This window comes from Cupriavidus sp. 291-E7 (genome assembly GCF_057798835.1).
In genome coordinates this window covers 1-55812 of the sequence record NZ_JBYOJV010000012.1, presented here as the reverse complement: position 1 = coordinate 55812, position 55812 = coordinate 1, and the positions used below count along the sequence as shown (strand labels likewise).

At 63.8% G+C, this 55812-nt stretch carries 55 protein-coding genes and 1 pseudogene (1 of these 56 only partly in view); 33 read left to right on the top strand and 23 right to left on the bottom strand.

Annotated elements, in window-relative coordinates; translation table 11 throughout:
• The 6 genes in view from AC3FLX_RS21030 to catA are tightly spaced (at most 38 nt apart) and all read left to right on the top strand, a layout consistent with a single transcriptional unit that may run on beyond the window.
• Positions 1-371 carry the 3' portion of an aromatic/alkene monooxygenase hydroxylase subunit beta gene (locus tag AC3FLX_RS21030; protein WP_488699247.1) on the top strand. It extends 643 nt beyond the left edge of the window, so only the last 371 of its 1014 coding nucleotides appear in the window; its start codon lies off the left edge, out of view; it ends in the stop codon at positions 369-371.
• Positions 364-636 carry an MmoB/DmpM family protein gene (locus tag AC3FLX_RS21025; RefSeq protein ID WP_488699246.1) on the top strand — a complete coding sequence of 91 codons (273 nt, stop codon included), beginning with the start codon at positions 364-366 and terminating at the stop codon, positions 634-636. The genes AC3FLX_RS21030 and AC3FLX_RS21025 overlap by 8 nt, the downstream gene beginning before the upstream one ends.
• A 31-nt stretch (positions 637-667) precedes the next feature.
• Positions 668-2203 carry an aromatic/alkene/methane monooxygenase hydroxylase/oxygenase subunit alpha gene (locus AC3FLX_RS21020; RefSeq protein WP_488699244.1) on the top strand — a complete coding sequence of 512 codons (1536 nt, stop codon included), beginning with the start codon at positions 668-670 and terminating at the stop codon, positions 2201-2203.
• Between the two features lie 27 nt (positions 2204-2230).
• Positions 2231-2593 (top strand): phenol hydroxylase subunit P4, encoded by a 363-nt coding sequence (locus AC3FLX_RS21015; protein WP_488699243.1) that lies wholly within the window; start codon positions 2231-2233, stop codon positions 2591-2593.
• A gap of 17 nt (positions 2594-2610) precedes the next feature.
• On the top strand, positions 2611-3672 hold the full coding sequence (locus tag AC3FLX_RS21010) for an NADH:ubiquinone reductase (Na(+)-transporting) subunit F (protein WP_488699242.1): 1062 nt from the start codon (positions 2611-2613) through the stop codon (positions 3670-3672).
• Positions 3673-3710: 38 nt separating this feature from the next.
• Positions 3711-4628, top strand: a complete 918-nt coding sequence (gene catA, locus AC3FLX_RS21005; protein WP_488699241.1) for a catechol 1,2-dioxygenase — start codon at positions 3711-3713, stop codon at positions 4626-4628.
• Between the two features lie 172 nt (positions 4629-4800).
• Here catA and AC3FLX_RS21000 read toward each other — a convergent pair whose 3' ends face one another.
• Both AC3FLX_RS21000 and AC3FLX_RS20995 read right to left on the bottom strand, forming a co-directional pair.
• On the bottom strand, positions 4801-5262 hold the full coding sequence (locus AC3FLX_RS21000; RefSeq protein WP_488699240.1) for a carboxymuconolactone decarboxylase family protein: 462 nt from the start codon (positions 5260-5262) through the stop codon (positions 4801-4803).
• A gap of 127 nt (positions 5263-5389) precedes the next feature.
• Positions 5390-6553: an ATP-binding protein gene (locus tag AC3FLX_RS20995; protein ID WP_488699239.1), complete on the bottom strand. Its 1164-nt coding sequence runs from the start codon at positions 6551-6553 to the stop codon at positions 5390-5392.
• Between the two features lie 175 nt (positions 6554-6728).
• Between AC3FLX_RS20995 and AC3FLX_RS20990 the strand changes: the two genes are divergently transcribed.
• Positions 6729-7109 (top strand): glyoxalase superfamily protein, encoded by a 381-nt coding sequence (locus tag AC3FLX_RS20990; RefSeq protein WP_488699238.1) that lies wholly within the window; start codon positions 6729-6731, stop codon positions 7107-7109.
• A gap of 6 nt (positions 7110-7115) precedes the next feature.
• On the opposite strand, the gene AC3FLX_RS20985 is transcribed toward AC3FLX_RS20990, so the two are convergent.
• Positions 7116-7538 carry a VOC family protein gene (locus AC3FLX_RS20985; RefSeq protein WP_488699237.1) on the bottom strand — a complete coding sequence of 141 codons (423 nt, stop codon included), beginning with the start codon at positions 7536-7538 and terminating at the stop codon, positions 7116-7118.
• Positions 7535-9265: a Na/Pi cotransporter family protein gene (locus AC3FLX_RS20980; RefSeq protein WP_488699236.1), complete on the bottom strand. Its 1731-nt coding sequence runs from the start codon at positions 9263-9265 to the stop codon at positions 7535-7537. The genes AC3FLX_RS20985 and AC3FLX_RS20980 overlap by 4 nt, the downstream gene beginning before the upstream one ends.
• A gap of 95 nt (positions 9266-9360) precedes the next feature.
• Here AC3FLX_RS20980 and ampC point away from each other — a divergent pair, with 95 nt between their 5' ends.
• Together ampC and AC3FLX_RS20970 are read left to right on the top strand one after the other, a co-directional pair.
• The gene (gene ampC / locus AC3FLX_RS20975) at positions 9361-10560 is read left to right on the top strand and encodes a class C beta-lactamase (protein ID WP_488699235.1); all 1200 of its coding nucleotides are present in this window, start codon (positions 9361-9363) and stop codon (positions 10558-10560) included.
• A 383-nt stretch (positions 10561-10943) separates the two neighbouring features.
• Positions 10944-11378 (top strand): nuclear transport factor 2 family protein, encoded by a 435-nt coding sequence (locus tag AC3FLX_RS20970; RefSeq protein ID WP_488699234.1) that lies wholly within the window; start codon positions 10944-10946, stop codon positions 11376-11378.
• Positions 11379-11417: 39 nt separating this feature from the next.
• Here AC3FLX_RS20970 and AC3FLX_RS20965 read toward each other — a convergent pair whose 3' ends face one another.
• Positions 11418-11996, bottom strand: coding sequence for a GNAT family N-acetyltransferase (locus AC3FLX_RS20965; RefSeq protein WP_488699233.1), 579 nt, complete (start codon positions 11994-11996; stop codon positions 11418-11420).
• 112 nt (positions 11997-12108) lie between these two features.
• On the opposite strand from AC3FLX_RS20965, the gene AC3FLX_RS20960 reads away from it, so the two are divergent.
• Complete coding sequence (locus AC3FLX_RS20960) at positions 12109-12555, top strand: universal stress protein (RefSeq protein WP_488699232.1); 447 nt, start codon at positions 12109-12111, stop codon at positions 12553-12555.
• 34 nt (positions 12556-12589) lie between these two features.
• Here the strand turns inward: AC3FLX_RS20960 and AC3FLX_RS20955 are convergent, their stop codons facing one another.
• Positions 12590-14329 (bottom strand): FAD-dependent oxidoreductase, encoded by a 1740-nt coding sequence (locus tag AC3FLX_RS20955; protein ID WP_488699231.1) that lies wholly within the window; start codon positions 14327-14329, stop codon positions 12590-12592.
• A 232-nt stretch (positions 14330-14561) separates the two neighbouring features.
• Between AC3FLX_RS20955 and AC3FLX_RS20950 the strand changes: the two genes are divergently transcribed.
• From AC3FLX_RS20950 to AC3FLX_RS20940, 3 genes are read left to right on the top strand one after another with little or no spacing between them, the layout of a single operon-like run.
• Positions 14562-16004: a carotenoid oxygenase family protein gene (locus AC3FLX_RS20950; protein WP_488699230.1), complete on the top strand. Its 1443-nt coding sequence runs from the start codon at positions 14562-14564 to the stop codon at positions 16002-16004.
• Positions 16001-16588 carry a septation protein IspZ gene (locus tag AC3FLX_RS20945; RefSeq protein ID WP_488699229.1) on the top strand — a complete coding sequence of 196 codons (588 nt, stop codon included), beginning with the start codon at positions 16001-16003 and terminating at the stop codon, positions 16586-16588. The genes AC3FLX_RS20950 and AC3FLX_RS20945 overlap by 4 nt, the downstream gene beginning before the upstream one ends.
• A 30-nt stretch (positions 16589-16618) precedes the next feature.
• Positions 16619-17317 (top strand): TetR/AcrR family transcriptional regulator, encoded by a 699-nt coding sequence (locus AC3FLX_RS20940; protein WP_488699228.1) that lies wholly within the window; start codon positions 16619-16621, stop codon positions 17315-17317.
• A 60-nt stretch (positions 17318-17377) separates the two neighbouring features.
• Here AC3FLX_RS20940 and katG read toward each other — a convergent pair whose 3' ends face one another.
• Positions 17378-19633 (bottom strand): catalase/peroxidase HPI, encoded by a 2256-nt coding sequence (katG, locus tag AC3FLX_RS20935; RefSeq protein ID WP_488699227.1) that lies wholly within the window; start codon positions 19631-19633, stop codon positions 17378-17380.
• Positions 19634-19905: 272 nt separating this feature from the next.
• On the opposite strand from katG, the gene AC3FLX_RS20930 reads away from it, so the two are divergent.
• Complete coding sequence (locus tag AC3FLX_RS20930) at positions 19906-20379, top strand: aminoacyl-tRNA deacylase (protein ID WP_488699226.1); 474 nt, start codon at positions 19906-19908, stop codon at positions 20377-20379.
• Positions 20380-20471: 92 nt separating this feature from the next.
• Here the strand turns inward: AC3FLX_RS20930 and AC3FLX_RS20925 are convergent, their stop codons facing one another.
• The 5 genes from AC3FLX_RS20925 to AC3FLX_RS20905 all read right to left on the bottom strand — a co-directional run bounded on the left by AC3FLX_RS20925 (position 20472) and on the right by AC3FLX_RS20905 (position 26584).
• Entirely contained in the window at positions 20472-21134 is a 663-nt protein-coding gene (locus tag AC3FLX_RS20925) for a DUF2894 domain-containing protein (RefSeq protein WP_488699225.1), read from the bottom strand.
• The gene (locus AC3FLX_RS20920) at positions 21127-21774 is read right to left on the bottom strand and encodes an OmpA family protein (protein ID WP_488699224.1); all 648 of its coding nucleotides are present in this window, start codon (positions 21772-21774) and stop codon (positions 21127-21129) included. The genes AC3FLX_RS20925 and AC3FLX_RS20920 overlap by 8 nt, the downstream gene beginning before the upstream one ends.
• Complete coding sequence (locus AC3FLX_RS20915; RefSeq protein WP_488699223.1) at positions 21771-24647, bottom strand: DUF802 domain-containing protein; 2877 nt, start codon at positions 24645-24647, stop codon at positions 21771-21773. Before AC3FLX_RS20915 ends, AC3FLX_RS20920 begins: the two co-directional genes overlap by 4 nt.
• A gap of 9 nt (positions 24648-24656) precedes the next feature.
• Positions 24657-25349: a DUF3348 domain-containing protein gene (locus AC3FLX_RS20910; protein WP_488699222.1), complete on the bottom strand. Its 693-nt coding sequence runs from the start codon at positions 25347-25349 to the stop codon at positions 24657-24659.
• A gap of 302 nt (positions 25350-25651) precedes the next feature.
• The gene (locus AC3FLX_RS20905; protein WP_488699221.1) at positions 25652-26584 is read right to left on the bottom strand and encodes an MBL fold metallo-hydrolase; all 933 of its coding nucleotides are present in this window, start codon (positions 26582-26584) and stop codon (positions 25652-25654) included.
• Positions 26585-26885: 301 nt separating this feature from the next.
• On the opposite strand from AC3FLX_RS20905, the gene AC3FLX_RS20900 reads away from it, so the two are divergent.
• From AC3FLX_RS20900 to AC3FLX_RS20885, 4 genes are all read left to right on the top strand, one after another.
• Positions 26886-27242 carry a hypothetical protein gene (locus AC3FLX_RS20900; RefSeq protein ID WP_488699220.1) on the top strand — a complete coding sequence of 119 codons (357 nt, stop codon included), beginning with the start codon at positions 26886-26888 and terminating at the stop codon, positions 27240-27242.
• A gap of 257 nt (positions 27243-27499) precedes the next feature.
• On the top strand, positions 27500-28090 hold the full coding sequence (locus AC3FLX_RS20895) for a TetR/AcrR family transcriptional regulator (RefSeq protein ID WP_488699219.1): 591 nt from the start codon (positions 27500-27502) through the stop codon (positions 28088-28090).
• A 207-nt stretch (positions 28091-28297) separates the two neighbouring features.
• Positions 28298-29023, top strand: coding sequence for a cysteine hydrolase family protein (locus tag AC3FLX_RS20890; protein WP_488699385.1), 726 nt, complete (start codon positions 28298-28300; stop codon positions 29021-29023).
• A gap of 91 nt (positions 29024-29114) precedes the next feature.
• Complete coding sequence (locus tag AC3FLX_RS20885; protein ID WP_488699218.1) at positions 29115-29345, top strand: DUF2798 domain-containing protein; 231 nt, start codon at positions 29115-29117, stop codon at positions 29343-29345.
• Positions 29346-29468: 123 nt separating this feature from the next.
• Here the strand turns inward: AC3FLX_RS20885 and AC3FLX_RS20880 are convergent, their stop codons facing one another.
• The 7 genes from AC3FLX_RS20880 to AC3FLX_RS20850 all read right to left on the bottom strand — a co-directional run bounded on the left by AC3FLX_RS20880 (position 29469) and on the right by AC3FLX_RS20850 (position 35674).
• Positions 29469-29813 carry a hypothetical protein gene (locus AC3FLX_RS20880; RefSeq protein ID WP_488699217.1) on the bottom strand — a complete coding sequence of 115 codons (345 nt, stop codon included), beginning with the start codon at positions 29811-29813 and terminating at the stop codon, positions 29469-29471.
• Positions 29810-30169 carry a DUF4339 domain-containing protein gene (locus tag AC3FLX_RS20875; protein ID WP_488699216.1) on the bottom strand — a complete coding sequence of 120 codons (360 nt, stop codon included), beginning with the start codon at positions 30167-30169 and terminating at the stop codon, positions 29810-29812. The genes AC3FLX_RS20880 and AC3FLX_RS20875 overlap by 4 nt, the downstream gene beginning before the upstream one ends.
• A 25-nt stretch (positions 30170-30194) precedes the next feature.
• Positions 30195-31562, bottom strand: coding sequence for an SPFH domain-containing protein (locus AC3FLX_RS20870; RefSeq protein WP_488699215.1), 1368 nt, complete (start codon positions 31560-31562; stop codon positions 30195-30197).
• Positions 31563-31582: 20 nt separating this feature from the next.
• On the bottom strand, positions 31583-32581 hold the full coding sequence (locus AC3FLX_RS20865; RefSeq protein ID WP_488699213.1) for a hypothetical protein: 999 nt from the start codon (positions 32579-32581) through the stop codon (positions 31583-31585).
• Between the two features lie 112 nt (positions 32582-32693).
• On the bottom strand, positions 32694-33326 hold the full coding sequence (locus tag AC3FLX_RS20860) for a hypothetical protein (RefSeq protein WP_488699212.1): 633 nt from the start codon (positions 33324-33326) through the stop codon (positions 32694-32696).
• 21 nt (positions 33327-33347) lie between these two features.
• Entirely contained in the window at positions 33348-34391 is a 1044-nt protein-coding gene (locus AC3FLX_RS20855; protein ID WP_488699211.1) for a hypothetical protein, read from the bottom strand.
• 35 nt (positions 34392-34426) lie between these two features.
• A complete protein-coding gene (locus AC3FLX_RS20850; RefSeq protein WP_488699210.1) occupies positions 34427-35674 on the bottom strand; it encodes a hypothetical protein in 1248 nt (415 codons plus the stop codon).
• A 439-nt stretch (positions 35675-36113) separates the two neighbouring features.
• Here AC3FLX_RS20850 and AC3FLX_RS20845 point away from each other — a divergent pair, with 439 nt between their 5' ends.
• On the top strand, positions 36114-36536 hold the full coding sequence (locus tag AC3FLX_RS20845; RefSeq protein WP_488699208.1) for a hypothetical protein: 423 nt from the start codon (positions 36114-36116) through the stop codon (positions 36534-36536).
• Between the two features lie 103 nt (positions 36537-36639).
• Here AC3FLX_RS20845 and AC3FLX_RS20840 read toward each other — a convergent pair whose 3' ends face one another.
• A complete protein-coding gene (locus tag AC3FLX_RS20840) occupies positions 36640-37290 on the bottom strand; it encodes a nuclease-related domain-containing protein (protein WP_488699207.1) in 651 nt (216 codons plus the stop codon).
• Between the two features lie 623 nt (positions 37291-37913).
• Between AC3FLX_RS20840 and AC3FLX_RS20835 the strand changes: the two genes are divergently transcribed.
• From AC3FLX_RS20835 to AC3FLX_RS20820, 4 genes are all read left to right on the top strand, one after another.
• Entirely contained in the window at positions 37914-40640 is a 2727-nt protein-coding gene (locus AC3FLX_RS20835; protein WP_488699206.1) for a winged helix-turn-helix domain-containing protein, read from the top strand.
• Between the two features lie 196 nt (positions 40641-40836).
• Positions 40837-40971 carry a hypothetical protein gene (locus tag AC3FLX_RS20830; RefSeq protein WP_488699205.1) on the top strand — a complete coding sequence of 45 codons (135 nt, stop codon included), beginning with the start codon at positions 40837-40839 and terminating at the stop codon, positions 40969-40971.
• A gap of 21 nt (positions 40972-40992) precedes the next feature.
• Positions 40993-41463 (top strand): MaoC family dehydratase, encoded by a 471-nt coding sequence (locus AC3FLX_RS20825; protein ID WP_488699204.1) that lies wholly within the window; start codon positions 40993-40995, stop codon positions 41461-41463.
• A gap of 101 nt (positions 41464-41564) precedes the next feature.
• Positions 41565-43232, top strand: a complete 1668-nt coding sequence (locus AC3FLX_RS20820; RefSeq protein WP_488699384.1) for an alpha/beta fold hydrolase — start codon at positions 41565-41567, stop codon at positions 43230-43232.
• A 79-nt stretch (positions 43233-43311) separates the two neighbouring features.
• Here AC3FLX_RS20820 and AC3FLX_RS20815 read toward each other — a convergent pair whose 3' ends face one another.
• Positions 43312-43527: a hypothetical protein gene (locus tag AC3FLX_RS20815; RefSeq protein ID WP_488699203.1), complete on the bottom strand. Its 216-nt coding sequence runs from the start codon at positions 43525-43527 to the stop codon at positions 43312-43314.
• Between AC3FLX_RS20815 and AC3FLX_RS20810 the strand changes: the two genes are divergently transcribed.
• From AC3FLX_RS20810 to AC3FLX_RS20765, 10 genes and pseudogenes are all read left to right on the top strand, one after another.
• The gene (locus AC3FLX_RS20810) at positions 43517-43756 is read left to right on the top strand and encodes a hypothetical protein (protein ID WP_488699202.1); all 240 of its coding nucleotides are present in this window, start codon (positions 43517-43519) and stop codon (positions 43754-43756) included. The two genes, AC3FLX_RS20815 and AC3FLX_RS20810, sit on opposite strands and share 11 nt — an antisense overlap.
• A 61-nt stretch (positions 43757-43817) precedes the next feature.
• Positions 43818-44660 carry a poly(3-hydroxyalkanoate) depolymerase gene (gene phaZ, locus AC3FLX_RS20805; RefSeq protein WP_488699201.1) on the top strand — a complete coding sequence of 281 codons (843 nt, stop codon included), beginning with the start codon at positions 43818-43820 and terminating at the stop codon, positions 44658-44660.
• A 7-nt stretch (positions 44661-44667) separates the two neighbouring features.
• Positions 44668-45948, top strand: a complete 1281-nt coding sequence (locus AC3FLX_RS20800) for a DUF445 domain-containing protein (RefSeq protein WP_488699200.1) — start codon at positions 44668-44670, stop codon at positions 45946-45948.
• Positions 45949-46190: 242 nt separating this feature from the next.
• Positions 46191-47930, top strand: a complete 1740-nt coding sequence (locus AC3FLX_RS20795; RefSeq protein ID WP_488699199.1) for an IlvD/Edd family dehydratase — start codon at positions 46191-46193, stop codon at positions 47928-47930.
• 59 nt (positions 47931-47989) lie between these two features.
• Positions 47990-49090: an ABC transporter ATP-binding protein gene (locus AC3FLX_RS20790; protein ID WP_488699198.1), complete on the top strand. Its 1101-nt coding sequence runs from the start codon at positions 47990-47992 to the stop codon at positions 49088-49090.
• A 34-nt stretch (positions 49091-49124) separates the two neighbouring features.
• Entirely contained in the window at positions 49125-50444 is a 1320-nt protein-coding gene (locus tag AC3FLX_RS20785) for an ABC transporter substrate-binding protein (protein WP_488699197.1), read from the top strand.
• 70 nt (positions 50445-50514) lie between these two features.
• Positions 50515-51414: a carbohydrate ABC transporter permease gene (locus tag AC3FLX_RS20780; protein WP_488699196.1), complete on the top strand. Its 900-nt coding sequence runs from the start codon at positions 50515-50517 to the stop codon at positions 51412-51414.
• Positions 51411-52283 (top strand): carbohydrate ABC transporter permease, encoded by an 873-nt coding sequence (locus tag AC3FLX_RS20775; protein ID WP_488699195.1) that lies wholly within the window; start codon positions 51411-51413, stop codon positions 52281-52283. Before AC3FLX_RS20780 ends, AC3FLX_RS20775 begins: the two co-directional genes overlap by 4 nt.
• An 81-nt stretch (positions 52284-52364) precedes the next feature.
• A complete protein-coding gene (locus AC3FLX_RS20770) occupies positions 52365-53327 on the top strand; it encodes a LysR family transcriptional regulator (protein ID WP_488699194.1) in 963 nt (320 codons plus the stop codon).
• Between the two features lie 67 nt (positions 53328-53394).
• A pseudogene (locus AC3FLX_RS20765) lies at positions 53395-53817 on the top strand (Bug family tripartite tricarboxylate transporter substrate binding protein); the annotation flags it as partial.
• 948 nt (positions 53818-54765) lie between these two features.
• Here the strand turns inward: AC3FLX_RS20765 and AC3FLX_RS20760 are convergent.
• Entirely contained in the window at positions 54766-55035 is a 270-nt protein-coding gene (locus tag AC3FLX_RS20760) for a hypothetical protein (RefSeq protein ID WP_488699193.1), read from the bottom strand.
• A gap of 24 nt (positions 55036-55059) precedes the next feature.
• The gene (locus tag AC3FLX_RS20755; RefSeq protein ID WP_488699192.1) at positions 55060-55380 is read right to left on the bottom strand and encodes a hypothetical protein; all 321 of its coding nucleotides are present in this window, start codon (positions 55378-55380) and stop codon (positions 55060-55062) included.
• Positions 55381-55812 lie beyond the last annotated feature (432 nt).

Genomic DNA, 55812 nt, shown 5'->3' with positions numbered 1-55812 from the left:
ACGTGGCGCAGAACCTGGTGCTCGACGGCCTGGTGTATCCGCTGGTCTACCAGCAGTTCGACCGGCGCCGCGCGGATATCGGCCCCGCGTTCTCGCTGGTCACCGATTTCATGGCCACCTGGTATGGCGAATCGGCACGCTGGGTGGACGCCACGGTGAAGACGGCCGCGCAGGAAAGCCCCGGCAATGCGGCGGTGATTGGCGAATTCGCGTTTGGCTGGCTCGACCGGTTTACGCACGCGCTCCGGCCGCTGGCGATGCGGCTGTTCGATACCGATGCCGACGCCGAACTGGGGCAAGCCGTGGACGCGCTGCGCGAGCGCCTGAACGGCCTGGGCCTGATCCAGCAACAGGGAGACCAGCATGAGTGACGCACCCGTATTTATCGCACTGCAAGCCACCGACGACATGCGCGCCGTGATCGAAGCGATTGAAGCCGACAACCCGCACGCCAAGGTCACCCGCTACCCGGCGATGGTCAAGATCGACGCACCGGGCCGGCTTTCCATCCTGCGTGCCAGCGTGGAAGAGCGCATTGGCCGCGAGTGGGATGTGCAGGAACTGCAGCTCGGCCTGATCTCGCTGGCCGGAAATATCGACGAAACCGAAGACGCGTTCGTGCTGGCCTGGCACTGATCCGCACGCACAGACAGCAGGAGAGAGACAAATGATCACCGCTACCGCCACTGCGGCCGCCGCCCGCGCCGCCGCGAAACCCAAGCTGTCGCTCAAGGAGAAGTACGCGATCCTGACGCGCGACCTGGGCTGGGACACCACCTACCAGTCGATGGACAAGGTGTTTCCGCACGACAAATTCGAAGGCATCGTGATTCACGACTGGGACGGCTGGGAAGACCCGTTCCGCCTGACGATGGATGCGTACTGGAAATTCCAGTCGGAGAAGGAACGCAAGCTCTACGCGATCATCGACGCCTTCCAGCAGAACAACGGCCAGCTCAATATCAGCGATGCCCGCTACGTCAATGCGCTGAAGCTGTTCCTGACCGGTGTGTCGCCGCTGGAGTACGCCGCGCATCGCGGCTTTGCGATGGCCGGCCGAAGCCTGCGCGGCGTGGGCGCGCGCGTGGCGTGCCAGATGCAATCGATCGACGAGCTGCGGCATTGCCAGACCCAGGTCCACACGATCAGCCACTACAACAAGTTCTTCAACGGATTTTCAGATTGGCGCCATCTGCATGACCGTCTCTGGTACCTGTCGGTGCCGAAGTCGTACTTCGAGGACGCGATGACGGCCGGGCCGTTCGAGTTCATCACGGCCATCTCGTTCTCGTTCGAATATGTGCTGACCAATCTGCTGTTCATGCCGTTCATGTCGGGCGCCGCCTACAACGGCGATATGGCCACGGTGACGTTCGGCTTCTCGGCCCAGTCCGATGAGTCGCGCCATATGACGCTCGGCCTGGAAGTGGTCAAGTTCATGCTCGAACAGGACCCGGCCAACCTGCCCATCATCCAGAAGTGGATCGACAAGTGGTTCTGGCGCGGCTACCGGCTGCTGACGCTTGTGGCAATGATGATGGACTACATGTGCCCGAAGCGCGTGATGAGCTGGAAGGAAGCCTGGGAGATCTATTTCGAGCAGAACGGCGGCGCGCTGTTCACGGACCTGGCGCGCTATGGCGTCCGCATGCCGAAGTATCACGAGCAGGCGGCAAAGGAGAAGGATCACCTGTCCCATATCGCATGGTCGATCTTCTACAACTTCAACCACGCGGCGGCGTTCCACACCTGGGTGCCGGAGCCGGCCGAAATGGACTGGCTCGCGCAGAAGTATCCGGACAGCTTCGATCAGCACTACCGTCCGCGCTTCGACTACTGGAAGCAACAGCAGGAGGCCGGCCAGCGCTGGACCAACCCTGGCTTGCCGATGCTGTGCCAGATCTGCCAGATCCCGATGGCTTTCACCGAGCCTGACGACCCGACGCAGATCTGCTACCGCCATGCCGAACACAACGGCGAGCACTACCACTTCTGCTCGGATGGTTGCCGTGATGTGTTTCTGGGCGAGCCGGAGAAATACGTGCAGTCGTGGCTGCCCGTGCACCAGATCTTCCAGGGCAATTGCGGCGGCGCCACGTTGCCCGAGGTGCTGGACTGGTACCACCTGAAGCCGGAAGACCGCGGCGACTATGCCGATTCGCCAGACCGGGCGAACTGGCAGCGCTGGACCGGGCACGAATAAGCACAGCGCAACCAAGGAGACAACATCATGCCAGTCATCGCATTGGCGCCCGGCTACACGGGCGAAGTCCGCGATCGCGTGGAGAATTTTCATGGCAACCAGCTCGTGTACTTCGGCTGGGACCGACACCTCCTGTTCTGCAGCCCATTCACGTTGCCGCTGCCGCCCGACATGCCGTTCGGCGCGTTGGTCGACAACGTGATCGTGCCGCTGCTGGGGGCGCATCCCGAGGGCGCATCCATCGACTGGGCCAAGGTCGAATGGCTGCGCGGCGAAACGCCGTTCACGCCCGACGCCCAGGCCAGCCTGGTCGCCAACGGGTTGGGCCACAAGTCGCTGCTGCGGCTGCGTACTCCGGAACTTGGCGGTATTGCCGGTTCCTGCAATTGAATTGAGTGGAGGTTGTCATGAGCTATCAACTGACCATCGAACCGCTCGGCCAGACCATCGACGTTGCCGAAGGCCAGACCGTGCTCGACGCCTGCCTGCGTGCCGGCATCTGGCTGCCACACGCGTGCGGCCACGGCCTGTGTGGCACCTGCAAGGTCCAGAGCCTCGAAGGCGAGCTCGACCACGGCGAAGCGTCGCCGTTCGCCCTGATGGATTTCGAGCGTGAAGAGGCCAAGTGCCTGGCCTGCTGCGCCACGCTGTTGTCGGACATGACCATCGAGGCGGACATCGAACCGGACCCCGATCACGAGTGCCTGCCGCTGATGGATTTCACGGCCGAGGTCACCCGGATCGAGGCACTGACGCCCACCATCAAGGGTGTGTTCCTGCGCGTCGAGGGTGCCGATGCGCTGCGCTTCCAGCCGGGACAGTACGTCAACGCCTGGATCGGGCAGGAAGCGGCCCCGCGCGCGTTTTCGATTGCCTCGGCGCCGTCATCGGACGAGATCGAGCTGAATATTCGCCTGGTGCCGGGCGGTAGCGCCACGACCTACGTGCACGAAAAGCTCGCGGTCGGCGAGCGGCTGCAGCTCTCCGGTCCGCTGGGGCGCTTTTTCGTGCGCAAGAGCGATCCGCGTCCGCTGGTGTTCATGGCGGGCGGCTCGGGACTGTCGAGCCCGCGCTCGATGGTGCTGGACCTGCTGGATTCCGGCGATCCGCGACAGATCGTACTGGTGCAAGGGGCGCGCACCGCCGACGAACTGTATTACCGCGAGTCGTTCGAGGCGCTGGCCGCCCGGCACGAAAACTTCACCTATGTGCCCGTGCTCTCGGCCGAGCCGCAGGACAGCGCGTGGGCTGGCGAGCGCGGCTATGTGCATGACGTGGCATCGAGCCACTTCGGTCACGACTTCCGTGGCTGGCGCGCCTACCTGTGCGGGCCGCCGCCGATGATCGAAGCGTGCATCGCAAAGCTGATGCAGGGGCGGCTGTTCGAGAAGGACATCTTCACCGAGAAATTCCTGTCGGCCGCGGACGCCAGCCAGGCCACCCGCAGTCCGCTGTTCCGTTCGCTGTAACGACGTAGTCAGACAAAGACCCCACCAAGGAGACAATGATGGACAAGATCCAGATCGACGCCGTGCTCAACCGTATCGAAGAAAACACGGGGCAGAACGCCAACCCGCGCATTGCGGCCATCGTGCACCGGATGGTGCGCGACCTGTTCCACATGATCGAAGACCTGGACGTGCAGCCCGAGGAGTTCTGGTCCGGCCTGAATTTCCTGGCCGAGGCTGGCCGCGCGGGCGAGCTGGGGCTGATCGCGCCGGGGCTTGGATTCGACCATTTCCTGGACCTGCGCATGGATGAGGCCGAAGCCAGGGCCGGTATCGCGGGCGGCACGCCGCGTACCATCGAGGGTCCGCTGTATGTGGCTGGCGCACCGGTGGCGCAGGGCGAGGCACGGCTCGATGACGGTACCGATGAAGGCGAGGTGCTGGTGATGGAAGGGCAGGTCAGGGACGCTGGCGGCAAGCCGTTGGCCAATGCCGTGGTGGAAGTCTGGCATGCCAATTCGCTGGGCAACTACTCGTACTTCGACCCTACGCAGAGCGCTTTCAACCTGCGTCGCAGCATCGTGACCGACGGGGAAGGGCGCTATCGTTTCCGGAGCATCATGCCGGTGGGCTATAGCGTGCCGCCCAATGGCACGACCGACCGCCTGCTGAAGCAGCTCGACCGTCACGGCACCCGCCCGGCGCATATCCACTTCTTTGTTTCGGCGGCGGGGCATCGCAAGCTGACCACGCAGATCAATATCGATGGCGATCCGTACCTGTGGGATGACTTTGCGTTCGCCACGCGCGACGGGCTGGTGCCGCCGGTGACGCGCGTCGATGACCCGGCCGCGATGCAGGCACTGGGCGTCAACAAGCCGTTCGCGCAAATCCGCTTCGATTTCACGCTGCACGCGGACAGCGCCAGCGCGCCGCAAGCCGAAGTGGCACGGCAGCGGGCAGCGGTTGCGGTTTGATTCGTTCCGAGGCGCCACGTGTTTTCGCCCCTCTCCCGCGATGCGAGAGAGGGGCGGCGGACAGCGCCAGCGGTTCAAGCCGAGACGATCCCGGCGTGAGCCGCCGGCCGTCTACTTCCATCGTTCATGAATGGGAGAGGCAGGAAACCACTCGGAAGACCATCGGAAGAACTTACATCCCCGGCGGCGGATTCAGCGGAATCTGGTTGCGCAGGCTCAGGTTCATGACGTTCCAGGCGCGGATGGCGGCCACGGTATACGACAGTTGCGCGATTTCTTCCTCGGAGAAATGTTCGCGCAGTTCCGGATAGGCCTTGTCGGTATCGTCACGATGCGGCAGCGCGTTCATGGCCTCGGCCCAGCCCAGCGCGGCGCGCTCGCGGGCATCGAAGAACGGCGCTTCGCGCCAGCCGGCGATGGCGTTCAGGTGGCGCGGGTCCACGCCCTGCTTGATCAGGTCGCGCCAGTGCATGTCGATGCAGAGGCCGCAGCCGTTGATCTGCGACACGCGCAGCTGGACCATTTCGACGAGGCGCTCGCCCAGCGAGCTGTTCTTGCACGATTGCGACAGCGCAATCAGAGCCTTCTGGCTGGCCTGGGCAAGGGGGAAGAAGTTGAAACGTGCTGCAGTCATGCGGTTCACCTTTTCGTCTGGTTAAGGAGGCCGGACGCGGCAATTCGCATCCGTTTGCCTGTAAGACGAGCCGGCGAACACGGTTGTGACAGGATTCTCGAAATTTTTTCTTGTGAGGCGTTTTGCCTCAGAGCTTGCCTTCGATCGCCTTGCGCTCGCGCCACATTTCCTGCACGAACGGGTCGGTGATGCCGTACAGGCCGTGGCCCTTGCGCATGATCAGGTTGGTCGCCATCAGCTCGTTGACCACGGGTTGCGCTTCCTCCACCTTGACCTCGCGTCCGATGGCCCTGGAATAGGCCGCTGCCGCCTCGGCGGAAAACAGCCCGCGCGCGTCGCCTTCGGCCAGCGCAATGCGGTCGAAGATGGCCGTGGCCAGGCCGCCAAGCTGCTCCAGCTTCATCAGCTCGATATCGGCGGCCGTCGAACGCAGGGTGTTGGCGATGACCGGCAGGTGCTCGTCGGGGTTGCTGCCGGGCGGCAGGTGATAGTGCAGTTGACGTAGCGCCTTGATCATTTCCTCGGGACGATTTCCCAGCGTCTGAAACGCTTTTACGGCGACGTCGAGCGAGGGCTGGGCCGTGAAGCCCTCCGCCGCCAGCCGCTCCAGCAGGTACGCCACGTATTCCTGATCCAGCACCGGATAGGCCACCGACGTGGCCCCCGTGAACGCCTGGTTGCGCCGGGCCGTCAGCTCGCCCACCAGCGCCCGATGAGATCCCGTGCCGACAAACAGGAAGTGGCCCAGCGTATCGGGCCGAGGATTGATGGCATCGCGCGCGGCCTTTAGCGCCAGCAGCATCTGGTTGCCTTCCTCAGATGTGATGGCGTGCTGCACTTCGTCGACGATCAGCACGACGTCGGTGCGGCCTTGGTCCACCACTTCGGCAAGTGCCTGAGCCAGCGTGGCGCCGCCCGGTTCTCCCAGGCTATCGAGCTTGAAACCGAACTTGAAGCCGAACGCACCGACGTCCGCGCCAGCCAGCCGCTTGAGCTTGCGCTTAGCCGCGGCCGGTGGTGACTCCAGTTCTTCCAGCTTCTTCCTGACCGCGTCGCGGATCAGCGTGGCGGGGCTGCGCTGCGTGTCGCTCCACAAATCCACATAGATCACGATGGCGCCCAGGTCTTCCAGCGCGGGAATCAGGTCGTTCAGCAGGAAGGTGGTCTTGCCGATCCGCCGCAGCCCCGACAGAAACAGGCCGGAGCGCAAGCCTTCGTCCAGCACGCTCGGATGAAGGAGCTGCCTCGCCATCTGGCGTGCGAGCACGGGGCGCTTGTAGACATAGCTCATCGCAGGTTTAGGATGAATTATTGGATTCCAATAATTATATGGATTCCATAATTCAAAGTAAAACGGCTGGCAACCGTGCTGGCACGAACCGGTGATGAAAGTGCATAAAAATTCACACAACGACGATTGACCTGCTGGCAGAATGGCCGTCCGCTAACAAATCAGGAAGCGAGCCATGCAGTTGTCACCAGCGATTCCCATCCTGCGTATCTTCTCGGTCGACAAGGCAAAGGAGTTCTATCTGGACTTCCTGGGCTTCACGCTCGATTGGGAGCACCGTTTCGGAGAGAACTTTCCGCTCTATGCGCAGGTGTCGCGCTCCGGGCTGACCCTGCATCTGAGCGAGCATTACGGCGACGCCACGCCCGGTTCCGCGATCTTCGTGCCAATCGACGATGTCGACGCCATGCACCGGGAACTGACTGCACGGGAATACCGGTACGCGAAGCCCGGCGTGGAAGACGCCGGCTGGGGCCGGCAGCTCCAGGTCAGGGACCCGTTCGGCAACCGGCTCTGCTTTTGCCAGCAGTCCGAGCCGGACGCAACGGCGTCGTAGGGCGGCTCAGTCGGCCGGCAGGATCTGCGGATTCCAGACCGCTTCCCAAAGATTGCCTTCGGGATCCTGGAAATAGCCGGCATAGCCGCCGTAGAACGTGTCTTGCGCCGGCTTGACGATGGTGCCGCCCGCACTGGCGGCCTGCGCCATCACCTGATCGACCTCGGCCTTGCTGGTCACGTTGTGGCCCATCGAAAAGCCGGTGGGGCACGGTGCGCTGGCGGGCAGGCCCGTGTCCCAGGCCAGGTTGTCGCGCGCCCACAGTGCCAGTTTCAGGCCGGGCTGCAAGTCGAAGAAGGCCACCGCGCCGTGTTCGAACTGCTTGCCGATGATGCCCGGCGTGGCAAGACCCAGCCCATCACGATAGAAGCGGACCGCCCGTTCCAGGTCCGCCACGCCCAGGGTCACAACGGAAATACGAGGCTTCATGTTGACTCCTGCAAGGGGCTGGGCACGGCCGGCGCGGTGTCATCGAGACGCACGTCCCGCAACAAGGCCGTTGCCTTGGCAATCGCACGGGACAGGCGCGCAATCTCGTTCAGATGCTCGATCATGTCGTTGGCCAGCCGGAAGTTCGTCACGTCCTCGGGGCTGCTGAGTTGCAGCCCGGCCATGATGCTCTCGCGCGCCGTCGAGGCCATGTCTTCGAGCATCGGCTTGGCGGCCACGATGCGTGCCACGGCGTCGATGTCGGGATGCGCCACGGTATTCACCGCCTGCTTCAGCTGTTCGATGACCGCGCCTGCAAAGGTCATGGCGTCGGCATTGCGCAAACGGTCGATATCGGCGCTTTGTGACAGCCGGCGCTGGCTCAGGGCCAGCATGCTGGTCGTGGCCACCTCCCGAATCGCATCCATCGTGGCGGCAATCCGCGTCAGATCCACCATCTGCCGGCTTTCGTCCTCGCCGTCGTTGCCATCGGACAACTGGCCGATGTAGCCGATGATGGCCGTGCTCAGAGACTCCGCCGCCTGGTCCTGTCCGGCGATCGACACAACGTCCTGCGCCGTGCCGCGCATGGCGATTTCGGCGCCGCGCTCGACCAGTCCCTGCACCTGGCGGCCCAGGCTGGACAATTCCAGCTGCACCCGCGCAATGCCCAGCGCGGGCATGTCGAGCAATGTTTCGTCCAGATAGCGCGGTACGCCGGGGTCATGCAGCGTCTTGCGGGTCGGCGGCGCAATCCGCTCGGCGAGCCGGCCGATCGGCCCCGTGAACCAGATCAGAATCGCCGTACTGACAATGCTGAAGATGGTGTGCGCATTGGCGGCCTGGCGCGGCGTTTCGGCGGCCAGGCGTGCGGCGCCGGTCAGTTCCGGCGCGCTGGGCGACACCAGTCGTACAAGATCCGCGAACTGCGGAATGATGAAGGCGAAGAACAGGACGCCTAGGACATTGAACAGCAGGTGGACAATGCCCACCTGCGTCGCTTCGGCATTCTTGCCAATCGATGCCAGCAGGGCCGTGCCGCAGGTTCCGACGTTGGCGCCCAGAATCAGCGCGATACCGGACTCCAGCGGAATCAGCCCCTGGCTGCCGAGTGCAATCACGATAGCCAGCGTGGCGGCGGAGCTCTGCACGATGGCCGTGAAAATCGCGCCGATCAGGATGCCCAGCGCTGGATTGCGCATGTCCTGCATGGCCGCGATAAACGGCTCGTAGTTGCGCAACGGGCGGGTGGCATCGCCCATGAATTCGATGCCGAGGAACAGCATGCCCAGACCCAGCAACACGCCGCCGAGCTGGCGCAACAGTTCCCGCCGGGCAAACGCATGCAGCAGAAAGCCCAGCGCCAGCAGGAACGGCGTGACCGCCGAGATATTGAAGGCGATGATCTGCGCCGTCAGCGTCGAGCCGATGTTGGCGCCCATGATCACTGGAATCGACTGCGCCAGCGTCATCAGCCCCGCCGATACAAAGCCGACCAGCAGAACCGTGGTGATCGTGGAGGAATTCAGCAGGGCAGTGAGACCCGCGCCCGCCAGTACGCCGCGCAGACGGCTCGCGGTCAGCGTGCCAAGCATCGACTGGAGCCGCGCACCGGCAATCGCCTTGAGTCCGCTGGTCATGCACTCCAGGCCATACAGAAACAGCGCCAGCCCGCCAACCAGCAGACCGACGATTTCGAGCAGGTTCAACGAGGCACCGGGCTGCATGACGCATGACCTTTCAGGGGCGACGAGGCTGCCATTGTAAGGCGAGGCGTCGCGGATACAATGCGTTCCTTGCCCCGCCCAGCCCCGATATCCCCATGCGTTTCGCCCCTGCCTCCCGTATTTCATACCGCCTCGGCCTGGTCGCCCTGATCGTATCCGCCTGTGCCGGCCCAGCCTTGGCCGCGCCCGATAGCGGGCCGGATGCAATCCGGCAGGCCGTCGATACGGCCATCCGCCCCGTGATGGCCGAATACAAGGTGCCGGGCATGGCCGTGGCCGTCACCGCCGCAGGCAAGCACCGGGTATTCAACTATGGCGTGGCATCGCGGCAGAGCGGGCAACTGGTGACCGACGACACGATTTTCGAGATCGGGTCCGTCAGCAAGACGTTTACCGCGACGTTGGCGGCTTATGCGCAGGCGCGTGGCGCGCTCTCGTTCGACGACAAGGCCGTGAAATACCTGCCGACGCTGGCCGGCAGCGCCTTCGATCGCATCAGCTTGCTGGAACTGGGCACCTACACGGCCGGCGGCCTGCCGCTGCAGGTACCGGACGAGGTCAACACCATGCCGCAGATGGTGGAATGGCTGCGGCAGTGGCAACCGGATTTTGCGCCGGGAACGCACCGGCGCTATTCGAACGTGAGCATCGGCATGTTCGGCCTCGCGGCGGCGCAGGCGCTGGATACGTCGTTCGAATCCGCGATCACGCAGCAACTGATCCCGAAGCTTGGCCTGCGGCAGACCTGGATACAGGTGCCGCGAGCGCGCATGGTCAACTATGCCTGGGGCTACAAGGACGACAAACCGGTGCGCGCCACGCCCGGCGTGTTCGACGGACAGGCCTATGGCATCAGAACCACGGCGGCGGACATGATCCGCTTTGTCGAGTTGAACATTGATGGCCAGGCGGTGGCCGACACCGCGCTGCGTCAGGCGCTGGCCGCGACGCATACCGGCTACTTCCGCGTCGGCGCGATGACGCAGGGTCTGGGATGGGAGCGCTATGACTGGCCGGTGACGCTGGACGTCCTGCTGGCCGGAAACGACACGAGCATGGTGCTCGACGCCAAGGCAGCGCAGCGGATCGATCCGCCCCAGCCGGCACCGGCCGATGTGCTGATCAACAAGACTGGCTCGACCAATGGCTTTGGCGCCTACGTGGCCTATGTACCCGGCCGGCGGATCGGTATCGTCATACTGGCCAACCGCAACCTGCCGATTCCGGCCCGGGTGAAGGCCGCGTACGCGATCCTTCAGGCGCTGGACAGCGCCAGCGCGCCGGCAGCACGATAACCGCGGCTAAGCGTTCCCATCGGCATCACGGCGGCCGTGGCGCATCCACGGCCCGCCGTCCATCGTCCATCGCCCGTTTGAAACAGCCCTGGCCAGAAAAAAAAGAACCCACCTGACGGGGTCAGGCGGGTTTGCAGGGGGAGGTTAAACAGGACGGGTCAGGTCCTGCGATGAAGCTTAGAGTGAGGCACATTCACGCGCTGTAGGAGTTTGTCTGATTTTGTATTTCTAGCATTTTTGGCGCAACTTTTGCCGCCGAATGCAGGTAATGCATGGTTGGTCAGTCCGCGCGGCATCCCACTGGCAATTTCGATGTCGACACGCTACGATGCATTCTATGCAACCAGTTGCATATTAAAAATCATCGTCACGAGGAGACCTGCATGGACGTTCAAGGCCTGATCCCCGCTGCCCAGCAAACGCTGGCGGCCTGGCACGCGCTGCTGGCGCGCAATGCGATGGAGGAACTGGATCCGCTGCTTTCCGACCGGATCGTGTTTCGCTCACCGGTGGCGCACACCGCCTATCCGGGGCGCGCCGCCATCAAGCTCGTGCTGAAGACCGTGAACACGGTATTCAAGGAATTCACTTACCACCGCGTGTTTGCCTCGACGGACGGCCGCAGCGTCGTGCTGGAGTTCAGCGCGGAGGTCGATGGCAAGGCGCTCAAGGGTATCGATATGCTGCGCTTCGACGAGGCCGGCAAGATCGAGGAATTCGAAGTGATGGTGCGGCCGATGTCCGGCCTGCAGGCACTGGGCGAAGCGATGGGCGCGAGGCTTGCCGGGCAGAAGGCCGTGCTGGCGGGCGCTGGCTGAAGCAGGCTGGCCCCGCGCTCGGGAGATCGCCCGAATAATTTAGGCGGATGTCTTGTCGTCCGGCCGTTTCAGGTCGAGCCGGACGATATGCTGCGTGGGGTCGTCCGGGCACACGGTGTCGGCAAATCCAAGCCGGTGGGCCAGCCTTCGCATCCCGACATTCGACGACAGCACATAGCCCTCGATCGCGTCGAAATCGGACAGGCGCGCGAAATCGACAAGTGTCTGCAGCAAGATCCGGCCCAGCCCGGTCGACTGCCAGCTATCGATGACGGTGATGGCGAACTCGCAGGTTTCGGGCCTGCCCGGGATGGCGACGTAGCGTGAGCCGCCGACGAGATGCCCCGTTTCGCTGTCACCGGCCACCGCTACCAGCGTGCATTCCTTGCCCGGCACCGGATGCACGACGTCATAGAGCAACCTATCGGGCAGGTCTTTCATGAAGGCCATGAAGCGCGTGTAGCGTGATCCTTCGGACAGCAGGGCAAACGATTCAAGCACGCCGTCCGTGTCATCGTCGCGGATTCTGCGCAGGACCACGTGCTGGCCATTTCGCAATGTGAGGTGGGCGGGCAATTGCGGCGCTAAGCCGGACTTCGGAGGGGAGTCGGCAGGCATGGGCGGCATCCGGGCGTGGGCGTGCTGTCATGGTAGGCAACCGCACGGGTGGCGCCAACTGCAACTTGCAGTATGCTCGCGGGGATCGATCCAACCCGGAAAGGAGCGTCCGATGACCATTATCGTGCTGGCGATCGATGGGTCCGCCCATAGCCATGCCGCCACGACCTGGGTGGCGGCCACCGGCGCGCTGGCCGCGCCGCGCGTCGTTCATCTGGTGCATGTCTCGCCCGTGCTGGGGCGCACCGGTTTCGGCACCGTCGAATTCGAGCAGGAAAACCGCGAGCAGGCGCGCGAGGCTTTTGAGGCGGCCCACCGCATTCTGGCCGGCCGTGCCGACGACATCCACGATCACTGGCTGCGCGGCGACGCCGTTGAAGGCATCGTCGGGTTTGCAGCAGAGCACGGCGCGGACCTGCTGGTAGTGGGCGCCAAAGGCGTAGGCCCGCTCAAGGCGGCGCTGACCGGGTCGGTGGTGTCGAAGGTCGTGGCGCAGTCGAGCGTGCCGACCGTCGTCATCAATTCGCCCGACGCACAGGACGCGAACGCACCGGCCTAGCTGGCGGACTTCGTTGCGGCAGCCAGTCCGCGCGTTACGCAACGGCCGTCCGCTGTGCCGAGCGTGCGGCCAGCAGCCGGTGGATCTGCGCCACGACGGCCGCGCCTTCGCCCACCGCCGACGCCACGCGCTTGGTCGATCCCGAACGTACATCGCCGATGGCGAACACGCCTTCCACGCTGGTCTGCAGCGGCCGCGCCCCAGGGCCGGCGCCGGGAATATCGGCGTCCGTCAGGACAAAGCCCTTGTCGTCGAGCAGCACACCGCAGGCGCCCAGCCATGACGTATTGGGATCGGCGCCAATAAATACGAACAGATGCTGCGCGGTCATCGTCCCCTCGATGCCCCCGGCGCCGCGATAACGCACGCGCTCCAGGCAGGCGCCACCTTCCAGCGCCAACAGTTCCATGCCGGTGTGCAGCGTGACATTGGGCAGCGCCCGCACGCGCTCGATCAGATAGCGCGACATGCTGTGGTCCAGGCTGGCGCCCCGCACGAACATGTGCACGTGATCGACATGCGAGGCCAGGAACACAGCCGCCTGACCAGCCGAGTTGCCGCCGCCTACCAGCAGCACCGGCCCTTTGCGGCAGAGCTTGGCCTCGATCGGCGTGGCCCAGTAGTAGACGCCGCACGATTCGAACCGGGCCAGATCGTCGACGGCGGGGCGCCGGTATTCGGCGCCGGTGGCGATGACCACGGTGCGGGCGGGAATGCGGGTGTCGTCGGTCAGTTCCACCACGAGCGGCGAGGCGTCGCATTGCAGCGCCTTGACCTCACACGGAATGCCGAAGTGCGCGCCAAACTTCTGCGCCTGCACAAACGCCCGGCTGACCAGCGCCTGACCCGAGATACCCGTGGGAAAGCCGAAGAAGTTTTCGATACGTGCGCTGGTGCCGGCCTGGCCGCCCGGCGCGCGGCAGTCGAGCACCGCCACCGACAATCCCTCGGACGCCGCGTAGACACCCGCGGCCAGCCCGGCGGGGCCCGCGCCCACGATGATCACGTCATAGACGAACGAAGGATCAAAGTCGGGAACCAGGCCCAGGCACGAGGCCAGCTGCCGTTCGTCGGGGTTGCGCAGTACCGTGCCGCTGGGGCAGATCACCACGGGGAAGTCGTCCGGCTGCGGTGTCAGGCGTTCGAGCAGCGCAATCGCTTCCGGATCCTGCTCGGCATCGATGACCACGCTTGGAAAAACGTTGCGGCGCAGGAAGTTCTGCAGCGCCACCAGCCGTGCATTGCCGGACGGCCCCAACAGCACAACGCCGTGGCCGCGCTCGATAACCAGCACGCGGCGAAGGATCAGCGCCCGCATGATGATTTCGCCGATATCGGCCTCGCGGATCATCAGCGCACTCAGTTCCTCGGGCCGCAGCAGCACCGCTTCCACAGGCTCGATGACCCGGGCATCAACCACGGCCGGCTTGTTCGATAGTTGCGTCACGTCGGACGTAAACTCGCCGCGCTTGGTATAGGTGTGAATCCTGTGCGCATGCCCGAGGCCGTCGCGGCCGGTGATTTCGACCTGGCCCGACAGCAGCACGAACACCCCGGGGCAGAGGCTGCCGGCCCGGTACAGCATGTCGCCCCGCGCGTAATGGACCAGGCTGCCGTGGCGTAGAACCCGCGCGAGCTGTACCTCGGTCAGCACCGGGAACATCTGCGCATGGCGCGGATGCGCCTCTACAGGAGCGTCATCGGCGGCGGCGTCAGGCAGTGCCGTGCCGAATGCGGCGGACGGATCGCCGTCCGGCGATGACTCGTGGTGCATCGTCGTCACTCCTTGATGCGTCCGGGTGGGCAGTCATCCCGACGAATTACGAATATAGGCGACGCGGCTGCCGCCAGCGGTCCGGCGCTCGCAAGCCAGTGCGCCGCGCCCATCGCCGCCGATTGGTGAAATCCCGAAGCCGGCTGACCGGTTGTCGGATTGTCCTTGACATCTGCTGGAGCGGCGCCTTGAATACGCAAACTGAACAGTGATTAGATTGAAGGGAGGCAACGTGGAGCGAGTGCAAGAGACGCAGGCGCAGCAAAGCCCGACGCAAGAAAAGCCCGACAGCATCTGGTCAGACGGCAACTACGCGCCGGTGCAGCGGGAAATCGAGGTAAGCGGCCTGACGGTGCGCGGCGAGCTGCCGGCGGCATTGACCGGCACGCTGTTTCGCAACGGCCCGAATCCGCATTTCCCGACCCCGGCCACCCACTGGTTCGGGGGCGACGGCATGGTGCATGCGATCACCCTGGCCGATGGATCTGCCGCGTATCGCAACCGGTGGGTCCGCACGCCGAAGTGGCGTGACGAGGATCGGGCCGGCCGCGCGCTGTTCAGAAGCTTTGGCGGCAAGGTGGAAGACGCCCCGGAGTGGGCTGGCGATGACCGGGGCGTGGCCAATACGAATATCGTCTGGCACGCGCGGCGTTTGCTGGCGCTGGAGGAAGCGCATCGCCCCACCGGCATGTCGCCGGGCACGCTGGAGACAGATGGCTACGCGGAATTTGGCGCCCAGCAAGGCCCGTTCACCGCGCATCCCAAAATCGATCCACACACCGGCGAAATGGTGTTCTTCGGCTATAACGCCGACGGCCCGCTTACCGCTGCCATGACCGCCGGCACGATCGGCCCCGATGGGCAGTTGCGCAGTTACGTAAAGTTCGAGGCGCCGTACTGCAGCATGGTCCACGACTTCATGATGACCACGCGGCATCTGATGTTTCCGGTCCTGCCGCTGACCGGCAGCCGCCAGCGGGCGGAGCATGGCCTGCCGCCATATGCGTTCGAGGCAAACCGGCCGTCGATGGTCGGGATCATGCGGCGCGACGCGCCTTCGGCCCCGCTGCGGTGGTTCACGGGTGCGCCGTGCTACGTGTTCCATGTGCTAAACGCCTGGGAAGAGGGCGACATGCTCTATGCCGACGTCATGGCCTATGACGAGGCGCCGCTGTTTCCTCGGCCCGACGGGTCGCCCGGCAATCCGGCGCGGCAACTGGCTTACCTGGCCCGCTGGACCTTCAACCTGGCGGACAGCCACGACACGTTCACCAGCGAACGGCTGTGTGACATCGCCGGGGAGTTTCCGCGCATCGACGACCGCTTTGCGGGCCACAAGCATCGGCATGGCTGGTTCGCCGCCTCAAGGCCCGACGCGAAGCCGGAGCAAAGCACGCTGAGCGGCATCGTCCATCTCGATCAGGATGCGGGCGCCACGCGCGCCTACTGGCTGCCGCCGGGCGATGTCACGTCGGAACCCGTGTTCGCCCCGCGCGGGGCATCCGAGGGCGATGGCTGGCTGCTGGCCGTGGCATGGCGTGCCGCGTCGAATACCAGCGAACTGCTGGTGCTGGACGCCCGCCACATCGATGCAGGCCCGATCGCCACGGTGGAATTGCCGCAGCGCGTGCCGTTTGGCTTCCACGGCAACTGGGTCCAGGAGGTGTTCCAATGAGCCGGTTCCTGCGGGTTGCCTGGCCAGTCATTCTCGATACGCTCGGCGTGCTGGTCTTTGCGGTGCTGATGGCGTTGAGCGTGGATGTCCGCATTGCCACGCTGGCGGGCCTGATCGTGGCGCTAGCCGTGGTGGGACGGGAGATCGTGCAGCGCCGCCGTGTGGCGGTACTGCAATGGATCAGCCTGGCGTCGGTCGTGGTGTCGTCGATTGCGACGTGGGTGACGTCGGACCCGCGCTTCGTGATGGCCAAGCCGAGCATCCTGTTTGCCATCATCGGCATTGTCATGCTGCGCCGGGGCTGGATGAACCGTTACGTGCCAGCGGCAATCGCACCGCGCGTGCAGCCGGAGATGACGTTTTTTGGCTATGCCTGGGCGGTGCTGATGGTGGTTTCCGCCGTGCTGAACGCCGTGGTGGCGATCTGGCATCCAGCCAGTTGGCCGGCGTTCATCGCCGTCTATCCGCTGGTCTCCAAGGGCGTGCTGTTCTGCGTGCAGTACGCCGTGGTAAAGGCCGCGTTGCGCAGGCGGCCGGCGGCGTCCGATAGCGACGTGCCGCTGGACAGCCAGGCGGCGATGTAGGATGGAGGCCCCGCTTCCACGGCATTCGCCATGACTCAGGATTCCACAGCAACAGCCCGCCGGCAGCGTCCGCGCAAGCCCGCCGCCGCCGGCGTGACCAAGCCGGAAGGGCAGTGGCATCACGGCGATCTGCGCGCGTCGCTGATTGCATGGGGCCTGCATCTGCTCGACACCGAAGGCGTTGCCGCGATGAGTATGCGCACGGCCGCGCGGCTGGCGGGCGTATCGCCGGGCGCGCCGTCGCATCATTTCCAGGACCGTAATGGATTGCTGGCGGCCATTGCCGCGCAGGGATTCCGCGAACTCAGACACTTCAAGAGCGAGCGGGCGGCGCGGCTGCCCAACGCCACGCCGGCAGACCGCCTGCGCGGCTTGCTGGTGGGCTATGCCGAATTTGCCCACACGTATCCGGCGCGCTTTCATCTGATGTTTGGGCCGGGCGTCGAGCGACGCGGCGAATATCCGGAACTGATGCAGGCGGCCGGCGATTCGTTTTCGCGCGTGAGGGAGGCCGTGACGGCGTGCCTGGAGGACAGGGCGCCGACCCATCTGTCACAGGAGCAACTGGCCTTCGCGGTCTGGATCGCCGCCCACGGGCTGGCGACATTGACCGCCAGCAATGAGCGCGTGGCCGCGCTGTCGCGGGAGCCGCTCGACGTCGACCAGATGGCGAATGTCGTATCCGAGTTCTGCCTGCAGGCGCTGCGTGCGTGCTCGCGCGGGCAATAAAAAGGGCGCCGCGTTTTACCGCGGCGCCCGTTGGCACAGCCTTGTGCAGTCAGGCTTGCATCACTTGCGCAGATCGAAGCGGTCCAGATCCATCACCCTGGCCCAGGCGGCGACAAAGTCCTGGTAGAACTTGTCGGCGCCGTCTTCGCTGGCGTACACCTCGGCCAGGGCGCGCAGCTGCGCATTCGAGCCGAACACCAGGTCAACGCGTGAGCCAGTCCACTTGACCGCACCGGTCTTGCGATCGGCGGCTTCGAACACATCGCGCGACAGCGGCGTCCATTCCAGGCGCATATCGAGCAGGTTGCGGAAGTAGTCGTTGGTCAGCGTTTCCGGACGGTCGGTCAGCACACCGTGCGCGTCCTTGCCATGATGGACGTTGAGCACGCGCAGGCCGCCAATCAGCGCCGTCATCTCGGGCGCGGTCAGGGTCAGAAGCTGGGCCTTGTCGATCAGCATGTGCTCGGCCGGCACCCGTACCCGTGGATTGACGTAGTTGCGGAACGCGTCGGCGGTGGACTCCATCGCATCCATCGACTTCACGTCGGTCTTATCCTGCGAAGCGTCCATCCGGCCTGGCGAGAATGGCACGGTGAGCTTCTTGCCGGCTTTTTCCGCCGCCTTTTCGATAGCCGCGCCGCCCGCCAGCACGATCAGGTCGGCGAGCGAAACCTTCTTGCCGCCCGACTGTGCGTCGTTGAACGCTTTCTGGATGCCTTCCAGCGTTTCCAGCGTCTTCTTCAGCTGTTCCGGTTCGTTGATGGCCCAGTCCTTCTGCGGTGCAAGGCGGATGCGCGCACCGTTGGCGCCACCGCGCTTGTCCGAGCCCCGGAACGTCGATGCCGACGCCCACGCGGTCTTCACAAGCTCGGCGATCGACAGCCCCGATGCCAGCACCTTCTGCTTGAGCGCAGCCACGTCCTTGTCGTCGATCAGCGGATGGTCCACCGGCGGGATCGGGTCCTGCCAGAGCAGTTCCTCGGACGGCACTTCCGGTCCCAGGTAGCGTGCGACCGGCCCCATGTCACGGTGGGTCAGCTTGAACCACGCCCGCGCGAAGGCATCGGCGAACTCTTGCGGATTGTCCTTGAAGCGCCGCGAGATCTTCTCGTAGATCGGGTCGACGCGCAGCGACAGATCCGTGGTCAGCATGGTCGGCTTGAGCTTCTTGGACGGATCGAACGCGTGCGGCACGGTTTCAGGTGCGCCCTTGGCCACCCACTGGTTAGCGCCCGCCGGACTCTTGGTCAGTTCGTACTCGAAGTTGAACAGGTTTTCCCAGAAGCCCTGGCCCCATTGGGTAGGCGTGCTGCTCCATGTCACTTCCAGGCCACTGGTGATCGCGTCCGCACCCTTGCCGCTACCGAACTTGTTCTGCCATCCCAGGCCCTGAAGCTCCAGTGAGGCCGCTTCCGGCTCGGGGCCGACGTTGGAGGCGGGGCCCGCGCCGTGCGTCTTGCCGAAGGTATGACCACCGGCAATCAGCGCGACGGTTTCCTCGTCGTCCATCGCCATCCGGCCGAAGGTGTCGCGGATGTCATATGCCGCTGCCAGCGGGTCGGGATTGCCGTCCGGGCCTTCCGGATTCACATAGATCAGGCCCATTTGCACTGCACCAAGCGGATTCTCCAGGTTGCGGCCCGGGTCGGTGCGGCTGACTTCCTCGCCGTGCTTTTCCGCGTCGGCCGACAGCACGCCGCCGTCGTCCTGCCTGCCCGCCGCACCCTTGCCATAGCGGACGTCGCCGCCAAGCCAGGTTTTTTCATTGCCCCAGTAGACGTCCTGATCGGGTTCCCAGGTATCCTCGCGCCCGCCGCCAAATCCAAACGTTTTGAAGCCCATCGTTTCCAGGGCAACATTGCCGGCCAGGATCATCAGGTCCGCCCAGGAAATCTTCTGGCCATACTTCTGCTTGACCGGCCATAGCAGCCGCCGCGCCTTGTCCAGGCTGACGTTGTCCGGCCAGCTATTGAGCGGCGCAAAACGCTGCTGGCCCCGGCCGCCGCCTCCACGGCCATCGCCGATGCGATAGGTGCCGGCGCTGTGCCAGGCCATGCGGATGAACAGCGGGCCATAGTGGCCAAAGTCCGCAGGCCACCAGTCCTGCGAGTCGGTCATGACGTCGGCCAGATCCTTTTTCAGCGCGGCGTAGTCCAGGCTCTTGAAGGCCTCGGCGTAATTGAACCCTTTTTCCAGCGGATTGGATCTGTCCGAATGCTGGCTGAGCAGGTCTAGCCGTAGCTGTTTCGGCCACCAGTCCGCATTGGTGGTGCCGCCGCCGGCGGCATGGTTGAAGGGACACTTTTCGTTAGACATGCTCTCTCCTTTGGGGGAACCAAACGGTAGTTCTAGTCTTCACGCGTCAACACTTCCACGCGGCCCTGCATAGTCAGGTCCTGTCGCACGAGAAATATAGGCGACACCCCATGTCAACAACATGAGAGGTTTGCAATCGGCGCGATAGGGCGACGCTATGACGCGTACGTCATCGCGATTCGGGTTAGCACCGACCATTTGCCGTGCGGTGGGTGACCTATAGTTCCGGTACTTCAGACAACTGCGGCGCCCTGCGCGCGGAGGTTGCAATCATGACAATGGCTACCAAGCTGGCCAGATGCCTGAGTAAGAACGAGAGCCGCTTCGAAACGGTTCGCCGGCCGGCGCAGCCCGGCGCCGGGGTGACAGCGAGGGCGCCGAGCATTCCGGCAGACCGGCTGGCGCACACCGTCCTGCTGGAGGACGAGCGCGGCTACCTGACCGCGGTCATCCCCGCCAGCCACCACCTGAAACTGGCGGAGCTACGCGAGCAGACTGGCCGCAAGCTGTCGCTCGCCCATTCGGCGGGCGTGCGCGAGGTGTTCCGAGATTGCGATATGCAGGCGCTGCCGCCAGTCGGCATGGCCTATGGCACGTTGACCTGGATCGACGAAAGCCTGCTGACGCATGACGACGTCTACTTCGAGGCCGGCGACCGCGAAGCGCTCGTGCATATGAGCACGGACGACTTCAGCCGGCTGATGGCGGATGCGCAGCGAGGACATTTTGCGCACCGGGTGATGTAGGTTCCCGCGCGCGAGCGAAGGCGGATATTGGACCTTGGCCCAATATCCGGCTGGTCGAATGCACGGCGCCGACGCTTTGCGCGCCGGCGTTTTTACGTGGTGCCGCTGCGCGTCTTGGCGGGCTTGGCGCGTGTCTTGCGGTCCGGCACGAGCGAGATGGCGTGCATGCCTTCCAGCCACGACAGCGCGTCCACGTACGACAGGAAGTGCTCCAGGTAGCCGGGTGATACCTCGCGCATCAGCGACAGCGAGCGATGGACCAGATGGTTGGTGTTCAGCGGACCAGCGTTTTCCGGCACGCCCGCTTGCGACTGGCGCAACTGCCGGTCGACGCTGACGCGGGCCCAGGTGTCGCGGAAGTAGTCGGCCAACGCTGGCTCGGCAGGTTGGGCGCGAAGCGGCGTGGGGGTGGCGGGAGCAGGGGCCGTGTGGGGCGTGGGGCCGGCAACGGCGGGATGCTCGTGCCGGCCAAGGTGTTCCCTGAGTGCGGCAAGGCCGGCGAGGGCGCTGGCCGTTTGCGGCGGAGTTCCGGGTGGCGGCGTCTCGCTGGCGGCGCGCGCCAGCACTTCGCCATAGTCCGCGATCAGTCCGGCCAGGCGCGCCTCGAGCAGGCGTCTTGCCTCGCCGTCGTAACCGGATGCACGCCGCGCCAGCGCCTCGATGAAGCGGAAGCGGACCGGGTCCGCGCGGTCGGCGCCGATGTCGCGCCAGCCGTCGAGCGCGACGCTGGGATCGTGCGGAACGTCGCTATGCATCGGGCTTTGTCGCGCCGGCCGACACTCTCGGCACCGGCGCGATTTCCACGCGCCGGTTCTTCGCCCGGCTTTCCTCGGTGGCATTCGGCGCGACCGGCTGCTGCGAGCCGAACGCTGCTGAAAAAACGGAAGAGGGCGGCACGCCCGCGTCAATCAGCGCGCGGGTCACAGTCAGTGCGCGCTGGGCCGACAGTTCCAGATTATCGGCAAACCGCCGGTTGCCTTCCCTGACCTGCTGATCGTCGGTAAAGCCGCTCACCATCAGAATCTCGTCGCGCGCGCCAAGATAGGCCGATAGCGGCGCGGCAAGACTCTTGAGCAGCGCGCGGCCCTCTGGCTGCAACTGGTCTGAGTTGAGGGCGAACAGCACATTGCCGCTGATGCCGATGCGCCCGTCCTTGAGCGTGACGCGGCCAGCCGCCAACGGGCCGGCAAGCGCCTGCTCCAGTGTCTGGCGCCGCTTCAGTTCTTCCTGCCGGTGCTTGACCTCGTTCTCCAGCCGGGCGGACAGCTCCATCTGCACGCCGATCACGCCCAGCAGCACCAGCACGAAGGCGCCCAGCATGACCGACATCAGATCGCCGAATACCGCCCAGGCCGGGACGGTTGGCTCCACGCCGGCTTCGAAATCGTCCGTCATGCCGCCTCGGCGCCAGCCTGCTGAGCGGAAAACTGCTGAGCGGAAAACTGCTGCAGATTCTCCAGAATCTGTTTCTGCGACAGCATGCTCAGATCAACCACTTCGCGGGCCTGCGCCACGTAGTAGGCCAGTTGCTCGTCGCTGCGCGTCATCGACTTGTCGAGTGCAGCCTCGATGCGGGCCAGGTGCTCCGCAAGCTTGTCGTTCGACGCGCTGAACTCCTGTACTGCCACACCGAACGCCTCGCCAAGGCTCGCCACCTCGACGGCGCTGCCGGTGACTTGCGCCGCGATGCCGTCGAGCTTGCCCGTTTCCTGCGCCACCTGCTCGGTAAAGCGCGTGCCGACGCGCTCCAGCAGGTCGGCAGTGGTGGTGACGAGTCCGTCCACCGCGGTGCGCTGCTCGGTGGAGGCGTGGTTCACGGCGTCGAGCAGGGTACCGAGGGTCTCCAGCAGGCGGCCGCGCTCTTCCAGCATCGCGTTGTCGCGCGCCATGCCGTCGGTGAGTTTCTGACGGAGTTCAGCGATGACGTCGGCAGCCGCCTTGGGCGCCTCGGTCGCAATCTGCGCAAGGCGGGCGACTTCCGCGATCGTGCCGCTGGCCTGCTGCTGCGTGTGCGTGGCGATGTCACGGGCGGTCTGGGAGAGCGCGTTGCCGATCTCGCGCTGATGATCGGCGGCCTGGGTGCTCGCCTGCTGCCATTCGTCGCGCATGGTGGCGGCCATGCTGGCCAGCGTGTCGCGCCATGCGGCAAGGCGCTGCTCGTCGCGCGAAGCCAGTTCCGCTTGCAGCGTGGTGGCGCCCTGCAGCAGGCGGTCGATTTCGGCAACGGTGCCGATGGCGTGGCTCTGTGCGTGCGTGGCGATGTCACTGGCGCTCTGCGCCAGGGCGTCACGGACGCTCTGCTGGTGCGCGGCGGCTTGTGTGCTTGCCTGCTGCCATTCGTCGCGCATCGTGGCGGCCATGCTGGCCAGCGAGTCACGCCATGCGGAGAGGCGCTGCTCGTCGCGCGAAGCCAGTTCCACTTGCAGCGTGGTGGCGGCTTGCAGCAGGCGGTCGATTTCGGCAACGGTGCCGGAGGCGTGGCTCTGTGCGTGCGTGGCGATGTCACTGGCGCTCTGCGCCAGCGCGTCACGGACGCTCTGCTGGTGCGCGGCGGCTTGCGTGCTCGCCTGCTGCCATTCGTCGCGCATCGTGGCGGCCATGCTGGCCAGCGAGTCACGCCACGCGGAGAGGCGCTGCTCGTCGCGCGAAGCGAGTTCCGCTTGCAGCGTGGTGGCGGCTTGCAGCAGGCGGTCGATTTCGGTAATCGTGCCGGTGGCGTGGCTCCGTGCGTGCGTGGCGATGTCACTGGCGCTCTGCGCCAGCGCGTCGCGGACGCTCTGCTGGTGCGAGGCGGCTTGCGTGCTCGCCTGCTGCCATTCGTCGCGCATCGTCGCGGCCATGCTGGCCAATGTGTCGTGCCAGGCGACGAGGCGCGTTTCATCACGCGTGGCAAGTGCCACCTGACGGGCCTCTTCCTGCGTGGCGAGCTGCGACCGCAGATCGGCGTGCGCGCTGCTGACCGTGCCTGCGATGTCGGCGGCGTGCCGCGCGAAGGCGGCTGAGGCCTCGGTCATCGCCAGGCGGTTGGCGCTAGCGAGCGATTCGCCCGTCTGTTCCAGGCGCGACAGCGCCGCGTCCCACGTCCGGGCCGTGCCGGCGGTGGCGGAGTCGAGGCGGGTGCCGATGCCATCCACAAGCGCGGCCGAGCGTTGAACGAAGGTTTCGCCGAAGCCGTCGAGCGTTGCGCGCAGGTCCGAAGTGAGGGCGGTACTGGCCCGCTGGTGATCGGCGAGGGCGTTGCGCCAGGTGTCGGCCAGGGCCGTGGTGGTGGAGTCGAAGCGGGCGGAGAGGCCGTCCAGATGCTGCTGCACGGTCTGCGTGACGGTGTCGCGCACGGTGGCCGCTTCATGGGCGAGGCCGGCCATCGTGGAGTTCACGGCTGGCTGGATTGCCGCGCTGGCCGCGCGCGCGCTGTCGGCGATGCCTTCTTTCAGCGACTGACCGACGGTTTTGGCCAGGCGCCCGTAGGCCGCGTCGGTGCGCGTGTGGAAGGCGTCCTGGCTGGCCGAAAGACGCTCGCAGAGCGCCTCATTCTGGCGGGCCATCGCTTCGGTCATGGTTTCCAGCCGGCTCACCAGCGCGGGCATCAGCTCCGCCTGCCGCTGCAGCAGCGCAAAGACCGTGTCCTGCTGATGATGGCGCGAATGCACGCGCAGCGTGGTGGCGATGCGCTCGTCCAGCAACTGCGCTGCCTGCACGCGCTCGCGTCGGGCAAGCGTTGACAGCAGGCCAAGCATGGCCGAGGTGGCCACGCCCGCGACCGACGTTCCGAACGCAAAGCCCAGGCCCTTGACCGGTGCCGCCAGCGAGGCGCGGATGGCCTGCAGATCGGCGGCGCTTTCCAGCGCCACGCCGGTGGTTCGCAGTGTGCCAACCATGCCGAGGAAGGTGCCGAGCATGCCCAGCAGCACCAGCAGGCCGACCAGATACGGCGTCATCGCCGGGCCGGGCAGCGCCACGCGCTCGCCTTCCACGCGCAGGCGCACGGCATTGCGCAGGCTGGGATGCAGGCGGTCCAGCCACGCGCCGAAGTTGGACGGCGGGGCGGCCAGGTCGGCAATCGCGGCGATCAGCGTGGGCGTGGCTTGCCGGTAGCGGTGCAACTCGAACGCGCCGCCAACGTAGAAACCGCCGATGAGTAGCGTGACGGCCAGCGCCAGCGCATTCGTGCCAGCGTAGCCGGCGCCGACCCAGCCGACGACGGCAAGGCCCGCAAGGAATACGACGGGTGCGGCGAGTGCGCCGAGTGGTTTGAGGTGTCTGTTCATGTCAATCGATCAGTCTTCGCGCAGGGCTGCGAGCAGGGCGTCCACCGGCTGGAAGCGGATTTCCAGCTCAGCCAGCAGCACGCTTTGCATATCCCTGCGGAATACATTGAGCCACGCGCCTTGCCCGCCGCGCAGCCGTGTGAAATGCGGTTCCAGCATTCCCGGCACAGCCGCCAGCACGGCCTGTTCGCGCGCGCCGAGCACCTGTTCCATGACCGTATCCAGCATGGCCAGTCGGGCCGCCTGCGGGGTGCGCGACGCCAGCGCCGTCCGCAGCCGTCCGCGCAATCCGGCGATCTCACGCTCCATCTGCTGTTGCAGCGCCACGTAGCGCTGACGATGGACCGCGAAATCAGTCTCGGCAGGGTCAGGCATGGCAGGGCGTGCCGGCATGCGGCGGCGGCTGTCGGACGATGCACCTTGCCCGGTGATCGCCGCGGCCAGCATGGCCCGTACATGGGCGCCGGCCGAGTCGCCAATACTCGCGCCATTGCCGCCGCGTGCCGGTGTCCCCGGCTGCACTTCCGGCGGATTGCCACCGAGCGCCGCCGACAGGGCGATGGCATCGGTCCAGCCGAGCCACTGGCTCATCACAGCGGACAGCGACGGCGCGGCGCCGGAGGTCTCGGCATCGGTCAGGGCGGCCAGCAGGCGTAACAGTTTCGGGCCGCTGAAGCCCGTGCGCTGAGGCACTTGCGTCATGTCGCCAGGATGAAAAAAACGGGGAGTTTACACGGTCACGGGCGTGTGGAGACCGGCGTTGGACATATTGTTGTCATTTAACCGCGTAACCCGCGCGATGGCGCCGACCGCCGGTGGCGTCCGCAGTTGGCCCGATGCCGTCTGCCGCGATCGGCAGATAGCCGGTCACGCCATCCTGTTCCGGCTCGATGAGGCGGCGAGGGCGCTCGCCGTCGTCTGCAAAAAAAACGCCGCGAGTCGTGTGAACTCGCGGCGCAACTTCAGTGCAATCTTTACAACGATGGTTGATGGTCGAGCATCAATCAGTAATCCCACTGCACCGGTACGAAACGGTAGCTTGCGCCGTTCTTGGCGATGTGACCGATGGACGGGAACGCGACATGCGTCGCGGCCAGCATGGAGCCAGTTGCAGCGGCTTCGTCGAGCAGCGCGATACGCACGTCCGTCGCCACTTCGGGATCATGCTCGAAGCCATTTTGCCATTCAGGCTTGTCGAAGCCGACTTCGAAAATCGCGTCGCCCACGAACGTCAGCTTCTCGCCGTTCGATGCAACGTCCACGACGCAGTGTCCCGGCGTATGCCCGCCCGTCACGCGCGCCGATACGCCCGCTGCAACTTCCACGGTCTGATCGAACTGCACGATGTGCTCGCTGTAGAGTTCCACGAACTTTGCGGCAGCCTTGCGGAGCGCGGGAGGAACGGTCTCGGGCATCACGGTCTTGCTGAAGTCCGGGTTTTTCCAGAACTCCACTTCCGCGGCCGCCACGTGAATGCGCACGTCCGGGCGCAGCTTGGCCTTGACGCCATCCACGTTCAGCCCGCCGACGTGATCCATATGCATATGGGTAATCACGATATCGGTGATCGCGGCCAGATCGATACCAGCCGATTCCAGACGCATCACCGACCGACCGGCGCGCGTGAAGTATTCGAAGCCATCGCCCACGCCCGAGTCGATCAGGATCAGACGATCGCCGCTGCGCACGAGCGCGATATTCAGCGCCCAGTCGAACATGTCACGCTGCAGGAAACGTCCGTCGAACCATTCATTGCGGTCCGTTTCGCTCACGTTGGTGGACATGGTGGAAGTCGGCAGCGGCAGAATGCCATCGCTGATCAGCACGACGTCGACATTGCCCACGCGCACGGCGTAGCGGGAAGACACGAGTTCGCCCGAACCATTCTTGCCAACGTTGTCGGTGACCGGCTGCACATTGCGGGTTGTTTCGCTCATTTTCCAGAGTCCTCTAAATTTGGTGGGTAAGCCGCGCGGGGCGGCGGCGTGCGATCCGCTTTGTAGTGCGGATATCCGTCTCGACGTCGCAGCAGCTTGTGCAACCATCGTTGCGACGGATTGTAGTAAGGGGGAGAGGGCGCCAGTAGCGTCGCGGAAGCCTTCACTATGTTGTTCGTACGGCAACAATCGATGAGGGGCGGTGAATGGGAGGGGACGTCGATTGGCGGGCGCATCTGGGGAGGGGGGGCGGAAAAACCCATTGCGGATGCGCATCGTTAGCGCTCATTCCGGAAGACAGATGACCGGAAACAGCGCGCAAGATCTGACGCCGTTTCGTAGGCTGGAAACGCAGTTGCGTCCGATCAGCGAAGTAAAGGCGTCCGGTGGCTTTGATCGCCATTGCCGGCCAAGGAGGATCATCATGTTGTCACTCCTCGCACTCCATTCTCTTGCAGGCCGCCGAGGCGATGGGCTGCGCCCGGAACTTCTGGCGCTGCTCGGGCGCGAGCGGAATGGAGGGCTTTCCGCCAGCATCGAAGCAGATAGCCTTCATCAGCGGGAAGAGAGTGCGGGCGCTGCGGAGAAGTCTGTAGTCAATGCCAGCGATGCGACTGTTCAAGGTCTTCCCGCATTAGTCGCAAGCGATTCGATTTAACGCAGTGCCGCGATTCGGGCCGCGACAACCGTCGCTGCCCGTCTGGCGCTGACTCGCCGTTCAGATCACCACACCATCACGCGACCGATTTACCGAAGGACCGAAACCAATCGGTCTCGGCCTCTGCCTGCCCAGTTGCAATCCCACGTTCGCCAGTAAAGGAAAAGGAGTCTTTCGAAACACACGGACATTGGTCGCTTGACAAATAATCAACCAGTCGTCTATTGTTCGTTGCACACGCTCACTGACGCTTCGACATGCCAAGACCAGCCAACCCCGATATCCGTAACGGACTGCTTGCCGAGGGCGGTCGTGTCATCCACAGTTCCGGGTTCAATGGATCTGGCGTGCAGGACATCGTGGCCGCAGCCGGGGTTCCCAAGGGTTCCTTCTATAGCTACTTCGACAGCAAGGAGGCGTTCGCCGCCGAAGTGCTCGAAGCCTACTGGTCGTCCATTGAAGAACGGCACGGCAAAGTGATGTACGACGCTCGCATCAAGCCGTTGGCCAGGATCGAAAAGCTGTTCGAGCTGTTGATAGAGGACCATGAGGCGCAGGAATTCAAGCTCGGATGCCTGGTGGGCAACCTTTCCCTTGAGTTATCCAATACCAGCAGCGAAGTCCGGACGGCTCTGGAGGGCATTCTGACGCGCTGGGAAAGCATGATCAGAGCCTGCCTCGACGAGGCAAAGATGCGCCAGGAACTGGCAACGGATTGCGATCCCGTACAACTCGGGTCCGTCATCATCGAGGCTTGGGAGGGGGCGGTCCTGCGCAGCAAAATCGAGCGCAATGGCGACGCCTGCCGACGATTTCAACAGGTCACGCTCAAGCGGTTGCTCTATTGAAATTTTTTTGCGGTTTTAAATAGACGACTGGTCATCTATATAGAAGAAGGATTGTCTACCCCGGTGCGCCGCATGGGCTCACCGACACCCACAAGAACAGGTTCAACGCGGACCTGCTCGCATTCATCTGTAGTTGAAACCATGCCACCTCCGCCGCACGCCCGCGCGGCATCCGGCGGAATAGGCCCACTGCAAGAGGTACTTACCATGTGCAACCACCACGCTCACTATGCAGATCCCGTTGATCCGGCTCTGCCGAAGTCCGACATAACGCTGGATCTGCCACGCACCGCGCTCGTCGTGATCGACCCTCAGATCGATTTCATGAGCCCCGAAGGGCGTAGCTGGGGCGTCGTAGGAGAAAGCGTGACGGAGCAGAACCTCGTGCCAAACCTGGTGCGCTTGTTCGAGGCCGCAAAACAGGCTGGCATCACGGTCGCCATTTCTCCCCACTATTACTTTCCCCATGACCACACATGGAAAGTGCAGGGCCCCGCTGAAATGTTCCAGCATGCGATCGGCATGTTCGATCGTCCTGGCGCGCTGAATCTCGACGGATTCCGTGACTCGGGTGCCGACTTCGTGCCGGAGCTCAAGCCGTATATCGAGGATGGCAAGACCATCATCTGCTCCACGCACAAACTGTACGGCCCGCAGGCAAACGATCTTGTCCTGCAATTGCGCAAGCAGCGCGTCGACCAGGTGATCCTTGCCGGCATGGCGGCCAATCTGTGCGTCGAATCCCATTTGCGGGATCTGCTGGAACAAGGTTTCGAAGTTGCCGTCGTACGCGACGCCGTAGCAGGGCCGAAGCTACCGGAAGGCGACGGATATCACGCGGCCCTGGTCAACTTCCGCTTTATCGCAAACGCGCTGTGGGATACCGACGAAACCGTGCGGCGGCTGGCGGGAAAGGTTGAAGCGGCCGCATAACGCCTGTCATGCGCCAGGGGCGAAAGCCCTTGGCGCGGCAATGGCAGGGCGCACGAGTGTCCGGATCAAAGACTGCAAAAGGGCCACGCACATGGCTAAGATTCCATCGCGCTACAGCTATCTCGCCTATGGCGTAATCCAGGCCGGATTGACCTGCGCCATCGCGGCTGGCATTGCAAGCCTTCCTTTTGCGGAGGAGGGCCGGTTCTTTCAGCATTGGTTAAGGTCCTGGAGCGTTTCCTGGCTTACCATGCTGCCGGTGGTCGTGTCGGCCACACCCTTTATTCGTCGCCTGGTTGATCGGATGACTGAACATCAGTAGGTCATACGGCCGCGAGGTCAATGCCAGGACGAAAGACCTTCAGGTCGGGCCTTGGTCCAAGTCGCGGTTTCTACAGCGGAAAAATACCGGGCGGAGCGCTGCCGCCCAAAGCGATCATTAGCTTTATTGGCGCGATCCGTGGATCGCGTTGGCTACCAGCACGAACACAAGGAAGAGGGTGCCGCTAGCCACGACGTAGCTAGTTTGAGACAGGCCCAGCAGCGCAAAGGCGAGATTCAATGCAACGGCAACCAGGAAGAACAGCGTGCTGACCACACGGATGTTCACGCCGGACCGGGCGTTCTCGAACGTGACGCCGAAGGCCGTGCCAAGCGTGGCGCCCATGAAGATGAAGCTGCCTACGCCGATCGTGAACTTCATCGTATTGGCATCGATGGCAGTCATGCCATACGTAAGCAGCGCGCCAATCGTAATCGCGACCAGCATGTTGACTGGATGAACTTTCACGTCGTTTCTCCGGGATGGAAGGGCGGCGGCGCCAGAGCAACCAGCCGCAGCACTTCGGGCACATTCTCGGCCGTTTGCCAGACCGGCATGCCGGGGCGCCAGACATAGGTGCCCTTCGAGAGCTTGCCCTCCGCGATCAGGCGCGCCACTTCCTGCTCGTTGAAGGGACCGGCCTGCTTGCCATCCAGTACCACGTGGTACGCGTACGTCGGGCGGCCAGGCATGGGCGTCTGCGCGCCGGGCACATGGGTGTTCTGCAACGCGTGATTCATCGCGCCGACCATTTGCTGGGCTACGGCCATACCGAGACCGAATTCCACCAAGCGGTCGATCGAATAGAAATTGTCTTGCGTCATCGTGGTTCTCCTGATGTGCCCGGAATTATCCGTGTGCTGCGGGCGGGGGCGGAGGAGGAGGGGGCGGCTGGAACGCAGGTGCGAATATCGCGGCCAGATCGGGGAGGTTGGCGGCGAAGTCCCAGTTAGCCATGCCGGGCTTCCATACGTAGGACTCACGGGTCAGCTGGCCGGTCTGTGCCATTGCCTGCAACTGCTGCATGTTGTACGGGCCGGTGCTTTGTCCGTTGATGCTCACGTTGTATTGCACCACCGGCAATGGCGGCGGCATCGACGCGGCCTGCTGGATGTTCTGACCGGCCATGTTCATCATGTTGGCCATCTGGCCGCCCATTGCACCGCCGACGGCCAGACCGGTCATGACGCCAACCGGATTGAAGCCGCCACCGCTGCCACCGCCGCCCAGATTCATCGTGCTCATCTCGCCCAGATTTTCGGCGGCCGCATGCAGCACACCGGCCTGCAGATTGATCTGGTGCGCAGTGAGGTGCTGCGACTCGGTTTGCAGACGCTGGAACCGCGCGGTCTCCTCGCGCTGGATGCGCAAGGTTTCGCTGAGGTTCTCTGCATTGATCGCCTGCGTGGCCTCCAGATTTCGCAGGTTGATCGCGTTCTGGGCCTCGCGGTTGACGGTTTCCAGATCGGCGGTGATCCGGCGCAGTTCGCGGTATTCGTCGGTGTCCTTGTCGACTTCGATCGTTTCCAGGTCCAGGCGCACCAGGTTGACGCCAAAATCATCGCGGAAGGCAGCAGCGATTCGCGGCGTGATCAGGTCGTTGATTTCCAGCAGCTTGCGCTCGATCTGGATGGCCGGAATGCCGTTGTCCGTCGGTGCGTTGGCAATGATGCCCTTGACGTACTTGATCACCGCGTCGCGCACGAGGCGACGGAACGCCTCCATGTCGAAGTTGACCAGCCGGTGCAGCTTGATGAATGCCCGGTAGTCGGTGATGTTGAAGATCATCGACCCACGGGTGCCCACGCGCACCGGGAAGTCCAGGAAGCGCGGGTCGAACACGTCAAAGTACGGCACGCCGAATGGCAGGCGGTTGTTGCCGGCCAGATTGATGAAGTACACCTCGGCCTGGAACGGCGACTTCCCGGCATACGCCAGGCCAATGATGTTCGAAATGACAGGAAAGTTCGCGGTCTTGATCGTGTCGTCGAACGGCCCTTCGATGAAGTCCTGGAAGACGCCATCCGGCTGCTTGTAGACGAATACCGCCACTTCGCCGTCCTTGACGCGCAAGCTGCTGCCCCAACGGATGGAGTTTTCCTTGAGCGTGCTGCCGGCTTCGCCGGACGGGCGCCATTTCCAGATCAGGTACGACGGTTCATCGCAGCGGATGACGTCGAGCATGCCGCCTTCGTTCTTCTTGCCAAACAGACCCATCGCTCAATTCTCCCGCGTGCTTACCATTGCTTCTCGATGGCGGCATTGCGTGCCGCGGTGGCTGCGTTGGCAGCCTTGGCTTGCTCCTTGGCAGCCTGGATGCGGACCACTTCCGCTTCCTTGCGGATTTCGGCCTGCTTCTCAGCACTCGCGCGATCGACGGCGGCCTTCTTCTCAGTGGCGTCGGCATCGGCACTGCGCTGTATCAAAGCCGTGGTCTGCTCGCGCTTGTCGTCCCACTGTTGGCGAGATTTGCCGGTGTCGGCCGTCTTGCAATCTGCTTCGTCGTAGTTCCAGCGCAGTTGCGCCGCACCCGCCAGCGCTTCGGGGTAGCGTTTGGCGGCGTAGTCCGCCTGCACCGCCGTCATGGCCTTCTCAAGGCGGCCTGTTTCAGCAGCTGCCTGCTGGGTGTAGCGCGCCTCGCACGCCTGAATTGCCGATTTTTCCTTCTGGGATGCCACGACCCCAATCACGCCGAGCACGACGATACCGGCCGCGAGCGCGACGAAGAGCGGATTGCGCTTTGCACCGATCTTGACTTTGCTTGACAGCGAACCGTTCAGGCTGCGCTCGATGCGTTCGAATTCAGCCAGTGTGCTGGACTCGTTCTTATAGGCGTATTTGGCCCGATTCATCACCTCGGTGAACTTGACGCGCCAATCTTCGACGTTCGGATCGGGCTTGACGCTGTCTGCAATCTTGGGCTGGATGAAATAGAGCAGTTGCTGCAGGTCTTCCCGCGAATTCGGAATCGGGAAGTCGCGGATCAGACGCGCTCGGCGTTCGAGCACAGCCTGCTGGCGGGCCTTTCCGGTCAGCCCCTTGTCATCGGCGTCGCGTTCGATCTCTTCCAGGCGACCGACCAGCGCGGTGATGGACCGGTTTGCCGCCACGTCGGTGAATTCATGTCCGCACGACTCGCAGGTACTGACGAACGCGCCGAGCGCCGCGCCGCAACTCGGGCATTTGTTGATGCTTCCCTTCTTCTGTACGGACGGAGCTTCTGTTACGTGATCCATGTGAGCCGATGCGATGCGGTGAATAGACGGAAATAGGGCGCGGCCTGTTGCCGCGCCGCATCCGCAGGCGGGGCAGGAAGCCACCGCCTTGCGGGATCAGCCGACTGGCGGCTTACTTGCCCAGGTCGTTGGCCAGGTTCTTGGCTTCCGAAGTGTCCACGCCATTGGCGGACAGATACTTGACCAGGGTGGAGGTGCTCGACGCACCGCCGGCGATGACCGACGGCATTTCCTTGGCTGCGTAGAGCACAGTGCCGGCATCAAAGCCCAGCGAAGCCGGGTTCTTGGCCAGGTCCTGCAGCGAGTTGACCGTCTTCTTGCTGGAGATCAGGCCCTTGACGTACTCCACCATCGATTGGCCAGCCTGCTTCTTCTGGGCGGCGTCGAGCTTTTCATTCGCGGCGACCTTGGCATTGATTTCCTTGCTGGCCGACTCGTGGATCGTCACCAGCGTCTGCAGGTCATCCTTGCTGGCGGCGGCGTCACCGGCCTTCAGCCCCTTCAGCAGTTGCTGCTGGGCGGCCAGTTCCGTGTAGCCACCCAGCGCGGCGGCCAGGCCGATTTCGGCATTGGTGAACGACAGCAGCGAATTGCGCGTGTTCTTCATGACCTCGGCCGCATTGGCCGAGGAACCACTGCTGCTGCCGCCCAGCGACGGGACCTTGGGCAGCTCGAATGCGTGGGCGGCACCGCCCATGACGAATGCGATGGCAACAGCCGAAACGGACAGCTTGAGGGATTTCATCGGAGAGATTCCTTGTTTAAGTTATCGAATGCCTTTGGCATTCAGCTGGTCGACCAGGGTTCTGGCGAGATCGCGCGATGCGTCGTTCAGGGCGTTGCGGGCGGCAACGCTCTGGTTAGGCCCAAGCCCGGCGTATTGCTTTGGACCGACGGAGCCGATCTTGCGGGGCAGGCGCTGGCGGATGTCCCACAGCTGGGACCGCACGGAGACAAAGACTTTCTGGTTGCCGGTTACCGGATCCACGGTGGCCACTTCGGTATCGATCGTGCCGTAGGCGAAGTAGCGGATGTCACAGGCGCGGGCGGCATTGATAACGGCCGCGCGGGTCTGCGGCGACAACTCGTCGGCGTCTACGAACTCGCTCTGGAATTTCTTGACCGGCACCGCGTTGCAGTTGGCCACGACGTCGTCGTAGCCAATGTATTCAATGCCCGACGTCGCCAGAACGTCGCCCATCGCCGTGTCGAGATCCTGCGAACTGGAGACGGCGTAGGTGACGGCGTCTTCCTTGCGTTGCGTGCTGCCGCCAACCGTAACCTGGGCCGTGGCCGCCACGCCGCCGTCGGCCGCCTGTCCGCCAGCTACTTCGGCCTTGGCAATCCGGGTGCGGCGCGGGTCGAACTGCGTGATCGACGTAGCCTTGCGCGCCATGAACAGGAACGAGAACGCCGAGTCCTGGCTTCGTGCCGCCTTCTGGCCGTTGCTACCGACGGTGGTACTTGCCACGAACTGATTGACTGCTTCGTCGTTGAACGCCACACGGGTGACCACGCGAACCGTACGGGTGTCGGCGTCCTTTGCCGAGTCGACGACAACCGAATCGATAATGAATCGGTCGATATTGTCCAGGGCCTCCTTCTCGTGCTGTGCCAGCCCTTGCTGGCGCGCCGGATTCAGCTTAGCGACGTAGTTCTTCCAGGCGTTGACCTTGGCCAGCGCCACGGCCTTGGCGGTTTCCTCGTCTGTCGGCTTTGACGAAGAGAAGAAGCTACCTTCGTACTGATAGGTGCCAATGCCCTTGACCTCGACCCGCTGGGCGAAGGCCGATGCGGCGGCCGCCATCATGACGGCCCCCGCGAGGAGCTTTCTTGCAAACGCGCTCATAGCAGCTTTTGAATGAGTTGGTTGGTGTTCTCGAATGCCGGTTTGGCGGCGGACTCACGCGACGCGTTGTCTTTGAGCCAGCCGTCGTCCACGTGGGCCATTTGCTTGCCAACCTGCTGGATCAACGACTGCAGCGTCTTGTAGTACTGGTCCCAATCGCTGAGCTGGACGTCCGCCTGTTTCGGACGCGTGATGATGGCCGTGTCATAGACGCCTTCGTTCAGAATGACCTGCCCGAGATCGGGCTGCTTCAATTCGACGGTGGCCTTGACGCGATAAATATCCTGGAAATACGCGGGTTTTTCGATCTTTTTGGAAACGAAATCCCGGATTTCGAAGGTCAGCGAATAGTCTGGATCCGGCAACGTCAACTGCAGATCGCTGCCATTGGCAAACCGGAAGGCCATTTTGCTGCCAATCGCCTCGCCAACGGAATTGGGAACAATGGGAATGCCGCCTGCTTCTGCCACCGCGGCTTCGAGAAAGTTGGCTGTCTGGTTCTTGATCGACGTAGCGTCCTTACCCGCGGCCTGCGCCATGCTCTCGGCCTGCGGGGTCATCGTCACGCCCGTGACACGCAAATACTTGCGCGCACCCTTGCGAAGCTTGATGGTCTCCAGACGATTGAGCCACTGGTCGAAGACATTCTCGCCAGCGTTGGAGGTCGTGTAGATATCCCTCACCATCGATTGCAGTTCGGTGGGGCTGGGCATGGCTTCGCGTACGCGTGCGGAACGCACCCGCACCGGATACGACGCCACCAGCGAATTCGATGCCCGATTGAATGCCAGGACATTGGCCTGCACTGTCACGATAATCCAGAGCTTGCCGTCGATCTTTTGCGTCTCGACGTTTTCATGGACGAGCGCAAAGGCCACGGACGAGATGTCCTGCTTGCCGTCGGCCAGGTCGAGCTTCATGCGCGAGGCCAGAGCAGGGCGTGCCATCAGTTTCTGGCGCAGCAGCTCGTCCAGGTACGTTCCGTTCTTGTCCCGGGAAATCTGGGCTGTAATCGGATAGAGACGTTCCCGGTTCTGGAAGTCACCCGAGAATGCAAAGCCAGAATAGAGCAGAGGGGATTCAGCTTCAGCCGCGAGCGTGCTGCCTGTCGGAATTAGTGCAATTGCAGTGAGCGATGCCAGTGCAAGGTTCCTTATGTGGACCTTGAAAAAAAGCTTAACTTTATTCAGCACAACCTGACCTTTTTTATAAAAGCATTCAATGCTGTATGCATTGCACAGCAATTCTGAGCACACCGGTTTATCGGTGATCTGACGGTCGATTTACACCCTACTCACGCCGGGTGGCGTCCCGTGCACGGATCCATCACGCAATGATGGAGCTTTCAGAAGTTGCTGGCGGAGGGTGTTCTCTGAGTCCCGATCCCAGGTATGGGCGCCGCCATCGCGTCTGGGGGTGGCGACGGGCAATTCGCATTTCAACTTGCGGTAGGGTGGGGCGGAGATGTCGTACGGCCGACCAATTTCAGATGTCGGTACAGACGCGCGGATTACGCAGGCTTCGATGCACGTTGTGAGTTTGCCGGAGGGTGGTGGCACTTACCGGAAGCGGCCGACGTCCCGCTCCAGGGAGAGGGCGCAAGATGCTTGCTCATCTGCCGAAGGCAACCGTTGCGCCCCCGGCTGCTAAACTCGGAGCAATCTCGGCTAACTTATCACCTTCTTGAACAACGTTGAACAACGCGCTCCTGATTTCAATCCGAGCGAAATCGTCCTCATGTTGCTCAGTCGATATGATGAGAGTCCGGATCAGTTCCATATCTCGCAGGAGTGCATGGAGCAATGCACAGGCCCGCTAGGTGAAGTTCAACCAGAAAAATTCGATGCGCTCGCACTTGTGCTTGCTCACTGGTATCACGACGGGAAACTGTCGTTCGCATTCTGCGATGCGGTCGTCAATATCCTCGTTGAAAGCGTGTTTTCGGATGCAGTAGCTCAACGCGATACGTGGCCGTATATCTTCTGGGACGTTTATCTTGCATTCGACGCGGGAGAATTCCACCGATCTGGTGAGAACCACATTGATCCGGCCGAGAAGTACACAAGACCTCTGATTGCGGAAATCCTCACCGGAAAGCGTGCTTGAGTCCGTGCTGACGAAGCTCGGCATTTCCTATTGGTGATATCGTCGTTCGCGCGCCCGATGGCATGGCAGAGAAGGGCGACTGTGCGCTCCTAGGTGGGCGAGTTCACGCGCTAGGCCGCGAGCCGTATTTCCGCTCCAGGCTCTCAATATGCTTAATGTCTGTCTCTCGGGTTACGGCAAGGCGTGCCGTCTCGATGCGACCAACACAGAACTGCATACGATTGAGAGAAAGAACTTCGGTGGTCTGCGTGTAGATGTGATCCACGAACTCCGAGAGGCTGAAGACGCCAGGAGGAACGCCGGTCTTGAACTGGGCGTCTCCCGTGAATACCACCACAGACTTGACGCTATTAGCGGGAAGGAAGTCGAGCAACTTTTGAACGGCTCGAACGTGCTGGAGGTTCTGAAAGATGGGGTTCTGAAAGCGGAATCGCCACTTGAACAGGACTTGCGTCCAGGTTCGGTGCTCGCCGTTGGCGAAGATCCAGCCCTTGTAGTCCTTGGTCTCGATGACGAAGACTCCGAATCTTGAAACAAGGATGTGGTCAATTTGCGTTGTGCCGCCGCGCACCTGTAAGGTGATGTGGTTCATCAGGTGGTAGTTCGGCGCGACAAAGTGCGTCTGGATCGCACGGGAGAGTAGCGCCTCTCCGCGATTCTGAAACGAGAACGTACGATATCGGGCGCGGCATAACGCGTAGCCAACGGTAAGCCCCACGGCAAGGCCGACGAGAACGCAGGTGAGGAGCCTCACGTCTACCTCCTTTCACAAGAGCAAGCGGTATGGTTCGCCGAGATCTTGAGAGCGAAGCCAGCGAACTCTTTACAAACATCGGCGTGACTCGAGGGTACGATTTTGCCTAACTCTCCCTTCGATCATGTATTTGGCGCTTTCCGGGGCACCCAGAAGCCCGCGTCGATCATGATCCGGCGTACGCACGCCGGCGAAAGATCGATGCCGTGGCGCTCGCGCAGCTTCGCAGGCCAGCGTCTGGCCGAAATCGGCGTAGCTGTCGCGGATCAGACCACAGACACGGGATTCAAGGCCGGGAGGCAGTTGCCGATTGCTGCTGCGCCCACGCTTATCGCGGGTTCTGCCAGAGGACATCCTGTTCTGGCTGGAAGCGGACATTCTGGTTTGGCCTCTACATGATTCGATGTGGATAATCTATCTTATGTTAAATCATAGATACACCAAATCTGACCACCCCAAGCCAGCCCAAGTCGCTCCCACCACCCCCAAACCATCCCCCACCCACGCTTGAATCACCAATCCCCGCGCCTAGAATCAATTTCATGCGCGAAGGCCGACCCTCCCCAGAGATGCCGCCTCGGAAAAGACCGGCGGCTCGCGGTCGTGTTTCCGGGCAGCGCGTTGTGCAGGAGTCCGCGCCGGGGCCGTCCGCGCCGTTCCTGCTGGCCACCAAGATCATTCCGCCGCGGCTGCCGCCGGGACTGATCGATCGTCCGCGACTGATGGAGTTGGTCGCCCAGGGGCGCGACAAACGTCTTACCGTCATCAAGGCGCCGGCAGGCTTCGGCAAGACTTCCCTGTGTATCTCCTGGCTTGTCCGGCTGCGGGCGGACGGCGCGCGTGTGGCCTGGTTGTCCGTGGATCAGGACGATGACGAGCCAGCGCGCTTTCTTAATCACCTGGTGCAGTCCCTGCGTCGCGCGTGCGCTGCCCAAGGCGGCGCGCTCGGCCTTGCCGGCGATGTTTCGCTGCTGGCGCCGCGCGCCGTGGTGGCCACGCTGATCAACGAGCTTGCCGAAGTCGACGACGAGCTGTTTCTGTTCGTGGACGACTATCAGTGGATCGGTACCGATGCCATTCATGACGCCGTGGCGTTGCTGCTATCGCACGCGCCGTCGAATTTCCATCTCGTGCTGGGCACGCGCGAGGACCCGCCGTTGCCGCTGGCACGGCTGCGGGCCAGCAATGCGCTGCTCGAAATCGATGCAACGATGCTGCGCTTCAGTTTCGACGAGACGCAGCACTTCGTGGAGCGCGAATGCGAAGGCGACCTCCCCCAGGCGTCCGTCAGCGCACTGCATGCCTCCACCGAGGGCTGGGCGGCCGCGCTGCGTCTGTCCGCGTCGATGCTCGTGCGCGGCCAGTCCGGCGCATCGGCGGCGCCATCCGGCACGGCGCGTCCGATCGCGGCGTATCTCGAAGAAATGCTCGCTTGCCAGGCGCCCGAACTGGTCGATTTCATGTTGCGCACCGCGATACTGGACAGGCTGTGCGCGCCACTGTGCGCGGCCGTCACGGGTATGGCCGACAGTCAGAGCATGCTCGAAGCACTGGCCACGCGCCAGTTACTGCTCGACCCACTGGACGTCGATGGGCGCTGGTTCCGCTATCACCAGTTGCTGCGCGACTATCTTCGTCAGCGGCTTGAAACCTCACCCGCAAGCGATATTGCCGACCTGCATCGGCGCGCGTCGCGCTGGTATGGGGCGGAGGCACTTTGGACCGATGCCGTCCGGCATGCGCTGGAGGCAGGCGATGTAGCCGACGCCGCCGCCATGATCGGCCGCTGTGCAATCGCGCTGGTGCGTAAGGGCGATCTGGTGACGCTGCTCGGCTGGCAGCGGCACTTGCCGCCCGACATCATGCGTGGCCAGATCGACGTGCGGCTGGCGTTGGCACGGGGCATGGCGCTTGCCATGCGCTTTGAAGAGTCGTGCACGATGGTCGAAGCAATCGAGCGGGACGCCGCGCAAGGCAACGCGGCCGACCGGGAGCGCTACCTCTGGGAATGCAGGGCGATCCGTGCCCTGCTGACCGCCCTGCGTGACGATGCCCAGGGCGCGCTGCAACTCGCCGAAGCCTGCCTGGACCAGCCGCTGTCCGACGATCCGTGGACGCTCAACGTGCTCAGCAATGTCGTCCGCTTCGGGCACTGGAAGGCGGGCAATCTTGAGCGCCTGTACGCAACCCCGTGGATTCCGTACTCGCCCGATGAAAACCGGCGCTACCCGCTCTCCTCGGTCTACAGGCTATGCCTGCTGGGCCTGGCGGAATTGCAGCAGATGCGCTTCGATCTGGCCGACCGTCATCTGGTGCAGGCGATGCAGTTTGCGGAGCAGCACGCGGGGCCAGCGTCCACGGCCGCCGCGCTGTGCGCGCCGGCACTTGCGCAGTTGCGTTACGAGCAGGACCGGCTTGAAGAGGCCGAAACGCTGCTGGTGGAACGCATGCCGGTCATCAACGTGGCGGTGCTGCTGGACAGCGTGCTGGTGGCCTACACACTGCTCACCCGCATCGCGGCGGCGCGAGGCCATTTCGAACAGGCTCACGGATGGATCGAGCAGGCGCTGAGCATCGGTCATCAACGCGGCTGGCATCGTCTGGTTGCAGCGGCCCTCTTCGAGCGCATCCGGCTGCTGCTCGCGGAAGGCCGCATCAAGGAGGCGACGGCGTGCGTCGAACAGGTCGATCGGCTGGCAAACGGCGTCGATGCAACCGGATGCGAGTCCTGTGCCAGCGAACTGGACCGCTACCGGACGCTGGGCAACGCCAGCGTCGCGATGTTCGCGGCAAGGCCGGACGAGGCCGTGCAACTACTGGACGCCCTGCTCCGCCGGTTTCCCGTGGGCCGGCCCGACTATCTGGCGCTGCGCGGCCGCACCATGCTGGCACTGGCCTGCCTTGCCGCCGGAGCGCCGACGCGCGCTACCGAGGAATGCGGCAAGGTCCTGGCGGCCATCGAGTCGGCCCGCGCGTATCGCACCATCCTCGACCAGGGGCCGGGCGTCGGGCCATTGCTGGAGCTGGTTCGGCTGGAAACCGCGGCCACGGGTGACAACAAGGAACGCCTGGCCTGCATCGACGAACTGCTGGAACGTTGTGACGAGCGCTACCAGATGCGGCAAAAGGCTTCGTCGGCGTCCGTGCGCGAGGCACTCAGCGCCCGCGAGCGCGGCATTCTGGCGCTGATCGCGGCCGGCCAGTCGAACAAGGAAATCGCACGGACGCTGGGCATCGCGCCTGAAACGGTCAAGACCCATATCAAGAGCATCTTCGTCAAGCTGTCGGTGGAAAAGCGTGCGCAGGCCGTCGCACGCGCACATTCGCTGGGCCTTGTACCTGCCCCTTAGAAGCTGGCGTCTCCCCTTCCCCGCTTACCCTGCCCCACGATCCCCCGACCGGTCCCCTGTTCGGGGGATACGACCTCCCCCGTTGTCTCGCCAAGATGGCATCCAAACAAGGCGCCGTCTGAATCCTTCCCAGGGTGATGACTCCGGCGCAACGCAGACCTTCCCCCGTTCGTCTGCAATTCGCAGGAGACACCACATGCCGCACTCGACGCATGACACCTCACCCACGGCTTATGCCTGTCCGCTGCGGCTCAGGCGCCTGCTGCATACGCCACTCAGCCTGAACCCCGACCAGCGGATCGAATGTCGCGGCACGCACCGGCTGACGTAACGAATACAAGGAGACAACAACATGAGTATTCCGGGTTACAGCATGAACACCCTGGGCGAGTTTGTCGGGCGCGAGCTTGGCGTATCTGACTGGGTCGTCGTCGACCAGGCCCGTATCGATGCCTTTGCCGCGTGCACCGGCGACCGCCAGTGGATTCACGTGGACGTGGAGCGCGCGCGGCGCGAGAGCCCGTTTGGCGGAACCATCGCGCACGGCTACCTGAGCCTGTCGCTGCTGGCATCGCTACAGATGGAGGTGGGCGTGGTGCCACCCGATGCCAGCGCCGGCCTGAATTACGGGCTGGACAAGGTGCGCTTTCTGGCCCCGGTAAAGGCCGGTGCGCGGGTACGAAATCGCGTGACGCTGGCTTCGGTCGAAGACAAGGGTGACGGCCGGGTCATCGCCAGGATGGCAAACACGCTGGAAATCGAGGGTGAAAGCAAGCCGGCGCTGCTGGCGGAATCGCTGGCGATGCTGATGGCGGCGCGCTAGTACGCGCCAGCGATCCAAAGCAAGAGACATAAGGTGTGAGGAGCAGTAGAAAAATGGAAGCAAGCGTTGAAACCCCCGTCCGCGAACTGGCTGTGCCTGAAATGGCGGGCGACCAGTCCGCGCCGAATCGGCCAAAGCTCAACCCGTTCATCGGGCTGCGGCCGTGCGATGTGCTCGACACGGTCCGTCAGGTGGGTGCACAGACCGTGCGCCAGCCGGGCCTGCTGGTGGAGCAAACCGCCGCGCTGACACGCGAGCTGGTGGCCGCGCTGGCGGGCACCGGCGGCGCGATGCCGCAGAAGGGGGACAAGCGCTTCATCGATAGCGCCTGGCAGAGCAACCCGTTCTATCGGATTGCCATGCAGAGCTACCTGTCATGGTGCGATGCGCTGGGCGGCTTTGTTGAGCGTTCCGCGCTGGACGATCGCAGCAAGGAGCGCGCGCAGTTCGTCCTGCAGTTGCTCACTGATGCGCTGGCGCCGACCAATACGCTGATCGGCAATCCGGCCGCGATGCGCAAGATCATCGAATCGGGCGGCACGAGCCTGGTCTCCGGCATCAAGAACGCCGTGATGGATGCCGTGCGCAACCAGGGCATGCCGTCTCAGGTCGATACATCGGCCTTCGAGGTCGGCAAGAACCTCGCCACCTCGGCAGGTGCCGTGGTGTTCCGCAACGAGGTGCTGGAACTGATCCAGTACACGCCGAAGACGGCCAAGGTGCATGGACGCCCTCAACTGATCGTGCCGCCGCAGATCAACAAGTTCTACGTGTTCGACCTGTCGCAGGGCAAGAGCATCGTCGACTTTCTGCTCAAGAACGAACTCCAGGTTTTTGCCGTGAGCTGGCGCAATCCCACCATCGAGCATCGCGATTGGGACATGGACACGTACGTGGCCGCGCTGATCGAAGCCATCCACGCGGTGCGCGAGATCACCGGCAGCGACGACGTGAACCTGCACGGCGCCTGCTCCGGGGCCATGACGATGTCGGCGCTGATGGGCCATCTGGAGGCGCGCGGCGAGCGGCTGGTCAATGCGGCCACGTTGATGGTGGCCGTGCTCGACAGCAGCGCCGAATCGCAGATCGGCCTGTTCGCCACGCCCGAGAGTATCTCGGCGGCCAAGCAGAACAGCATTCTGAAGGGCGTGCTCGAAGGCGAGGAAATGGGCCGCGTGTTCGCGTGGATGCGCCCGAACGATCTGGTCTGGAACTACTGGATCAACAACTACCTGCTGGGCAACGCGCCGCCGGTGTTCGACATCCTCTACTGGAACAACGACACCACGCGCCTGCCGGGCAAGTTCCACGGCCAGTTGCTCGATATCTTCGCCGGCAACGTATTCGCCCGACCGGGTGAGCTGACGGTGCTGGGTACGCCGGTCGACCTGTCGAAGGTGTCGTGCGACAAGTACATCGTCGGCGGCATCACCGATCACATCACACCGTGGAAAGGCGTCTACAACACGGCCCGCATGTTCGGCGGCAAGACGCGCTTTGTGCTGAGTTCGAGCGGACATATCCAGAGCCTGATCAACCCGCCGGGCAATCCGAAGGCGAAGTTCTTCGTGAACGCCGACCCTGCATTGCCGGAAGATCCGGACACCTGGCTGGCCGGCGCCACCACGGAGGCGGACTCCTGGTGGGACAACTGGCGCGTATGGCTGGCAGAGCGCTCCGGCGAACTGCGCGATGCGCCATCGCAGGTGGGTAGCGCGAGCCATCCCGCGCTGTGCGATGCACCGGGTACCTACGTCACGGGCGCGTGATCGTCACTTTCGGGAGTCTCTTTTTTCTACCATCATCACTACCAGCATGAAGACTATGGAAAATACTGCTTCGAAATCGTCAACGACGTCGGCTATCCCAGGCATCCCCACTGCTGCCGGACTGTTCTCCGCATACAACGGCCTGCTGCAGCGCCTTCGCCTGCCCGGCCTGGACGTAAGCGCCATCGGTGAAGCGCGCCGCAAGGACCTCGCTGCCCTCGCCACCGTCAACCTCGCGCTGCTCGACGGCGTACAGGCTTTCGGCCAGAAGCAGGCGGAAAATCGTGCGCGACACGCTGTCCGGCCTGCAGACCCAGCTGTTGCAGCCAGGTAAGAGCGGCGGCACGGCGGCGGCCACCGGCGTAGTGGAACTGACGCAGGGCGCGCTGCAGAAGTCATTGGCCGGCCTGCGCGACCTTGCGGATATCGCACAGAAGACGCAGGCTGATAGCGTTTCCGCCGCCAGCAAGCGCATCGCGGAGAATGTTGAGGAACTGAAGGCGCTGTTCAAGCCCGCGCAGTGATCGCGGATTACCATGCATGCCGGCGGGCGCCTTGCGGGGCGCCGTCGACAAGGACAACCAGATGAATCAGGCAGCATGCCAGACTGAAACTGGCGGCAAACTGGAAATTCGCACCGTTGACCTGGATGGCAGGACGCTGCGGGTCGGCATTCGTCGCGGCAGCAACGCCAGCCCGCCCCTGCTGATGTTCAACGGCATCGGCGCCAACCTCGAACTGGTCGAGCCGCTGGTCGCGGCACTCGATGGCGTGGAAGTGGTCATCTTCGACATTCCCGGCGTAGGCGGTTCGCCCACGCCGGCCATGCCATATCGCTTCTCCACGCTGAGCCTTCTGGCGGACAAACTGCTAACGCACCTCGGCTATACGGGGCCCGTCGACGTGCTCGGTGTCTCGTGGGGCGGTGCACTGGCCCAGGAATTCGCGCACCTGTACCCCCTGCGCTGCCGCCGGCTGATTCTTGCCGCGACGTCGCCCGGTGTGATCATGGTGCCCGCCAAACTTTCGGTGCTGACCAAGATGATCGGGCCGCGCCGCTATTCCGATCCCGCCTATCTGGAAAAGGTTGGCGGAGACCTGTACGGCGGCGCGTACCGCCACGATGCCGGACTACTGCGCGAACACAGCCGCCATATCGAGCCGCCTCGCGGACGCGGCTATGTCTATCAGTTGATGGCTGCCTGGGGCTGGAGCAGCCTGCCCTGGCTGGGCGGCCTACGTCAGCCCACGCTGGTGATGCACGGCAACGACGATCCGATCGTGCCGCTGGCCAACGCCAAGATCCTGGCGGCGCGCATTCGTCAGGCCAAGCTCCACGTGGTCGACGATGGTCACCTGTTCCTTGTCTCGCGCGCGGCGGAGGTGGCGCCAGTCATCGGCAGGTTCTTGCGGCAAGACTTACAGTGAGCCGCGTATGAGCGACCGCGCCGGACTTCCGCAAGCCACGTCGGAGACGTCCGACGCCCTGCGCGGAGACCGCGCGCTACGCCGCATGCGCAACACGGCAACCGGCGTCCTGCTTGCCATGCTGGTGCTTCTGGTGGCGAGCGCACTGGGTCAGGCCGACTATCCGTGGCTGGCGTGGGTACGCGCCTTTGCCGAAGCCGGGACGGTCGGCGCCGTGGCCGACTGGTATGCGGTGGTCGCACTGTTCCGCCATCCGTTTGGCGTCCCGGTGCCGCATACCGCGATCATCCCGCGCAATCAGCAGCGCATCGCGGAAAGTCTGGGCGGTTTCATCGAGCGCAATTTCCTTGTGCCAGAACTGATCGTCAGCCGGCTGCGCACGCACAATACCGCGCACGCTGTGGCCGAATGGCTGGTGCGGCCGGGCAACAGCCGCGTGCTGGCCGATCCCGTCGTGGACGCGCTGCCCGCGCTGCTGCAGGTCTTCGACGATGACGAGGTCGTGCGGCTGATCCAGCGCGGCGCCCTGCCCGGCCTGCGCGCGCTCGATGTCTCCGGTCTGGCTGGCCATCTCTTGCAGATCCTCACTGAAAGCCAGCGGCACCAGCCCTTGCTGGAGCGCGCGCTGACCGCGCTGGAGCAATGGCTGGAGGCCAATGCCGGCCTGCTGCAGGCCAAGTTCAGCGAAGCGTCGCGCTACACGCCGGTGCGGCTCGATACATACATCGTCAGCAAGTTCGTTGAAGGTATGGTCGCGCTGCTTCACGAAGTGCGCACTGAACCGGACCATCCGTTGCGGCAGCAACTCGATGAAAGCATCCAGGCCCTGATCGTCCAATTGCGCACGTCGGCGCGCTACCGGCGCATCGGCCACCTCTGGATGCGCGACTTCCTGCGCCACCTGGAGCGCGAAGACAGCTACCGTGCGCTATGGCATCGTCTGCGCGAATGGATCGCTGCCGACGCCGCGCGCGACGATTCGCTGGCGCGCACCATGCTCGCCGATCTGCTTGCGTCGCTGGGCGCCAGCGTGCGCGACGACCCCGTCCTGCAGGACAAACTCAATGCATGGCGGGTGCAATGCGTCCAGATGACCGTGAGCCGCTATCGGCATCTGGTGCCCTTGCTGATTACGGAAGTCGTCAAGGGATGGGACCCCGACGAAATCAGCCGGAAAATCGAGCTGGAAATCGGCAGCGACCTGCAATACATCCGCGTCAACGGCACGCTGGTGGGCGGCACCGTCGGCGTGTTGTTGCACGCTGCAATGCTGCTGATCGCGCCGTGATTTCAGCGGGCGGATAGCGCCGATTCCGCTGCAGCGCGTCATGGCCGTGACGCGCCGCAACGCGCGCAAACCGGGGTGCCGGGCATCCGGGTAAGTCCCATACCGCATATTGGTAATACCACTTTACCTGTCCGATACCCTGACCTAGACTCCGTTCAACTCGGCATGCGTGCGGCGCGGCAGTGTGTTCGCGGGCATCCGGATCTGCACCCCCTACAAGAAGCAGAACGCAGGAGACCCGAGTGAAGGACGACGACGATCAGTCCGGCGCGCCAAAGCGGCGCAGCCAGGCATGGTTTGGCCGCCTCGACCGCGATGGTTTCATCTATCGCTCGTGGCTGAAGAATCGCGGCATTCCGCACGACCAGTTCGATGGCCGGCCGGTCATCGGCATCTGCAATACCTATTCGGAACTCACCCCCTGTAACTCGCATTTCCGCACGCTGGCAGACCAGGTCAAGACGGGCGTGTGGGAGGCCGGCGGCTTTCCGCTCGAATTCCCCGTGATGTCCCTGGGCGAAACGATGCTGCGCCCCACCGCCATGCTGTTTCGCAATCTGGCCAGCATGGACGTGGAGGAATCGATCCGGGGCAATCCCATCGACGGCGTGGTGTTGCTGATGGGCTGCGACAAGACCACTCCGGCGTTGATGATGGGCGCGGCATCGGTCGACCTGCCGACCATCGGCATTTCCGGCGGGCCAATGCTGAGCGGGAAATTCCGTGGGCAGGAGCTTGGCTCCGGCACCGACGTCTGGAAGATGTCGGAGGAAGTGCGCGCCGGACATATGTCGCAGGAAGACTTCTTCGAGGCCGAAGGCTGCATGCACCGCTCGCACGGCCATTGCATGACGATGGGCACGGCTTCCACGATGGCCTGCATGGTCGAGTCGCTGGGGATGGCCCTGCCCGGCAACGCCGCGATTCCGGCCGTGGACGGCCGCCGCAACATCCTGGCCCGCGCCTCGGGCCGGCGCATCGTCCAGATGGTGAAGGACAACCTCATCATGTCGAAGGTGCTGACGCGGCAGGCCTTTGAGAACGCCATCAAGGTCAATGCGGCGATTGGCGGTTCCACCAACGCCGTGATCCACCTGCTGGCCATCGCCGGACGCATTGGCGTGGAGCTGAACCTCGACGACTGGGATGCGCTGGGCCACGCCCTGCCCTGTCTGCTCGATCTGCAGCCATCGGGCCGCCACCTGATGGAGGATTTCTATTACGCGGGCGGCCTGCCCGCCGTGATCCGCGAACTTGGCCCGCTGCTGCACCGCGACGCATTGACGGTCAACGGCAAGACGCTCTGGGACAACTGCAAGGACGCGCCAAACTGGAACCGCGAAGTCATTCACGCTTTTGACGAGCCGTTCAAGCCCCATGCAGGTATCGCGGTGCTGCGCGGCAACCTGTGCCCCGATGGCGCCGTCATCAAGCCATCGGCGGCCACGCCATCGCTGCTCCGGCACACGGGGCGCGCGGTGGTGTTCGAAAACAGCGAGCACATGCATGAACGGATCGAGGACGAATCGCTCGACGTCGACGAATCGTGCGTGCTGGTGCTGAAGAACTGCGGCCCACGCGGTTATCCGGGCATGGCCGAGGCCGGCAACATGCCGCTGCCGCCCAAGGTCCTGCGCAAGGGCATTACCGATATGGTGCGCATCTCGGACGCCCGCATGAGCGGCACGGCTTACGGCACCGTGGTCTTGCACGTGGCGCCTGAAGCCGCCGCGGGCGGGCCGCTGGCGCTGGTGCGGGACGGCGACATGGTCGAGCTCGATGTGGAGGCGCGCAAGCTGCATCTGCACGTCAGCGACGAGGAACTGGCGCGCCGCCGTGCCGCGTGGCAACCGCCCGAACCGCCGATGGAGCGCGGCTGGACGCGGCTCTATTTCGATCATGTGCAGCAGGCCAACCGTGGCGCCGACCTGGACTTCCTGGTTGGCAAGAGCGGTTCCGCCGTGCCGAAAGACAACCACTAGCAGAACCGGGGCTACACCGCCGTTCGCGGCGGTGCCGCACGACACAGGAGACGCGACGCATGGCATCGGTACAGATCCGCGATGTGCAGAAGTCCTTTGGCGGGACGCATGTGATACGGGGTGTCAGCATCGACATTCCCGACGGCGAGTTCACGGTGCTGGTGGGTCCGTCGGGCTGTGGCAAGTCCACGCTGCTGCGCATGCTGGCCGGCCTGGAAGAAATCAGCGACGGAGAGATCTCCATCGGCGACCGCGTGGTCAACCGGCTGCCGCCCAAAGAGCGCGACATCGCAATGGTGTTCCAGAACTACGCGCTCTATCCGCACATGTCCGTCTACGACAACATGGCGTTCTCGCTGAAGCTCGCGGGCGTGCCAAAGGAGACGATCAAGGCAAAGGTGGACAAGGCATCGAGCATCCTGGGCCTGGGCCAGTTGCTCGACCGTTTTCCGCGCCAGCTCTCCGGCGGCCAGCGCCAGCGTGTGGCGATGGGACGTGCCATCGTGCGCGATCCGCAGGTGTTCCTGTTCGATGAGCCGCTGTCCAATCTCGACGCCAAGCTGCGCGTGCAGATGCGCGCCGAGATCAAGGAGCTGCACCAGCGGCTGCGCACCACATCGGTCTACGTCACGCACGACCAGATCGAAGCCATGACGATGGCCGACCAGATCGTGGTGATGCGCGATGGCCGCGTGGAACAACGCGGCCGTCCGCTGGCGCTTTACGATCATCCCGACAATCTCTTCGTGGCCGGCTTTATCGGGTCTCCGGCGATGAACTTCATTCCCGGCGTGTTGCGCCGCCAGAACGGCACGGCCAAGGTGGAGTTTGCCGACGGCACGCTGCTGGCGGCCCCGGTGCGCCTGCAGGATGGGGCCGGCACGGACGGCCAGCGGGTGATCTACGGCGTGCGCCCCGAGCATCTGGCATATGGCGAACCGGGCCAGGGCTTTCCGACGACGGTATCGGTGGTGGAGCCTACCGGTGCCAATACCGAGGTGTACTCGCGTTTCGGTGAGACCGATTTCATCACGGTATTCCGCGAACGACACGACTTTGCTGCTGGCCAGGCGCTGCATCTGGTGCCCGACCATCACCACACGCACCTGTTCGACGCCGAATCGGGACAGGCCCTGCCCCGCCAGACAGCGCGGCAATAACAACCCTTGGCATGACCCTGGAGGAGACACAGCGATGAGCCATTCCGGAAACTTCACAAGACGCGATTTCCTGGTATCGACGGCGGCCGTGGCTGCCACCAGCGCGCTGGGCACCAATGCGTACGCCGCCACGCAGCTGCAGTACAAGCCAGAGGCCGGTGCCAAGCTGCGCGTGCTGCGCTGGAAGCGCTTCGTGCAGGGCGACGAAGACCTGTGGAACGCCAACGCAAAGAAATTCAGCGAACTGACCGGCGTGGAAGTCCGCGTCGACAACGAAGGATGGGAAGACGTGCGGCCCAAGGCCGCCGTGGCGGCCAGCGTCGGCACCGGGCCGGACATCGTGCTGGGCTGGTTCGACGATCCGCAGCAGTATCCCGACAAGCTCGTGGACGTGACCGATGTAGCCACCTATCTGGGCAACAAGCATGGCGGCTGGTATGACGTCTGCAAGAAATACGGCATGCACAACGGCAAGTGGATTGCCGTGCCGCTGGGCGTGGTGGGCAACGCGCTGGTCTACCGCGAAAGCCACGTCAAGGCCGCCGGCTTCGACACCATCCCCAAGGACACCGCCGGTTTTCTGAAGCTGTGCCAGGCACTGAAGGCGAAAGGCACGCCCGCTGGCTTTGCGCTCGGCAAGGCCGTGGGCGACGGCAACAACTGGGCGCACTGGCTGCTCTGGTCGCACGGCGGCATGCTCGTGGACAGCAAGGGCAAGGTCGTGGTCAATTCACCGGAGACCTGGGCCGCGCTCGAATACGCCAAGCAGCTTTATCCGACATTCGTGCCGGGCACGCTGTCGTGGCAGGACCCGTCCAATAACAAGGCGTTCCTCGATGGCCAGGTCAGCCTGACGGCCAACGGCATCTCGGTCTACTACGCGGCCAAGAATTCGAAGGAGCCCAAGCTGCAGGAAATGGCGAAGGACATCCAGCACGCGCACTTCCCGATCGGCAAGAGCGGCAAGCCGACCGAGCTCATGCAGATCACGCAGATGATGATCTTCAAGTACTGCAAGTATCCCAATGCCGCCAAGGCGTTCCTGCAGTTCATGATGGAGCCGGAACAGTACAACCCGTGGATGGAGGCGGCCATTGGCTACGTGAGCCAGCCTCTCAAGGAATACGAGTCCAACCCGATCTGGACGGCCGATCCCAAGCACACGGTGTACCGCGATGCGGCAACGCTGATGCTCGACAACGGCCACGCGGGTCCGCTGGGCACCGCGTCGGCGGCGGCAATGGCCGACTACATCGTGCTGGACATGGTGGCCGAGGCAGCCAGTGGCTCGAAGACGCCGAAGGAAGCGGCGGCCCGCGCGGCCCAGCGCGCCGAGCGCTACTACAAGGCCTGACGCCATGCAGAAAACCGCTGCGACGCCGTCTGCTTCGCAGCGGCCGCCTGCCCAGCCGGCAAGGAGATCCATGCTGTCCCGCCTGTCCAACAACCGTCATGCGCTGGGCGTGCTGTTCATGCTGCCCACGGCGCTGTTGCTGCTGGTCTTTCTGACCTATCCGCTCGGGCTCGGTGTCTGGCTGGGCTTTACGGATACCAAGATCGGGCGCCCTGGCGGGTGGATCGGGCTGGACAACTTCAGCTACCTTGCCGGCGACTCCGTGACGCAGCTTGCGCTCTTCAACACGATCTTCTATACGCTGGTCGCCAGCGTGCTGAAGTTCGCGCTGGGGCTATGGCTGGCGCTGCTGCTGAACCGGAACCTGCCGTTCAAATCGTTCTTCCGTGCCGTGGTGCTGTTGCCGTGGATCGTACCCACCGCGCTGTCCGCGCTGGCCTTCTGGTGGATCTATGACGCACAGTTCTCGGTGATCAGCTGGACGCTCGTGAAACTTGGGCTGATCGACCGCTATATCGACTTCCTGGGCGACCCCTGGCTGGCACGCTTTTCCACGATTGCCGCCAACGTCTGGCGCGGCATTCCGTTCGTGGCGATCTCGCTGCTGGCCGGACTGCAGACGATTTCGCCCACGCTGTACGAAGCGGCGTCAATCGACGGCGTGACTCCCTGGCAGCAATTCCGGTATGTCACCCTGCCGCTGCTGACGCCGATCATCGCCGTGGTGATGACCTTCTCGGTACTGTTCACGTTCACCGATTTCCAGCTCATCTACGTGCTGACGCGCGGCGGCCCGCTCAATGCCACGCACCTGATGGCTACCCTGTCGTTCCAGCGCGCCATTCCTGGCGGATCCCTGGGCGAAGGCGCGGCGCTGGCCACGATGATGGTGCCATTCCTGCTGGCGGCCATCCTTTTCTCGTACTTCGGGCTGCAGCGGCGTGCCTGGCAACAGGGAGGCGACAAATGAAGGCCGCGGAAAACGAATCGCAAGGCATGGAGTATCTGCAGTCGGTGCCGCGGCGCTGGGTGACGCTTTATATCCCGATGGGCGTATTCCTGTTCGTGCTGCTGTTCCCGTTCTACTGGATGGGGATCACGGCATTCAAGCCCGATGGCGAACTGCTGATGCAGAGCGCCAACCCGTTCTTCGTCATGGCGCCGACGCTGGCCCACTTCAAGAAGCTGCTGTTCAACACGCCCTACCCGTCCTGGCTGCTCAATACCGTGATCGTCTCGACGGTGTCCACCTTCGCCTCGCTGGCGGCGAGCGTGCTGGCGGCCTACGCCATCGAGCGCCTGCGCTTCCAGGGTGCCAAGCAGACCGGGCTGGCCATCTTTCTGGCCTACCTGATTCCGCCTTCGATCCTGTTCATTCCGCTGGCCTCGATCGTGTTCCAGCTCGGCCTGTTCGATACGCGCTGGGCGCTGATCCTGACCTATCCGACGTTCCTGATTCCGTTCTGCACATGGCTGTTGATGGGGTACTTCCGCTCGATTCCGTATGAGCTGGAGGAATGCGCGCTGATCGACGGTGCCACGCGCTGGGAAATCCTGGTCAAGATCATCCTGCCCCTGGCGGTGCCCGGCCTGATTTCGGCCGGCATCTTCGCGTTCACCCTGTCGTGGAACGAGTTTATCTACGCGCTGACCTTTATCTCGTCGTCCGAGGTGAAGACCGTGCCCGTGGGCATCGTCACGGAACTGGTCGAAGGCGATGTCTACCATTGGGGCGCGCTGATGGCCGGTGCGCTGCTCGGTTCGCTGCCGGTGGCGGTGGTGTACTCGTTCTTCGTCGAGTACTACGTGTCAGGTATGACCGGCGCGGTCAAGGAGTAAGCGCCTATGGCGCGTATGGCGCGTGCAGCGGCAGCGGGGGAAACCCAATAGACACCTACCGGTCATCGGCGGACAATCGGCGTGCCTTCGTTCCTGATGCCGACCCTCGTGACCACCCCGCCGCTGCGCCCTTCCCGCCTGCATTTCGATCTCACTACCGTCCAGCTTTTCATTGCCGTGGCGGAACTCGGCAGCATCACGCGCGGCGCCGAACGGCTTCATCTGGCCGCCGCCGTGGCATCGCGCCGCGTGCTGGAACTGGAAGCGCAGCTTGGCGTGGCGCTGTTCGAACGGTTGCCGCATGGCATGGCGCTGACCGAAGCCGGGCGCGCGCTGCTGGCCCATGCGCGCGGCATCACCCATACGGTACAGCGCATGCAGGACGATGCCGCGTCGTTCGTTGGCGGAGACCTTGGCGTGGTCCGCGTGGCGGCGCCCAAATCCGCGGTCATCCAGTTCCTGCCATTCGATATCCAGCGTTGCGCCACGGTCTGCCCCGGCGTGCGCGTGGACCTGCAGGAAATGAACAGCCAGGAAGTTCAGCAGGCGTTGCGGCGTGGCACCGTCGATATCGGCATCTATGAGGGCAGCCTCGGCATGGTGGACCTGCCGACCGAACCCTATCGCAGCGACCGGCTCGAACTCGTCGTCGCCAGGGGCCATCCGCTGGCGCGGCGCCGCAAGATCGTACTTGCCGATATTCTCGACTGCGACCTGATCACGCTGGGCGAAAGCTCGGCGATCTCGATCATGCTCGACCGGCTGGCCGAGGAAGCGGGCCGCGTGCCGCGCATGCGCATGCGTGTGGGCGGCTTCGACAGCATCGCCGCGCTGGTGGCGCAAAGCCTGGGCGTGGGCGTTATGCCGGAAGCCATTGCCGCCGAAATTGCCGGTGGCAGCCGCTATGTGCGCCTGCCCATTGCCGAGCCTTGGGCCGAGCGGCAGTTCGTGCTTTGCCACCGCACCGCGGATGCGCTGTCGTCGGCCGCCATGAGCGTGCTGGCGGTGCTTGCGCAAAACGCGAAACCAGAATCCCCCAAATAGCGATAGCCCGCGCCGCACGCCTTCCGCATCATGGGACCCATAACGATTCCTATGACGGAGACATCTCATGCAGCGCAGACAGTTCATTCTCGGGGCCGCGGCCGGTCTGGCCATCCCTAGCCTGACGCTCCCCGGCCTGGTCCGCGCCGCCGACATGCCCGGCCCGGTGCGCATCGTGGTGGGATTCGCGCCCGGTGGCGGTACCGATGTGCTGGCGCGCGTGATCGGGCAAAAGCTCGGGATGATGTGGAATACCAGCGTCGTCGTGGAAAACAAGCCGGGCGCCACGGGCGCCATCGCCGCGGCCTTTGTTGCCAAGCAGCCGGCCGATGGCACCACGCTGCTGATGGCGCACGTCAACAGCCACGCCATCGCCCCGGCGCTGCTCGACGTCAAATACGACCCCACCACCGATTTCACGCCGATCTCGATGGTTGGGGTTACCCCTAACATGCTGACCTGCCGCCCCGAGCAGAAGGTGCGCACCGTGGGGTCCCCTTGATTTCCGTGCAATTTACCGGGGTAGCCACCCCTAGCATCCACGCGGGTTTCCGGACGATGACTGCCTGAAATCCCAGTCAAATCAGTCACCTACTGACTGGCGCCTTTGCGCCTGATTCCGGAACGCTGGCCGCCCCAAAAGCGATGCACGAACAGCCACAAACCGCTGTTACCACGATGGGCCCGGTCGACTGTGCGTAGACGCTTTGATTGGTGTTCGGTGTTCGCCAGAATCTCAACAAACAAGTACATCTTGGCCGTCGGGCATTCGGCGATGGCCGGAATCGGCCCGAAGAATCAGCCTCACTCTGGCTTAACTACGCGGGTTTCCATGTAGTGGCTCCCCGTCTCGAAGCAAATCCGTAGCGCTCCTATCTCGTGCATACGCCAGCACCGGTCCCGAAAATCCCCGTACCACTCCATTCTGATCCAAGGCGCAGAAGCCCTGCCGCAGAAGGTCGGCCAGAATCACCGGCGGATTGAATCCGGGCACCCAACTGTCGAGCGTGATTTCGTCGTCACCCTGGAATTCCGGCGTGCCCAGTCAGAGGCGCACAAGGGGCGGACAGTCGATCAGTGCCTGGTCGCGTGGAATGAGTAACGCGCGATTGCCGCAGCGCAGGAGAACGATGAGCAAGTTGGACTCGAGATCGAGGTGGGCAATCGCCGGCCGGAAGGCAGGAAAAAGGCCCGCCACCAGTCAGAGAAGGCGGCGGGTCGCCCTAAAGCGCGCCACCAGGGTGGGCGCCTAGATTCAGCATAGAGCACAGATGCCCCTGCGGCGGCAATTTTCGGCAGCGCAAACGGCTGAGGTGCGAGGCATGTCATTCCACCATTTGGGCGGGTATGCGTCGTCCGCGCATCGCCAAAAAATGGTGTGACGGGAATTCCCGCTTCAGATTGGATTGCGCGCCAACCTGCGCGAAACAAACAGTCATCAGATAGATTGTTCGCCGGCTTGCAGAGGTAGATCGGCTTCGCTGGCGAGGGTCGCCCACTGATCCAGTTTCGCCAGGGCCATCAACATTGCCTCCGAACTCTGCGGATGCGGTTTGCCGGCACGAAACACGGCCTGTACTGTGCCGACCATCGTGTGGTGACGCGCCAAGACAAAGCCCTGGTGCAGGCCGCCGCTGGTCAATTGCGTATAGGCCCGGAAGTCGTGGTAGCCCACCCTTCTGAAGAGATCCTGCCCCGGTTCGATCACGGCAGTCCAGGCGCCACTCCGGAATCAGTGGAGCGTGCCCGAGTCGTTGCGGACCAAGGGGATCGTCAGATACCGCCGGTAGGCATACTCCAGATCCGCGTCAGCATCTGCACGCGCTTCCAGCGGCGTGCCGTGGCACTTTGGGCAGTCATATCGCCACTGGCCCGCTTCGGTATCAAATGTCAGAAATCCGCGATATCGACCGGCGACCAGTTCCTCCACCGCCGTCACGATGGTGACGTCCCCACGAAAATATGTCGCCATGATGAACTTCCCGGAAATACCCCTTAGCGAGTGTAGCAACGCGGGATCGCCATGCAACCCTATCGCGTTGATTTCGATCACGTCGCAGTCGCGCGTAGGCACCTGACAATGGTCCGACCCTCGCTCGATTAACGCTGCCTTACGGTCCTGTGCGGCTGACGTGGTATGTGCACAAGTGTCCCGCAGGAATCCCTGTGTCTACGCCATCGTCGCCGGCGATCACAGCAATCGCGCAACTCAATCTTGCCAGACGCGTGGAAGAGACTGAACAGCCACTACGGCAGCGCGCGGGTCGTTAGGAGGAACTGGCAGTGCAGTGGTGGGCTCCGCCCCACGTCGCCTTGCGTCTCAGCCTTCTTGCCGCTAATCTCGGCGGTCCGTCTACCGCTTGGGAGAAAGCGCGATGGATCACTGGCAACTGGCGTATCTCGGCATGCGACAGATGCCGCGCGAGCTCAGCGAGTTCGAGCTCGCCACTTTCTTCACTTTCTCTCCCAAGGAGCGCGCCCTGAT

Bases quoted from the DNA above. Each gene is read 5' to 3' on its own strand.
- AC3FLX_RS20900 (WP_488699220.1), top strand. From the start codon at position 26,886: ATGACCGGAAACAGCGCGCAAGATCTGACGCCGTTTCGTAGGCTGGAA.
- AC3FLX_RS20940 (WP_488699228.1), top strand. From the start codon at position 16,619: ATGACTCAGGATTCCACAGCAACAGCCCGCCGGCAGCGTCCGCGCAAG.
- AC3FLX_RS20875 (WP_488699216.1), bottom strand. From the start codon at position 30,169: ATGACGCAAGACAATTTCTATTCGATCGACCGCTTGGTGGAATTCGGT.
- AC3FLX_RS21010 (WP_488699242.1), top strand. From the start codon at position 2,611: ATGAGCTATCAACTGACCATCGAACCGCTCGGCCAGACCATCGACGTT.
- phaZ (WP_488699201.1), top strand. From the start codon at position 43,818: ATGAATCAGGCAGCATGCCAGACTGAAACTGGCGGCAAACTGGAAATT.
- AC3FLX_RS20890 (WP_488699385.1), top strand. From the start codon at position 28,298: ATGTGCAACCACCACGCTCACTATGCAGATCCCGTTGATCCGGCTCTG.
- AC3FLX_RS20780 (WP_488699196.1), top strand. From the start codon at position 50,515: ATGCTGTCCCGCCTGTCCAACAACCGTCATGCGCTGGGCGTGCTGTTC.
- AC3FLX_RS20945 (WP_488699229.1), top strand. From the start codon at position 16,001: ATGAGCCGGTTCCTGCGGGTTGCCTGGCCAGTCATTCTCGATACGCTC.
- AC3FLX_RS20785 (WP_488699197.1), top strand. From the start codon at position 49,125: ATGAGCCATTCCGGAAACTTCACAAGACGCGATTTCCTGGTATCGACG.
- AC3FLX_RS20960 (WP_488699232.1), top strand. From the start codon at position 12,109: ATGACCATTATCGTGCTGGCGATCGATGGGTCCGCCCATAGCCATGCC.
- AC3FLX_RS21020 (WP_488699244.1), top strand. From the start codon at position 668: ATGATCACCGCTACCGCCACTGCGGCCGCCGCCCGCGCCGCCGCGAAA.
- AC3FLX_RS20915 (WP_488699223.1), bottom strand. From the start codon at position 24,647: ATGAACAGACACCTCAAACCACTCGGCGCACTCGCCGCACCCGTCGTA.
- AC3FLX_RS20910 (WP_488699222.1), bottom strand. From the start codon at position 25,349: ATGACGCAAGTGCCTCAGCGCACGGGCTTCAGCGGCCCGAAACTGTTA.
- catA (WP_488699241.1), top strand. From the start codon at position 3,711: ATGGACAAGATCCAGATCGACGCCGTGCTCAACCGTATCGAAGAAAAC.
- AC3FLX_RS21015 (WP_488699243.1), top strand. From the start codon at position 2,231: ATGCCAGTCATCGCATTGGCGCCCGGCTACACGGGCGAAGTCCGCGAT.
- AC3FLX_RS20990 (WP_488699238.1), top strand. From the start codon at position 6,729: ATGCAGTTGTCACCAGCGATTCCCATCCTGCGTATCTTCTCGGTCGAC.
- AC3FLX_RS21000 (WP_488699240.1), bottom strand. From the start codon at position 5,262: ATGACTGCAGCACGTTTCAACTTCTTCCCCCTTGCCCAGGCCAGCCAG.
- AC3FLX_RS20920 (WP_488699224.1), bottom strand. From the start codon at position 21,774: ATGACGGACGATTTCGAAGCCGGCGTGGAGCCAACCGTCCCGGCCTGG.
- AC3FLX_RS20825 (WP_488699204.1), top strand. From the start codon at position 40,993: ATGAGTATTCCGGGTTACAGCATGAACACCCTGGGCGAGTTTGTCGGG.
- AC3FLX_RS20865 (WP_488699213.1), bottom strand. From the start codon at position 32,581: ATGGATCACGTAACAGAAGCTCCGTCCGTACAGAAGAAGGGAAGCATC.
- ampC (WP_488699235.1), top strand. From the start codon at position 9,361: ATGCGTTTCGCCCCTGCCTCCCGTATTTCATACCGCCTCGGCCTGGTC.
- AC3FLX_RS20980 (WP_488699236.1), bottom strand. From the start codon at position 9,265: ATGCAGCCCGGTGCCTCGTTGAACCTGCTCGAAATCGTCGGTCTGCTG.
- AC3FLX_RS21025 (WP_488699246.1), top strand. From the start codon at position 364: ATGAGTGACGCACCCGTATTTATCGCACTGCAAGCCACCGACGACATG.
- AC3FLX_RS20830 (WP_488699205.1), top strand. From the start codon at position 40,837: ATGCCGCACTCGACGCATGACACCTCACCCACGGCTTATGCCTGTCCG.
- AC3FLX_RS20930 (WP_488699226.1), top strand. From the start codon at position 19,906: ATGACAATGGCTACCAAGCTGGCCAGATGCCTGAGTAAGAACGAGAGC.
- AC3FLX_RS20820 (WP_488699384.1), top strand. From the start codon at position 41,565: ATGGCGGGCGACCAGTCCGCGCCGAATCGGCCAAAGCTCAACCCGTTC.
- AC3FLX_RS20885 (WP_488699218.1), top strand. From the start codon at position 29,115: ATGGCTAAGATTCCATCGCGCTACAGCTATCTCGCCTATGGCGTAATC.
- AC3FLX_RS20790 (WP_488699198.1), top strand. From the start codon at position 47,990: ATGGCATCGGTACAGATCCGCGATGTGCAGAAGTCCTTTGGCGGGACG.
- AC3FLX_RS20965 (WP_488699233.1), bottom strand. From the start codon at position 11,996: ATGCCTGCCGACTCCCCTCCGAAGTCCGGCTTAGCGCCGCAATTGCCC.
- AC3FLX_RS20955 (WP_488699231.1), bottom strand. From the start codon at position 14,329: ATGCACCACGAGTCATCGCCGGACGGCGATCCGTCCGCCGCATTCGGC.
- AC3FLX_RS20970 (WP_488699234.1), top strand. From the start codon at position 10,944: ATGGACGTTCAAGGCCTGATCCCCGCTGCCCAGCAAACGCTGGCGGCC.
- AC3FLX_RS20925 (WP_488699225.1), bottom strand. From the start codon at position 21,134: ATGCATAGCGACGTTCCGCACGATCCCAGCGTCGCGCTCGACGGCTGG.
- AC3FLX_RS20985 (WP_488699237.1), bottom strand. From the start codon at position 7,538: ATGAAGCCTCGTATTTCCGTTGTGACCCTGGGCGTGGCGGACCTGGAA.
- AC3FLX_RS20855 (WP_488699211.1), bottom strand. From the start codon at position 34,391: ATGATGGCGGCCGCCGCATCGGCCTTCGCCCAGCGGGTCGAGGTCAAG.
- katG (WP_488699227.1), bottom strand. From the start codon at position 19,633: ATGTCTAACGAAAAGTGTCCCTTCAACCATGCCGCCGGCGGCGGCACC.
- AC3FLX_RS20860 (WP_488699212.1), bottom strand. From the start codon at position 33,326: ATGAAATCCCTCAAGCTGTCCGTTTCGGCTGTTGCCATCGCATTCGTC.
- AC3FLX_RS20775 (WP_488699195.1), top strand. From the start codon at position 51,411: ATGAAGGCCGCGGAAAACGAATCGCAAGGCATGGAGTATCTGCAGTCG.
- AC3FLX_RS20800 (WP_488699200.1), top strand. From the start codon at position 44,668: ATGAGCGACCGCGCCGGACTTCCGCAAGCCACGTCGGAGACGTCCGAC.
- AC3FLX_RS20870 (WP_488699215.1), bottom strand. From the start codon at position 31,562: ATGGGTCTGTTTGGCAAGAAGAACGAAGGCGGCATGCTCGACGTCATC.
- AC3FLX_RS20905 (WP_488699221.1), bottom strand. From the start codon at position 26,584: ATGAGCGAAACAACCCGCAATGTGCAGCCGGTCACCGACAACGTTGGC.
- AC3FLX_RS20995 (WP_488699239.1), bottom strand. From the start codon at position 6,553: ATGAGCTATGTCTACAAGCGCCCCGTGCTCGCACGCCAGATGGCGAGG.
- AC3FLX_RS20895 (WP_488699219.1), top strand. From the start codon at position 27,500: ATGCCAAGACCAGCCAACCCCGATATCCGTAACGGACTGCTTGCCGAG.